The organism is Paenibacillus sp. Y930 (assembly GCF_056786375.1).
The window spans coordinates 57,672-108,312 of sequence record NZ_JBXCIX010000008.1; the positions used below are offsets into that span (position 1 = coordinate 57,672).

At 38.4% G+C, this 50,641-nt stretch carries 42 protein-coding genes, 1 riboswitch and 1 other annotated feature (1 of these 44 running past the window's edge); of the genes, 12 read left to right on the top strand and 30 right to left on the bottom strand.

The features are described from left to right. On the bottom strand, window positions 1-601 hold the 5' portion of the coding sequence (locus AC1TO5_RS18800; protein ID WP_482064381.1) for an ABC transporter ATP-binding protein. The gene continues 434 nt to the left of window position 1, outside the view; 601 of the gene's 1,035 nt are visible here — the first part of the coding sequence; its start codon is at window positions 599-601; the stop codon falls past the left edge of the window. 173 nt (window positions 602-774) lie between these two features. Between AC1TO5_RS18800 and AC1TO5_RS18805 the strand changes: the two genes are divergently transcribed. Then, entirely contained in the window at window positions 775-1,683 is a 909-nt protein-coding gene (locus tag AC1TO5_RS18805) for a LysR family transcriptional regulator (RefSeq protein WP_482064382.1), read from the top strand. 32 nt (window positions 1,684-1,715) lie between these two features. Here AC1TO5_RS18805 and thrS read toward each other — a convergent pair whose 3' ends face one another. The 4 genes from thrS to metA form a co-directional block, all read right to left on the bottom strand. Then, window positions 1,716-3,653 carry a threonine--tRNA ligase gene (gene thrS, locus AC1TO5_RS18810; protein ID WP_482064383.1) on the bottom strand — a complete coding sequence of 646 codons (1,938 nt, stop codon included), beginning with the start codon at window positions 3,651-3,653 and terminating at the stop codon, window positions 1,716-1,718. Between the two features lie 85 nt (window positions 3,654-3,738). After that, window positions 3,739-3,974: a binding site (T-box leader), on the bottom strand. A gap of 94 nt (window positions 3,975-4,068) precedes the next feature. Further along, a complete protein-coding gene (gene ytxC, locus AC1TO5_RS18815) occupies window positions 4,069-5,025 on the bottom strand; it encodes a sporulation protein YtxC (RefSeq protein ID WP_482064384.1) in 957 nt (318 codons plus the stop codon). Between the two features lie 421 nt (window positions 5,026-5,446). Further along, window positions 5,447-6,601: a PLP-dependent transferase gene (locus tag AC1TO5_RS18820; protein WP_482064385.1), complete on the bottom strand. Its 1,155-nt coding sequence runs from the start codon at window positions 6,599-6,601 to the stop codon at window positions 5,447-5,449. Window positions 6,602-6,622: 21 nt separating this feature from the next. Next, entirely contained in the window at window positions 6,623-7,540 is a 918-nt protein-coding gene (gene metA / locus AC1TO5_RS18825; protein ID WP_482064386.1) for a homoserine O-acetyltransferase MetA, read from the bottom strand. Window positions 7,541-7,733: 193 nt separating this feature from the next. After that, window positions 7,734-7,838: riboswitch (SAM riboswitch) on the bottom strand. Window positions 7,839-8,223: 385 nt separating this feature from the next. On the opposite strand from metA, the gene corA reads away from it, so the two are divergent. Beyond that, entirely contained in the window at window positions 8,224-9,159 is a 936-nt protein-coding gene (corA, locus tag AC1TO5_RS18830; protein ID WP_482064387.1) for a magnesium/cobalt transporter CorA, read from the top strand. 98 nt (window positions 9,160-9,257) lie between these two features. On the opposite strand, the gene AC1TO5_RS18835 is transcribed toward corA, so the two are convergent. After that, on the bottom strand, window positions 9,258-10,058 hold the full coding sequence (locus AC1TO5_RS18835) for an AAA family ATPase (protein ID WP_482064388.1): 801 nt from the start codon (window positions 10,056-10,058) through the stop codon (window positions 9,258-9,260). A gap of 254 nt (window positions 10,059-10,312) precedes the next feature. On the opposite strand from AC1TO5_RS18835, the gene AC1TO5_RS18840 reads away from it, so the two are divergent. The 3 genes from AC1TO5_RS18840 to AC1TO5_RS18850 all read left to right on the top strand — a co-directional run bounded on the left by AC1TO5_RS18840 (window position 10,313) and on the right by AC1TO5_RS18850 (window position 12,684). Further along, window positions 10,313-11,215: a LysR family transcriptional regulator gene (locus AC1TO5_RS18840; protein ID WP_482064389.1), complete on the top strand. Its 903-nt coding sequence runs from the start codon at window positions 10,313-10,315 to the stop codon at window positions 11,213-11,215. 102 nt (window positions 11,216-11,317) lie between these two features. Beyond that, window positions 11,318-12,154: a histidinol-phosphatase gene (locus AC1TO5_RS18845; protein WP_482064390.1), complete on the top strand. Its 837-nt coding sequence runs from the start codon at window positions 11,318-11,320 to the stop codon at window positions 12,152-12,154. Between the two features lie 218 nt (window positions 12,155-12,372). Next, window positions 12,373-12,684, top strand: a complete 312-nt coding sequence (locus tag AC1TO5_RS18850; protein WP_482064391.1) for a winged helix-turn-helix transcriptional regulator — start codon at window positions 12,373-12,375, stop codon at window positions 12,682-12,684. Between the two features lie 77 nt (window positions 12,685-12,761). On the opposite strand, the gene AC1TO5_RS18855 is transcribed toward AC1TO5_RS18850, so the two are convergent. From AC1TO5_RS18855 to AC1TO5_RS18870, 4 genes are all read right to left on the bottom strand, one after another. Beyond that, window positions 12,762-14,630: an SLC13 family permease gene (locus AC1TO5_RS18855; RefSeq protein ID WP_482064392.1), complete on the bottom strand. Its 1,869-nt coding sequence runs from the start codon at window positions 14,628-14,630 to the stop codon at window positions 12,762-12,764. A gap of 803 nt (window positions 14,631-15,433) precedes the next feature. Next, window positions 15,434-16,198 (bottom strand): succinate dehydrogenase iron-sulfur subunit, encoded by a 765-nt coding sequence (sdhB, locus tag AC1TO5_RS18860; RefSeq protein ID WP_482064393.1) that lies wholly within the window; start codon window positions 16,196-16,198, stop codon window positions 15,434-15,436. A 2-nt stretch (window positions 16,199-16,200) separates the two neighbouring features. Further along, window positions 16,201-17,958 (bottom strand): succinate dehydrogenase flavoprotein subunit, encoded by a 1,758-nt coding sequence (gene sdhA, locus AC1TO5_RS18865; RefSeq protein WP_482064394.1) that lies wholly within the window; start codon window positions 17,956-17,958, stop codon window positions 16,201-16,203. A gap of 23 nt (window positions 17,959-17,981) precedes the next feature. Continuing rightward, window positions 17,982-18,653, bottom strand: coding sequence for a succinate dehydrogenase cytochrome b558 subunit (locus AC1TO5_RS18870; RefSeq protein WP_482064395.1), 672 nt, complete (start codon window positions 18,651-18,653; stop codon window positions 17,982-17,984). 339 nt (window positions 18,654-18,992) lie between these two features. Between AC1TO5_RS18870 and AC1TO5_RS18875 the strand changes: the two genes are divergently transcribed. Next, window positions 18,993-19,889, top strand: coding sequence for a LysR family transcriptional regulator (locus AC1TO5_RS18875; protein ID WP_482064396.1), 897 nt, complete (start codon window positions 18,993-18,995; stop codon window positions 19,887-19,889). An 89-nt stretch (window positions 19,890-19,978) separates the two neighbouring features. Then, entirely contained in the window at window positions 19,979-21,664 is a 1,686-nt protein-coding gene (locus AC1TO5_RS18880; protein ID WP_482064397.1) for a CPBP family intramembrane glutamic endopeptidase, read from the top strand. Here the strand turns inward: AC1TO5_RS18880 and uvrC are convergent. Then, entirely contained in the window at window positions 21,630-23,441 is a 1,812-nt protein-coding gene (gene uvrC / locus AC1TO5_RS18885) for an excinuclease ABC subunit UvrC (protein WP_482064422.1), read from the bottom strand. The genes AC1TO5_RS18880 and uvrC overlap by 35 nt on opposite strands. 321 nt (window positions 23,442-23,762) lie before the next feature. Here uvrC and AC1TO5_RS18890 point away from each other — a divergent pair, with 321 nt between their 5' ends. Continuing rightward, a complete protein-coding gene (locus AC1TO5_RS18890; RefSeq protein WP_482064398.1) occupies window positions 23,763-23,909 on the top strand; it encodes a YqzM family protein in 147 nt (48 codons plus the stop codon). An 89-nt stretch (window positions 23,910-23,998) separates the two neighbouring features. On the opposite strand, the gene AC1TO5_RS18895 is transcribed toward AC1TO5_RS18890, so the two are convergent. The 9 genes from AC1TO5_RS18895 to AC1TO5_RS18935 all read right to left on the bottom strand — a co-directional run bounded on the left by AC1TO5_RS18895 (window position 23,999) and on the right by AC1TO5_RS18935 (window position 33,349). Continuing rightward, window positions 23,999-24,214, bottom strand: a complete 216-nt coding sequence (locus AC1TO5_RS18895) for a YezD family protein (RefSeq protein ID WP_482064399.1) — start codon at window positions 24,212-24,214, stop codon at window positions 23,999-24,001. Between the two features lie 107 nt (window positions 24,215-24,321). Continuing rightward, window positions 24,322-25,206 carry a sulfate ABC transporter permease subunit CysW gene (cysW, locus tag AC1TO5_RS18900; protein ID WP_482064400.1) on the bottom strand — a complete coding sequence of 295 codons (885 nt, stop codon included), beginning with the start codon at window positions 25,204-25,206 and terminating at the stop codon, window positions 24,322-24,324. A 35-nt stretch (window positions 25,207-25,241) separates the two neighbouring features. Beyond that, on the bottom strand, window positions 25,242-26,099 hold the full coding sequence (cysT, locus tag AC1TO5_RS18905; protein ID WP_482064401.1) for a sulfate ABC transporter permease subunit CysT: 858 nt from the start codon (window positions 26,097-26,099) through the stop codon (window positions 25,242-25,244). Window positions 26,100-26,140: 41 nt separating this feature from the next. Next, on the bottom strand, window positions 26,141-27,166 hold the full coding sequence (locus AC1TO5_RS18910; RefSeq protein ID WP_482064423.1) for a sulfate ABC transporter substrate-binding protein: 1,026 nt from the start codon (window positions 27,164-27,166) through the stop codon (window positions 26,141-26,143). 363 nt (window positions 27,167-27,529) lie between these two features. Next, window positions 27,530-28,555 (bottom strand): ABC transporter substrate-binding protein, encoded by a 1,026-nt coding sequence (locus tag AC1TO5_RS18915; RefSeq protein WP_482064402.1) that lies wholly within the window; start codon window positions 28,553-28,555, stop codon window positions 27,530-27,532. 118 nt (window positions 28,556-28,673) lie between these two features. Next, complete coding sequence (gene yjfF / locus AC1TO5_RS18920; RefSeq protein ID WP_482064424.1) at window positions 28,674-29,660, bottom strand: galactofuranose ABC transporter, permease protein YjfF; 987 nt, start codon at window positions 29,658-29,660, stop codon at window positions 28,674-28,676. Then, entirely contained in the window at window positions 29,653-30,687 is a 1,035-nt protein-coding gene (locus AC1TO5_RS18925) for an ABC transporter permease (RefSeq protein WP_482064403.1), read from the bottom strand. Before AC1TO5_RS18925 ends, yjfF begins: the two co-directional genes overlap by 8 nt. Beyond that, complete coding sequence (locus AC1TO5_RS18930) at window positions 30,684-32,195, bottom strand: sugar ABC transporter ATP-binding protein (RefSeq protein WP_482064404.1); 1,512 nt, start codon at window positions 32,193-32,195, stop codon at window positions 30,684-30,686. The genes AC1TO5_RS18925 and AC1TO5_RS18930 overlap by 4 nt, the downstream gene beginning before the upstream one ends. A 179-nt stretch (window positions 32,196-32,374) precedes the next feature. After that, window positions 32,375-33,349, bottom strand: a complete 975-nt coding sequence (locus AC1TO5_RS18935) for an ABC transporter substrate-binding protein (protein WP_482064405.1) — start codon at window positions 33,347-33,349, stop codon at window positions 32,375-32,377. A 271-nt stretch (window positions 33,350-33,620) separates the two neighbouring features. Here AC1TO5_RS18935 and AC1TO5_RS18940 point away from each other — a divergent pair, with 271 nt between their 5' ends. Genes AC1TO5_RS18940 through AC1TO5_RS18950 form a run of 3 tightly spaced genes read left to right on the top strand, consistent with a single transcriptional unit; the run spans window position 33,621 to window position 38,060 of the window. Next, window positions 33,621-35,417 (top strand): sensor histidine kinase, encoded by a 1,797-nt coding sequence (locus AC1TO5_RS18940; protein WP_482064406.1) that lies wholly within the window; start codon window positions 33,621-33,623, stop codon window positions 35,415-35,417. A gap of 47 nt (window positions 35,418-35,464) precedes the next feature. Then, window positions 35,465-37,060, top strand: a complete 1,596-nt coding sequence (locus AC1TO5_RS18945; protein ID WP_482064407.1) for a response regulator — start codon at window positions 35,465-35,467, stop codon at window positions 37,058-37,060. Next, entirely contained in the window at window positions 37,053-38,060 is a 1,008-nt protein-coding gene (locus tag AC1TO5_RS18950) for a sugar ABC transporter substrate-binding protein (RefSeq protein ID WP_482064408.1), read from the top strand. Before AC1TO5_RS18945 ends, AC1TO5_RS18950 begins: the two co-directional genes overlap by 8 nt. A 141-nt stretch (window positions 38,061-38,201) precedes the next feature. On the opposite strand, the gene AC1TO5_RS18955 is transcribed toward AC1TO5_RS18950, so the two are convergent. The 8 genes from AC1TO5_RS18955 to AC1TO5_RS18990 all read right to left on the bottom strand — a co-directional run bounded on the left by AC1TO5_RS18955 (window position 38,202) and on the right by AC1TO5_RS18990 (window position 48,163). Continuing rightward, window positions 38,202-38,429, bottom strand: a complete 228-nt coding sequence (locus AC1TO5_RS18955) for a hypothetical protein (RefSeq protein WP_482064409.1) — start codon at window positions 38,427-38,429, stop codon at window positions 38,202-38,204. 11 nt (window positions 38,430-38,440) lie between these two features. After that, complete coding sequence (locus AC1TO5_RS18960; protein WP_482064410.1) at window positions 38,441-40,003, bottom strand: ABC transporter ATP-binding protein; 1,563 nt, start codon at window positions 40,001-40,003, stop codon at window positions 38,441-38,443. A 9-nt stretch (window positions 40,004-40,012) separates the two neighbouring features. After that, complete coding sequence (locus AC1TO5_RS18965) at window positions 40,013-41,785, bottom strand: ABC transporter ATP-binding protein (RefSeq protein WP_482064411.1); 1,773 nt, start codon at window positions 41,783-41,785, stop codon at window positions 40,013-40,015. Continuing rightward, entirely contained in the window at window positions 41,785-43,545 is a 1,761-nt protein-coding gene (locus tag AC1TO5_RS18970) for an ABC transporter ATP-binding protein (protein WP_482064412.1), read from the bottom strand. Before AC1TO5_RS18970 ends, AC1TO5_RS18965 begins: the two co-directional genes overlap by 1 nt. A 175-nt stretch (window positions 43,546-43,720) precedes the next feature. After that, entirely contained in the window at window positions 43,721-44,704 is a 984-nt protein-coding gene (locus AC1TO5_RS18975) for a phosphotransferase (protein ID WP_482064413.1), read from the bottom strand. A gap of 390 nt (window positions 44,705-45,094) precedes the next feature. Then, complete coding sequence (zapE, locus tag AC1TO5_RS18980) at window positions 45,095-46,045, bottom strand: AFG1/ZapE family ATPase (protein ID WP_482064414.1); 951 nt, start codon at window positions 46,043-46,045, stop codon at window positions 45,095-45,097. Between the two features lie 24 nt (window positions 46,046-46,069). Continuing rightward, window positions 46,070-47,638 (bottom strand): DnaD domain protein, encoded by a 1,569-nt coding sequence (locus tag AC1TO5_RS18985; protein ID WP_482064415.1) that lies wholly within the window; start codon window positions 47,636-47,638, stop codon window positions 46,070-46,072. A gap of 234 nt (window positions 47,639-47,872) precedes the next feature. After that, window positions 47,873-48,163, bottom strand: coding sequence for a YuiB family protein (locus tag AC1TO5_RS18990; RefSeq protein ID WP_482064416.1), 291 nt, complete (start codon window positions 48,161-48,163; stop codon window positions 47,873-47,875). Between the two features lie 185 nt (window positions 48,164-48,348). Here AC1TO5_RS18990 and hemQ point away from each other — a divergent pair, with 185 nt between their 5' ends. Next, on the top strand, window positions 48,349-49,095 hold the full coding sequence (hemQ, locus tag AC1TO5_RS18995; RefSeq protein WP_482064417.1) for a hydrogen peroxide-dependent heme synthase: 747 nt from the start codon (window positions 48,349-48,351) through the stop codon (window positions 49,093-49,095). 222 nt (window positions 49,096-49,317) lie between these two features. On the opposite strand, the gene AC1TO5_RS19000 is transcribed toward hemQ, so the two are convergent. Both AC1TO5_RS19000 and AC1TO5_RS19005 read right to left on the bottom strand, forming a co-directional pair. Further along, window positions 49,318-49,641 (bottom strand): hypothetical protein, encoded by a 324-nt coding sequence (locus tag AC1TO5_RS19000; RefSeq protein ID WP_482064418.1) that lies wholly within the window; start codon window positions 49,639-49,641, stop codon window positions 49,318-49,320. Window positions 49,642-49,812: 171 nt separating this feature from the next. Further along, window positions 49,813-50,388, bottom strand: a complete 576-nt coding sequence (locus AC1TO5_RS19005; RefSeq protein WP_482064419.1) for a hypothetical protein — start codon at window positions 50,386-50,388, stop codon at window positions 49,813-49,815. Window positions 50,389-50,641: the final 253 nt, after the last annotated feature.

Here is a 50,641-nt window from a genome sequence, read left to right on the forward strand (position 1 = left end):
CTTCCGTTTGATCATGCGTAACATAAATTGCAGTCAAACCTAATTTACGCACCATCTGAACAAGCTCTTCGCGCATTTCATCTCGAAGTAAGGCATCAAGTGCACTAAGTGGTTCATCAAACAGAATGAGTCTAGCGCGAGAAGCAATCGAACGAGCAAAGGCAACACGTTGTTGTTGACCTCCAGATAACTGATGTGGGTATCTCTTCTCGAACCCTTGCAAACGCACAGCTTCAATAGCTTCTGCCACTTGCTCTGCAACCTCCTTGCGTCGTCCCCGCGCCTTAGGTCCGAATGCAATATTTTCATATACTGTCATATGCGGCCACAGTGCAAAATCCTGAAATACCATTCCTAATTCCCTTTGCTGTGGTGGTAAATTGATACCGTTGGCGGCATCGCAAACGAGCTTACCCCCGATTCGTATCGCTCCACTGTCGGGGCCTTCTAACCCAGCAATCAACCGTAACAGCGTTGTTTTACCACAGCCCGATGGACCGAGTAATGTAGTAAAGGTTCCTGAAGCTATTTTCAAATTGAGCGGATGAAGCGCAGCCGTGCCATCAAATGTTTTGGTTACGCCACTTAATTCCACCTCCATGTCCTTCACTCCCATCTCGTCTTTTCTTGCTTGTCTACAGATTAATCTTTATTCATCAGCTGGATATCTTCGTAGTGTTAAGTGTTTATTAAATAAACTATTAGTATCTTTACATTCTCATAGAGATAATCTATACTCCGAGGTACAAAATCTTCTACTGGAGGCAATCCAACATGAATTTTATTAAATTAGATATTGTTGTACTACTTGATCAACATAAAAAAATAACCGCCGTCGCAGACGCACTGGGCGTCAAGCAACCGACGATTACCTTTCATATGAAAAGTCTAGAGGAGCAATATGGTGTACCACTCTTTGAAACATATGGCGGTAGATATAAACTCACTCGTGCTGGAAATGCATTACTTCATTATGCGCGGAAAATTAGAGCACTGGGACTTGAAGCAGGACGTATAATGGCTGAGCAACGCTCACCGGAGAAGGGAATATTTCATATTGGAGCAAGTTACGTAGCAGGTACCTATTTGCTTCCTGTGTGGATTCATCAATTTAGAGAAACATACCCTGAAGTAGAGGTTCGACTTACGATACGCACTGCACCTGTCATTCGCCAAATGTTAGCAGAGCGACAAATTGACATCGGCTTCATATCCGCTCAAAATGCCAACACTGAAGACGGACTGTATTACGAAGAAATTTGTGATGATAAGCTTGTCGTCGCCTTTTCTGCAGACCATCCACTTGCAAAAAAAGCTGATTTCGATCAAGCTGCAACATTACCTGAAGAGCTTGCAGCTTACCCTTTTCTACTACACGGTTCACAATCTACAACACGTGAAATGACCAATCATTGGGCGCAAACAAACAAAATTACATTAACTAACGGCATGGAGATGGATTCTTTAGAATCCATTAAACGTACGCTTATGCATGGTAACAATATAACTTTCATCTCCCATACCGCTATTCAAGAAGAAGTTGATTCGGGTAAGCTTGCTTGTAAGAATATTCATAAAGATTTCCCATCCCGCATGATCTTTGTCTGCTATAGTCCTGAGCGTTGGATATCTCCACAAATGAATGCTTTTCTGGAGATTGTTAGAGAGAAAAAGCCGATCTGACTAATAAGTCAGATCGGCCGCTTAATACATTATTATTGAGCTTTAGTAGCAATCTCTTGTTGTACAAGAGCAATAAACTCAGCAATTGGCATAGAACCAATATCACCCTCGCCACGCTTACGAATGGCTACAGTGCCTGCTTGCATCTCATTCTCACCGATAACAAGCATATACGGAGCTTTCTCTAGCTGCGCTTCACGAATCTTGTAGCCAAGCTTCTCATTACGAAGATCCTTCTCCACACGAATACCCGCTTCTAGCAATAGATCATTCACTTTCATTGCATACTCATCGTATACAGTAGATACAGGAATGATTTTAGCTTGAACTGGCGATAACCATAGTGGAAGCGCACCTGCAAAGTTTTCAATCAAGTATGCAGTCATACGTTCCATTGTACTAATAATACCACGATGAATAACGACTGGACGATGCTTCTTACCATCGTCACCGATATATTCAAGCTCAAAACGTTCAGGTAGTAAGAAGTCCAATTGTGCAGTAGACAATGTCTCCTCTTTACCAAGTGCAGTTTTGATCTGTACATCTAACTTAGGACCATAGAAAGCAGCTTCGCCTTCGGCTTCAAAGAATGGAAGCTCAAGTTCTTCAACAACTTCACGCAGCATACGTTGCGACATTTCCCACATCTCATCATTTTGGAAGTACTTCTCAGTATCCTTAGGATCACGATAAGATAGACGGAAACGATATTCTTTAATGCCGAAATCCTCGTAAACTTTACGAATTAAGTTAACAACGCGAGCAAACTCTTCTTTAATTTGATCAGGACGACAGAAGATATGAGCATCATTCAATGTCATCGCACGTACGCGATGAAGACCAGTTAGCGCGCCTGACATCTCATAACGGTGCATTGTACCCATCTCAGCAATTCGAACTGGAAGATCGCGATAAGAACGCATATCACTCTTATACACCATCATATGATGCGGACAGTTCATAGGACGAAGAACAAGCTCTTCATTATCCAGTTGCATTGGAGGGAACATATCTTCGCTGTAGTGGTCCCAGTGACCTGAAATTTTGTACAGCTCAACGTTCGCTAGTACTGGAGTATATACATGCTCATAGCCTAGACGTTCCTCTAGGTCAACGATATAACGCTCCATTGTTCTACGGATTTTGGAACCGTTCGGTAACCATAATGGTAGACCTTGACCAACTTCACGAGAGAATGTGAACATTTTCAACTCTTTACCAAGTTTACGGTGGTCACGTTTTTTCGCTTCCTCTAGGAAATGAAGATGCTCATCTAGTTCTGCTTTCTTAGCAAATGCAGTACCGTAAATACGTTGTAGCATTTTGTTCTTAGAATCTCCACGCCAGTAAGCACCTGCTACGCTAAGTAGCTTGAATGCTTTAATACGTCCTGTGCTTGGTAGATGCGGTCCACGACATAGATCGAAGAATTCACCTTGATCATACATTGTAATAACGGAGTCTTCTGGAAGATCGTTAATCAATTCTAATTTCAAATTATCTTGCAGCTCAGTAAATATAGCTAGCGCCTCTGCACGAGAAACTTCACGACGACGAATTGGCAAGTTTTCACCAGCAATGCGATTCATTTCTTTCTCAATTTTCACGAGATCCTCAGGAGTAAGTGATTGCTCCATATCAAGATCATAGTAGAAACCATCCTCAATAACTGGACCAATACCAAGCTTAATATCTGCATCTTTGTAAATGCGTTTGATCGCTTGCGCCATAAGGTGAGCTGTACTATGACGATATACTTCCAGACCATCCGCACTATCAACAGTAACAATTTCAACCGTCGCGTCAGCTTCAATCGGTGCATATACGTCTACGACTTTACCATTTACTTTACCTGCAATTGCATTTTTTTTCAGTCCAGAGCTAATCGATGCTGCAATATCTTCAGTAGTTGTTCCTACCGGATATTCACGTACAGCGCCATCTGGGAAAGTTACATTAATACTCATTACATACGACCTCCTAAAATTATTATGTTTGTCATGAATCTGCTTCTTGTCCTTAAAATAAAGCACAAAAAAAGCACACATCCCAAAAAGGGACGAGTGCTTGTCAGCTCGTGGTTCCACCCTACTTCAACTACATCAATTGCAGTCCTCGTAAAAATCTGATAACGGAGATATCCGGTATAACTTACTTCGTTCGTAAGAACGTTCTGCTATACAGCTAAGAAGTGGTACAGCTAAGTGCATCATGGAAGGAAATTTCAGCCTAGTTTCCTATCTCTGAGCCTGTGCGGCATAGTTGCTTGTCTTCGTCATTGCTATTGCTTATAAGTAGTAAGAACATCGCGAAATGTTCTTCGTATATTCAACATTATAAATATTACAATCCTTTTCGTCAAGGTGCGTACAACTTCAGTAGCTATTGGAACGGAATAATCTCTTCTTGATTACTACGACACATGGGGCATGTTGTGCATACTTGAGTACGATCACCGAAAATTGTCTTAACAGTACGAATAACTTGATAGTCATGATGCTTAGCATGAATCATAATTTTTTGCGGTGAAACAGATATTAATGAGCTAATTACAATATCTTCAATATTAATCTCAGTCTCCAGCATCTCAGCAACAATCCGATCATTCTCTTGCTTTATTTCTAAAGGCTGCATAGTATCATCACAGAGTATAAAGCTATTTCCATTTTGTTGCACTAAATGTACAATGTCTATCCGGGTCTCCTGAAGCTGTACAAAATATTTCAATAACATCATAAATTCTTCGTACTGCTGATCAAGTATATATTCATCCAGCGCATATTCGATAACTTCTTTCAATTCACGTTTGTAGCTATGCATTCGAAATGCAACATAACCATCGAGATGTAGCTCCGAATTAATCTCTAGATGTTGATTAAGCTCTTCAGCAATTTTATTAGCTCTACGTTGTCGGTCTTCCTCCGTAAATTTCTTTCCAAGTGGCTCCCAAGGGTCATTATTCAAAATATTATAAGCATATTGTTCAACCGTAGCAGGCTTAATATTGTTCTTCTCACAGCGTTGTTGGAGTAATAATCGGATCAGATTTTCCTCAAAGTGCTCAACAATAAAGCGACCTAATAATTTGGATACTAATTGATAAAGCATCGGTCCATGCAGCAATAGCTGAAACTGCGGCATTTGGGCAACAAATGTCAGCTTCTTACTTACCATATCTACCTCCAATTGGATTGGTAATGCGATAACTTGTTGTCGGTCGCGCTTCTTCCGTTGGTCAGTATTATGTATATAGGTCAACAGTTGCTCATTAATCTGGTGAATTAGCGGTTGCAAATGCTGCTCTCGATGACTGGGGAAGTAAATCGTTAGTATACTCAATATGATCACTCCTTTCTCCCCTAAAGTATATGGTCAGTGGACACTGTATATACAGGGAAGAGTTTGGCATACATACAATAAATTATATAAACCTTGTACGCATAAAAACAAAAAAAGCTGTACAGCCAGTAAACTTCACAGTTTACAAGCAATACAGCCCATACATTTCATAATATTGGTACAAACACTGTAACAAAACCCAGCAATGTGTACGGTACGAGTACACGAGCGGTCAAATGCCCGAAACTTTAAATATAGGTTCAAAAAGCGGGCTTTCAGAACCGAGAAGATGACGCGCTACTTGAGAAAGGCGGAAGCGCAAGTGTACGTTATTGGTACACGCGAACCGTACTTTCCAAGTTCGCTTCATATTCGATGTCGAATAACCTACGTTAGCATACGCATCGTTATCAAAGTCCGCTTATTGAACTTCCTCTACAGCAGCTGCTAGTGCTTGATCTAGGTCTGCGATCAGATCCTCCACATGCTCAATCCCAACAGAGAATCGCAGCAAGCGATCATCGACGCCAATCGCTTGACGGATTTCCAGTGGGATATCCGCATGAGTTTGCACAGCAGGGTATGTCATTAGCGACTCTACTCCACCAAGACTTTCTGCAAATGCAATCAACTTCACATGTCGTAGTATTGGAGCTACATAACGTGCATCCTTCACTTTGAATGAGAATATCCCAGTATTACCAGACGCTTGCTTATTCTGAATATCATGTCCAGGATGAGTTGCGAGAGCCGGATAGAACACCTCTGATATTGCAGGATGAGTGACCAAATGATTCGCAATGGCTGTCGCATTCGCTTGATGGCGTTCCATCCGCAATGCTAAAGTTTTCATCCCTCTAGCAAGTAAAAATGAATCCTGCGGTCCAAGTACGGCGCCTATGGAATTATGCAGAAAAGCCATCTCCGCTGACAATGCCTCGCCCTTCGTAATAATAAGACCTGCAAGCACATCATTATGACCACCCAAATACTTCGTCGCACTATGAATAACGATATCTGCACCAAGCTCGATCGGTCGTTGATAGTATGGCGTAAGTAATGTATTATCCACAATCGTAAGTAGACCGTTCGCCTTCGCCCAAGTCGTTACCTTCTCAATATCGGTCACCATCATTAATGGATTAGTTGGCGTTTCAATTAATACTGCTTTCGTATTAGTCAGTAGGCTGGATTGCAAATCATCTAAGCTATTCGTATCTACATAGGTTGCAGTTACACCAAAGCGAGACATAACACGCTCCAAAAGACGATATGTGCCACCATATAGATCAAGAGATACGATAAGATGATCACCTGAACTGAAATAAGCAAAGATTGTTTGAAGAGCTGCCATACCCGAGCTACAAGCAAAAGCCGCATCTCCAGATTCCAATTCCGCTACTGCTTCCTCTAATACGGAACGTGTAGGGCTTTTCGTTCTTGCATAATCAAAGCCAGTGCTTTCACCTAGCGCTGGATGACGAAATGCCGTTGCCTGATAAATGGGAAAGCTTACAGCTCCCGTTACTGTATCTTTTTGTGAACCAATTTGTGCCAAACGACTTTCGATTTTCATGAAATACTCGCCCCTATTCCTCTATATCCCTGCGCCTAATTCGTAAGGCGTAAGTTGGTAAACATAATAATTCAACCAATTTGAGTATAATAAATTAGCATGCGCTCTCCACGTAGAGATCGGTGTACGATCTGGGTTATCTCCCGGGAAATAGTTTTTCGGAACCTCTATCTCAAGACCTTTTTCTTTATCGCGATCATATTCGAATTTTAATGAAGCAGGATCATATTCAGAATGACCTGTTACGAAAATCTGCTTGCCTCCCTTGGAAGCAACAATATATATCCCGGAATCTTCCGATTCTGACCAAACTTCAAGATCTTCGATCTTTTCAATATCTTCACGACGCACTTCCGTATGACGTGATTGGGGCACGAAAAACATTTCATCAAATCCACGAAGCAGTGGAACATTGCGCGTACTTAATGTATGAGGATACACTCCGAACATTTTCTCATCAAGCTGATATTTGGGCACTCCGTAGTGATAATAAAGGCCAGCTTGTGCTGCCCAACAAATATGGAAAGTAGAAGTAACATGTATTTTACTCCAGTCCATAATTTGCGTTAACTCTTCCCAATAGTTCACTTCTTCAAAAGGTAGATTTTCTACAGGCGCACCAGTGATGATCATCCCATCAAAATATTGATGTTCAATCTCATCAAATGTTTTGTAAAAGCTTGTTAGATGGTCGGATGATGTATTCTTAGATGTATGAGTTTTGGGGTGTAACAACACAGCTTCAACCTGTAGTGGCGTATTACCAATCAAACGCAACAATTGAGTTTCAGTTGTTTCTTTGGTCGGCATCAAATTAAGGATCACAATTCGCAATGGTCGAATATCTTGTTTGTAGGCAATACTTTCATCCATCGTAAAAATATTCTCACTTGTTAAAACTTCCTTGGCCGGTAGAGAATCGGGAATCTTGATTGGCATAACACTCACTCCTCCAACTTTTCATGTCAGCTTGATATACTTCTTGCAATGAAAAGTACATCGAAAGCATAGTCCCAACTTTTCATGTCAGCTTGATATACTTCTTGCAATGAAAAGCACACCATTTTTGTCTAAACGGACGCAAAAAAAAGACCATTCTGTAATGAGAAAAGGCCTATATATCGGAACCTCTCTCTCATCTCCCAGAAACTAAAGCTTCCGCAAGAATTAGCACCGTGCATAACTGTCGGTTGCCGGGCTTCATAGGGCTTTTCCCTCCGCCTGCTCTTGATAAGAAAGTAGCATATTCAATTTTTACTATTACCAATACTTTATAGCATTATGAGAGTTACGTCAATAACCTGATATTCAATCATTTTTTATATTTTATAGCAAATTTATATTGTATGATTCGGACACATCAGAGTATACTAGACAAGGATTCATGGACTTTTCGAGTATAAAGCAATTTTATTATTAATGAGGCAAAGGAGTGTGTGGCTTAGATGGACGATGATCGACCAAGTCCCTGGCAATTTCATATTGGGATGCTACCATTAAAGCTTGCTAACGATTGTTGCTCTTCTCTATACCCACAGCTGCTTTGCTACTAAATATAGATGATGACATTGTAAGCAACCTCGTAATTTGTGTAGCTCCTCCAGACAGGAAGGAGAACTATTATGAAAATTAGACATGTTAAAAGCGGAAATTTTGATTTAATAAAAAATATTGAGGATACTTTAATACCTCCTAACGAAGGTTTCTACTGGATTGATGCAGATGTCGACGATCTTGTCGTCTTGCAGCCATTGTTCGGCATGCATGATCTTGCAGTAGAAGACTGTTTGAATGAAGAAGAGCAACGCCCGAAAATCGAAATTTATGAAAGTCATTATTTTATCGTAATCAATAGCCTTCGTTTCGATGATGAGGAATTTTTCCTGCGTGCCCTTAATATTTTCCTTGGTAAACATTTTATTATTACAGTAACGAAGCAAAAAATTAATGAGTTGCGTACGTTAAAGCCCATCCTTTGGGAGCAAGAAGTAACAAGACCCGATCAATTTCTTTATCACTTGGTCGATTTAGTTATTGATAATTATGCACTTGTTGGTGATCGTATTGAGCTTCGTATCGAGGTACTTGAAGAAGATATATTGATGCATACCAAAAAATCTCATTTGAATGAGATTATCGGCTTACGCAGTGAAATTCTGTGGTTGAAAAAAGTACTTGGTCCACAACGCGAGCTAATCGCTACTTTAATAAAAAAAGAACTTAAATTAATTGATGACCAACTACAAAAATATTTCAGTGACGTATATGAAAATGCATTGAAAATTGCTGAGTCTTTCGATACGTATCGCGATCTAATGGGTAACTTACGAGAGGCTTATCAATCCTCCCTATCTAGCAGAGCCAATGAAATTATGAGAGTATTTACTGCAATTACAACGATTTTCATGCCGCTAACTTTTATTACTGGTATATATGGAATGAACTTCGATTCAATCCCAGGCATTCACTTTAAATACGGCGCTTATGTCATATTAGGTATTATGATTACGCTCGGAATTGGGATGTACTTTATTTTCCGCAAAAAAGAATGGTTGTAAATACTACACTTTAGCCAACGACCTCCTTAAGTCTCTGATTACTTGTCTATCAGCTACTTAAGGAGGTTTTTGTTGTCATAAGTACAGCACCTATGCAATTACTTAAACATATGATTACGACTTTGAAAAAACTCATAAAAGAAACGTACATTTTCAAGTTCATACCATTGTGATGTTTTCAAGCTTGGCGCATCCATATTATAGATTTTCGCATCAAGAGTACCTAACATAAAGGGGGAATGGCTAGCAATGATAAACTGACAGTTAAAATATCTAGCTAGCTGATTAATTTCTTCACAAAGCTTAATCTGATTAGCAGGAGAAAGTGATGTTTCAGGCTCATCGAGCAAATATAGTGCATCTGGTACTAAATATTGATCGAACATTTGCATAGAGGTTTCTCCATTAGAATATTTTTCATTGGCAAATTTCATAATTTCAATTCGTTTGTTCATTTGTGCTGATTGCTTTAATTGCTCTATCTGTTCCTTCGTATATCCTAGTTTAGAATGCTCATACAAATAACCCTCTCTTAAAACAGCTTCTTGTTGAATTTTTTTGATCTCATACAAAATATCTTCACTTTTCATATAAAGACTATCGTCAGGTATTAGCTGCTGATTATGAGCATTTCCATTATCAGTTAAGGAAAATGAGCATTCCGCCATAAAGTTGTTGTAATACTTATGATCGGATAAATGCTCACTTCCCTTCATATTCAATTTGTTAGCTATCAAATTAAGTAAGGTAGACTTACCTGATCCATTATTTCCATAAATCACCGTTATTTTATCAAATATAAATACTTCACCAGCGTTATTGTTAAACACACGATAGGGGTAAACATTTGGATTACGCTCGATTACGGAAGAAAGCTTGAAGCTGTTCAAATATATCATGTAAGAATCCCCTTTTATTTCAAAAGTTTTTTGCGTATTTTTGGCTTGTTCATGAGTAGATACCACTTTGTTTTGATAAGTATATTATCTGTGTAACTCTAAGTAGTGTCCACTTTTTATTCTAGGTGCAATTTCACAAAAAAATCGAAAAAAGGGATAGTTACTCAATTTTTTTTGCCCATTGAGCTTGTATTCGCTATAATAGAGGATAGCTCCATCGAGTTGAACTATTCGAGAAGGGGGATTGGCGAAAATTGAATATTAGTCAGCTAGAAACCTTACTTACAATTTCGAAAACGATGAGTTTTCGAAAAGCTGGTGAACTTTTGAATTTGACTCAGCCAGCTGTCTCGGCACAAATCAAAAGCTTAGAAGAAGAATTCAATACGATTTTGATTGATCGTAATCAACCCGTCACTTTAACTGAACATGGACAAGTATTTCTTGATCATGCTGAACGAATGCTCTCGATTGTTGATGACTTAAAACAAAGACTTTCAGATCTTAACGATAATCCGCAGGGTCATATTATTTTAGGTACAACAGCATCTATCGCAGTTCAAGTGTTACCTAGAGTACTATCCTATTTTAAAAATCAATACCCACTAATCAAAACAACCATTCATACGATGCCATCTTCCCAAGTTATGACTAGTGTAGATAATGGTAGCGTAGACATTGGTATTACTTACTTAACTGAAAAAAACACAAATATAACTTCCTCAATTCTTTATTATGATACATTTGAATTGATTGTATCCCCTGAAAATCCATTGAGCCAATACGATTTCATTACGATGGATCAGCTGCAGCATGTCCCATTGATTATGCTTGCACCTGATACTTTAGGAAGACGTTTCGTTGATCAAATATGTAAAGATTGCCGCCTGACTCCTAATATAATAATGGAATTGTCCAGTAGCGAAGAAGTTAAACGAATGGTTGAAATTAATCTCGGCGCTGCAATTGTATCTAAACTAGCAATTGAACAAGAACGTAAGTTAGGTACTATTAAAATAATTAGAGTAGAAGAGCTTGTTGCTACACATCCTGTAGGTGTAGTCTACAAATCAGGACGATATATTAATTCAGCGATGCAGCAATTTTTAAGCGATTTGAAGGGTATGCCAGAGTATCAATTTATGAATGCAGAGTAGATAGGGTAGTTCAATAAACAGCCTTTGATAACGATGAGGATGTACTTTTCAACTCAAGGAAGCATTACAAGAAGCAAATGAAAAGTTGTAGGAGGATTGCAAATGAGTACATTTGATAATAGCAGCCGTGTTAAATTCGATCTTCACACCCATCATAACCGTTGTGGGCATGCTGATGGAGTAATTGAGGATTATATTCAATCTGCAATCGCACAAGGCTTTCAAGCTGTTGGTATTTCAGATCATACGCCTTACTTCGCACACGATGATGATCAGCCATTCCCAGGTATTGCGATGGCTAGAAGCGAATTTAACAATTATATTACAGAGGTACAATCGTTAAAACAGAAATACGAAGGTCAAATTGATGTATTACTAGGGATCGAATCTGATTTCTTCCCACAACATACAACTGTGTATGAAACAGCCTTGAATGAAGTACCTTTCGACTATGTCATTGGCTCCGTGCACCAAGTAGCTGGAGTAAGTATCTTTAACAGAAATCGTTGGAAAAATTTAACCGATCAAGAAAAAATCGAGACGAAAGAGCTTTACTATGATCTTATTGCTCAATCTGCTCGCAGTGGACTATTCCAAATTCTTGGTCATATCGATGCTATGAAAGGCTACTATCCACCATTTTCTGATATCCCTGCTTATAATAAAATAGATGAAACATTGCAAGTCATCGCTGATTGTAATGTTTCAATTGAAATTAATACGTCAGGCAGCACCAAAGATGTTGGTGGCTGGTATCCTTCCGATGATATTTTGGCAAGGGCATATCATTATGGTGTGAAGGTAACGTTCGGTTCTGATGCTCATACTCCTAAGCGCATTGGTGATGATTTCGATGAAGTGGCAAACCGTTTAAAAGACATCGGCTATCGTAGCTGGGTTTACTATAAAAATCGTCAAGCTATTGAGGTAGCCTTATAATATTTTTGTAGCTAGCTCATATTGTTATGTTCTATAATATAATTTTTATCAATTACCTTTCTAACTTACAATATTGTTAAGTGGGAGAGGTTTTTTCATGCGCATTATTTTGACTAGATATTTGATTACTCCAGTATTGACCGTCAACCTACTTTGCCATAGGTACTTACTTTTTTTTAGTTTGTATGCTACAATAATTGTTAAGGAAGGTGATACGGATGGACTATTCAGTAATGTGTCCACGGTATGAAAGTGCTGCGGACTTACTAGGAAAAAAGTGGACCGGTAGGATCATTCATGTTTTACTCGGCGGACCTAAACGTTTCAAAGATATAAAGGAACAAATTCCAGAAATGAGCGACAAGATGCTTACCGATCGCATGAAGGAGTTAGAATGTTCTGGTGTCGTTGTTCGCAATGTATATCCTGAAATGCCTGTACGTATTGAATATGAACTGACTGAAAAAGGTCGAGATTTAGAACCTGTCATCTGTGCCATTCAACAATGGGCAGAGAAATGGATAGGCTAAGCAAATAGAGCTGGATTAGAGGAATCAATGATTCCTTTAATCCAGCTCTTGTTTGTATGGACATTTTGAGCTACCGCTCAAAATGGATAGATTAATGGTATTGCGAAGACCATTACAACCCCCAGCAAAATCTGCACCGGTAAACCCACTTTAATATAATCCATAAACTTATACTTACCTACCCCCATGACAAGCGCGTTCGGTGGCGTTGAGAACGGCACAGCAAAGCACATACTAGCTCCGATCGATACTGCTAACATAAATGGAAGAGGATTGACGTCAAGCGCTACAGCCGCCGATAAGGCAATTGGAGCAAACAGCACAGCGCACGCTGTATTACTTACAAATAACGTCATCAATGATGTTGCAAAATATACTCCTGCAAGCAATACTAACGGACCATAGCCTCCTAGCCCAATAACAAGCTTTTCTGATAATAAGGCTGCTGCACCTGTCTTTTCAATTGCTGTAGACATCGGAATCATTGCGCCAATAAGTACAATACTTTCCCAGTTAACTGTCTTATAAGCTGATTCCATATTAGACAAACATCCTGTAACGACCATCATTATTGCAGCGATCATCACACATACAACGGCAGGTACAATATTAATAATCATTCCGACAATCATGAGCACCATAATTAGAGCAGCAATAGGCGCCTTATGTATCAATGGTATATTCGCAGCTTCCTGGGCCGGTTGACCAACGACAACAACATCTTCATGCTCTAGAGATAATCGTGCAATATGTTTCCATTCCCCTTGAATTAAAATCGCATCGCCTGATCTTATTTTCTCTTCCTTCAATTCATTTAGCAAATACGTTCCTTTACGCTGTATACCAAGGATGTTAACATTGTAGTTTTCGCGAAAGCCCGAATGCTTCACCAATTGATTAATATGACGAGAATTAGAAGGGATAAGTATTTCGGCAATGCCAATTTCGGATGTTGTTAACTGTTCAAGCACTGCTGCAGAGTCCTTCTCCACAATATCATCACTAATAATTGTCAGCTTCTGATGCTTTGCAAATCGTTCAATCTCTTCGTAATGACCGCTAACATATATAATATCATTCATATGTAATCTAGTTTCTGGACCGGCCATTTCCTGATTAATCGTTTTGAAAAACGGGTTTTTGTGAGATTGGCGGCGTCTAACCTCATTAATATGTACATGATATAAACTTACCAACGAAAGCTCCTTCAGCGTCTTCTCGAGCATCGGTGAGCCTTCACCCAATTGCATTCGATATAAATTTTGCGCCAGGCTATACTGCTCGGCTAGTTCATCTAATGAACGCTCTTTTTTCTTTTTCGAGCTACCTTTACTTTTCCCTTTCAGGACTACTTTACTGAAAAATATAATAAGTAATGTTCCCGCAACAAGACAGATGACACCCGTTGGTGCAAATCCAAAAAAGCTAATCTCTTTAAATCCAGCTTTTTCTAATGTTTCGCTTACTACCATATTCGGCGGGCTACCAATTAAAGTCAGCATTCCACCTAAACTACCTGAAAATGCTAATGGCATAAGTAGTCGTCTTGTACTTACTTGCGCTTGATTAGCCAAACTTACAACAATGGGCAGCATCACTGCAATCGTTCCTGTATTACTAATAAATGCCCCAACAAAGGAGGTCGATAGCATAATAGTAATAAGTAGTCTTGTCTCATTCGTACCTGCCAAATTCAATAACTTTCCACTGACGATTTTGGCAAGGCCGGTCTGAAAAATCGCTCCTCCAACGACAAATAGGCCAATCATCATAATGACAACAGAGCTTGCAAAGCCAGCTAACGCTTCTCCAGTATCAAGAATATTTAGAATAACTAATAAGCTTAACGCACATATCGCTACGAGGTCTGAACGTATTTTTCCACTGACGAACATGATCGATGCTAATAGCAATATTATTAATGTTAAAAACATATCTATATTCAAACTGGTCACCCCTCTATCACACTCTCCACATATAGTAACACTTACACTTTGAGCTTACTGTGATTTTCATTACATTAGTAGTTTCACTGCGATGGTTAATATCAGGTTAGTTTAGAGTAAAGCAAGTTTTTGCTATACTACAATTTCTTTGAGTGGCTATTGTGCCTACATTTGATGTTGTAAGAATAACTCCATTCTGACAGCTGTTGCTCCATGTTACGCACATTTAAACTACTTTTAGCTTTGTGCGACGCACTAGGCACACTAGTGCGCATACGCGTCGACATACACAGTACGCTAATTAGCTCAAAACCAATACATTAGGCTGTAAGAGGACACACTAGTGCGCTATTGATATTATTATGCTCAGAGTTTACTAGTGAGCGAGGAATAAGCTGCACCGACCGATTCCTAGAACATTGCTTTGTCACCACTCCTTAGCATTGACAATCGATACAAATTTCAGTAATATAATAATAACTCGATGTGATAATGATTATCAATGATAATATGAGATTGAATATAGTACAACGCTCGCTAGTTGCCTAGCCAAATAAAAAACGCCAGGATAGATTGCTATCCCGACGTTTTTAAAATAATATATTCAAGTTCCAATAAAGGTTCAAAAAGTGGGCTTTCGTAAGCCGAGAAGATGGAGCGCTACTTGAGAAAGGCGGAAGCGCAAGTGTACATGATTACGTACACGCGAACCGTACTTTCCAAGTTCGCTTCATATTCGACGTCGAATATGCTACGTTAGCATATTCATCGTTATCAAAGTCCGCTTTTTGAACTACCTCGAACTACACACCAAGCCATTTTTTGAATAATAGCTTAGTAGTATCGCGGTTCATCGCAGCAATAGATGTCGTAAGTGGAATCCCTTTCGGGCAAGAGCGAACACAGTTCTGTGAGTTACCACAGCCTTCTATTCCGCCATCTTCCATTAGCGCCTCAAGTCTCTCATCTTTATTCATCGCACCAGTAGGATGAACGTTGAAGAGACGAACTTGAGAAATCGCAGCCGGTCCAATAAAGCTATTACGATCATTCACATTCGGGCAAGCTTCAAGACATACGCCACAAGTCATACATTTAGATAATTCGTATGCCCATTGACGTTCTGATTCTGCCATACGCGGTCCAGGACCAAGATCATACGTTCCATCAATTGGAATCCATGCTTTAACTTTTTTCAGAGCAGAGAACATTCTTTCACGATTAATAACAAGATCGCGAATAACTGGGAAAGTACGCATTGGCTCAAGTCTTACTGGCTGCTCTAGTTGATCGATTAACGCACTACAAGCTTGACGAGGCTTTCCGTTAATAACCATAGAACAAGCACCACATACTTCTTCTAGACAGTTAGAATCCCAAATGACTGGTGTAGTGTTCTTGCCTTCAGCAGTTACTGGGTTACGTTGAATTTCCATTAGAGCACTAATTACATTCATATTAGGACGATAAGGAATCTTGAACGTTTCCGTATATGCTGCTGAGTCTGGCTTATCCTGACGTGAAATAATAAAGGTAACAGTTTTCGTAGCTACTGTAGTTTCAGCCATTGTTATTCTCCTTTCTTCTTCCCTGCAGAATAGTCACGGGTACGAGGTTTAATCAAGCTAACGTCAACTTCTTCATAAGATATTTTCGGACCTTCTGGAGTCCAATCTGCAATTGTCGTTTTCAAGAATTCTTCATCATTACGTTCCGTAAATTCAGGCTTGTAATGTGCACCACGCGATTCATTACGTTGCAATGCACCTAATGTCATCGCCTCAGAAAGCTCGAGCATATTCCATAATTGACGAGTAAATGCGACACCAGCATTATTCCAATTCGCAGTATCATTAATGTTGATATTGTTATAACGTTGTTTCAGTTCTTTAATCTTTTGAATAGTTTCTACCAGCTTGTCGTTATAACGAACAACGGTCATATTATTAGTCATCACTTCGCCAAGCTCTTTGTGAAGCACGTATGCATTTTCAGTACCATTCATACCAAGAATACGATCATACTTCGCTTTTTGCTCACGAGTAGCTTTCTCAAACACAGAAGCGGAAATATCTTCTGCTGATTTATTAAGACCTTTAATATATTCAACTGCTTTTGGTCCCGCAACCATACCACCATAAATTGCTGATAATAGCGAGTTAGCACCAAGACGGTTAGCACCATGATAATTATAGTCACATTCGCCTGCTGCAAATAGACCAGGAATATTCGTCATTTGATTATAATCTACCCACATACCGCCCATTGAATAATGAACTGCTGGGAAAATTTTCATCGGTATTTTACGAGGATCATCGCCCATGAATTTTTCGTAGATTTCAATGATACCACCAAGCTTAACATCAAGTTCCTTAGGATCTTTATGAGATAGATCAAGGTAAACCATGTTTTCGCCGTTAATTCCTAATTTATCATCAACACAAACGCTGAAGATTTCACGAGTTGCGATATCACGAGGAACTAGATTACCATATGCAGGGTATTTCTCTTCAAGGAAGTACCAAGGTTTACCGTCTTTATATGTCCAAATACGTCCGCCTTCACCACGAGCAGATTCACTCATTAAGCGAAGTTTATCATCACCTGGAATTGCTGTTGGGTGAATTTGAATGAACTCGCCATTCGCATATTTCACACCTTGTTGATATACCGCACTTGCAGCAGTTCCTGTATTAATAACGGAGTTCGTAGTTTTCCCAAAAATAATACCAGGACCACCTGATGCAAGAATAACTGCATCACCGCGCACCGTACTAATTTCCATAGAACGTAAATCTTGAACAGATACACCGCGACATACGCCGTCATCATCAATAACGGAACCAAGGAATTCCCAGTGCTCATATTTCGTAACAAGTCCCGCTGCTTCCCAGCGACGAACTTGCTCATCTAGTGCGTATAACAATTGTTGACCCGTTGTAGCACCTGCAAATGCAGTACGGTGATATTGTGTTCCACCGAAACGTCGGAAATCTAGCAAGCCTTCTGATGTACGGCTGAACATTACGCCCATACGGTCCATTAAGTGAATAATACCAGGTGCAGCATCACACATTGCTTTAACTGGTGGTTGATTCGCTAGGAAGTCACCGCCATATACGGTATCATCAAAATGCTCCCAAGGAGAATCGCCTTCACCTTTTGTATTTACAGCGCCGTTAATACCGCCTTGTGCACATACAGAGTGTGAACGTTTTACGGGAACGATTGAGAATAGATCGACATGTGTGCCAGCCTCAGCGGCTTTGATTGTAGCCATTAGACCAGCAAGACCGCCACCAACGACAATAATTTTATTTTTAGCCATTACGATTCGCTCCTTGATCTATACTAAAGAATTGAACGCACTGCCATGTAGGCATCTGCCACTTCTTTGAATTCGTCGCCTCTGAAAGCAACAAGAGATAAGATGAATAACGCAGAGATAATTACAAAAATACCGATACAAATTTTCGAAGAAATACGTTGAGCTCGTTCACCAACTGTAATTCCCCAGCTAATAAGGAAGGCCCAGAAGCCGTTCGCAAAATGGAATGATGCAGCAAGCACACCAATTACGTATAATACGAACATAAGCGGACTTGATGCGATATGATTCATCGTTGATCCAAGTTCCTCATGTGTAATTGATCCAAGGTATACTTGGAAACGAGTTTGATATACATGCCAGAATACGAATACGAAGGTAATTACCCCTGTAATACGCTGTGCTGTAAATGCCCAATTTCGTCCGTACTTAAAGCGTCCTAGATTTGAGTTCGATTGATACGCTACGTATAAACCATATATTCCATGGAATAATAGCGGGATATAGATCAATATAAACTCAAGTACAGGCAATAATGGTAAACTATTAATTAAGCCTACCCCTTTTTGAAATCCTTCTGGTCCTCGCTCGAAAGCTTGGAAATTCGTTAAAGCATGCACTACGAAAAATCCACCTAGTGGAATGATACCTAGTAGTGAGTGCAGCTTACGAGAGAAATAACTATTTCCCTTCATCTCTTTGTTTTCTCCTTTCAAACTGTAAGTGCTTACTTATCCAATGAAATCAACCCACATTTTACCCCACCTATATGCGCTAGTCAATCAATCACCTATAGGTATAGCAAATGATGACACATTTTTGCCATAGTTTAATCGTACTCCTTTTTCGCTTATAATGGAATTGCATATTCATTATTAATGCTTATAACAAATTTGCATAAGAGAATAATTTCATCTATAATTTTATAATAGAAGTATTATATTAGGCTCTAAAAAATTGGCGCGAATGCTTCCGAATTACTTTTCAAACAGGAAGCTTACGTATTAGTTATGAACAGTTGGAGGTATATTAGAATGGATGAAGCTTTATATATTTTCAAACGTATCGTGGAACACTCTAGTATGAATAAAGCTGCTCAGTCACTTAATCTATCCCAGCCAGCACTATCACGAAAAGTTTCAAAGCTAGAGCATGAACTCGGAGCTCCACTATTCAGGCGGATTGGAAAACGACTAGAGTTAACACGTATTGGACAACTTACTTTTGAATATGCTATTGAACAAGAACGACTGTACCTCAAATATCTAAAAACAGTTGCTGAATTCAAAGAAACGGGTAGAAGCTCGATTACGATCGGTGCAAGTTTGACGACATTACAAACGACGTTACCTGATCTCATTGCACTGCTTCGAGAATCTCATCCTGAAATTGATATAAAAGCGATTACTGGAAAAACTCATGAAATCGTTAGTTTTGTGAAGGAACATAAAGTTGATATTGCGGTCATCGCCTCACATCTAGATGATTCCTATGTCCAGTGTACCCCGTTGTTTGATGATCATCTTATTCTAGTCATGCCTCGTTCATTGATGCTTCCAGAAGCAAAACAATTAGATGTGCATGATCTGAATAATATTCCGATGATTTTATTTTCCAAAGGAACATGGTATCGCTTATTGATCGATGAATTGTTTGAAGCGTATCAATTAACGCCTGAAATTAGAATGGAAATCGATTCTTTCGAAGCTATACTACGCTTGCTTCATACATTCCGAGCAGGTGCACTGTTACCGAAGTCGTATTTGCGACCGCAATTAATTGCTGATAACGATCTAGATATTTATCCCATTCCACAACTGGAAGGTACTAAGCGTACGACGTCATTAATTCATGCAGATCCTAATACATTGGATGTAGCGGTGAGAAACTGTATTCAAGACATTGCAACCTTTTATCATCGTCAAGCGTAATAAACGTATAAACAAATTGGAATATATTGTATACACTGTATTCTGCGTACACGGTATAATGAGTACATAATAATTTAAAGAGGTGAATTATGATCAACCAGATTACCCCGAAAACTTGGAAGCTAGCGAGTATATTAGCGACGATTTCACTTATCGTTTTCATTTTATTACAACTACTTCCGAGCTTGAATGCAACAGCTACTTCAACAACGAGTAGCAAACCTATCTCTAATGATAAAGCGATTGAAATAGCATCAGCATTTGCCGAGCAGCGCACAAGCTTTGAGGTCGAGAAGGCAGAAGCCTATCATCAAGGTAATAAAATTTATACCGGTTACATAATGAAAGAAAAACTACAGGCCAAGCATGATGAAAAGTTCGAACAATTAGTGCCGTTCGATCAGTATCAAGTCAACCTTCGATTTGCTTCTGGCCAAGGTGATGGATACGTCATTATGAGTCTATTCACTGGTCAAGTTACTGGTTGGAATTTCTCAATTGCTGGAACTGAAGCAGATGAGGCAGCTACTTTAGCAGCACTTAAACAAGAAATTACAGAGCAAAAGTTCCCTTTGAATGACGCAACACATTTCGATATGTATGAAACAATTAGTGAAGCGACTATGTTTTCGATTAAAGATTCATCAGATTACTCTATCGGCTGGTACGTATCTAATGATGAACAAGTTATCGGGGAAGCTATTCTACAAATTGACACTGCTGTATTAGAAAGAAATGAAGGAACTATTGTAAGTAAATATTTGCCTGACTTCATTATTCCAGACGAATACACAGCTTATACAAAAAAACAGGATTTCTTCGCTGGTATATGGACTTATGGTTTGTATATGGGCTTTACATTCATCTTCGGTGTTCTTGCGATCATCTATGGAATTTTATATCGTCGCCACACTTCATTTAAATACGGTATGTGGTTAACGATTATTAGTACGATTATTTCTGCGCTTGTTAACTTTGGATTTTTGAAAAGTCAGCTTGGGCTACAATCTAATACGATTATGGATGACGGATTCGCTAACATATTTATGTTTATATTCGTTATTATCTCGGTCATCTTTGGTGCCGTTGGAGTATACTTCTCCTTTGTCGCTGGTGATGGACTGTGGAAAGCACAAGGCTTCCGTCTCTGGCCGCGCTTCCGTGATCGCGATTATGGTCATTACATTTGGGATATGATGAAAATGTCTTATTTGCTAGCGATAATATTGCTAGGTATTCAAAATGTGATCTATTTATTACTTACGACTGTACTTGGAACGTGGTCGGCAAATGATGCAGCACAATCATTTTTAAACTTTGAATTTACATGGCTATTTCCAGCATTAGCTTGGATGGCGGCAATCTCTGAAGAAGTTATCTATCGTTACTTTGGAGTCGGCATCTTCCGTCGTTGGTTCAAAAACACATGGCTTGCTGCGTTAATTCCGTCGCTTGTGTGGGCAGCTGGACATACACTTTATCCACTTTACCCAGCAAGTACGCGAATTTTAGAGTTAGTTATTATCGGAATGCTATTCACATTTATTATGGTCAAATTCGGATTTATTGCAGCGATGTTCACTCATGCGATTTTCAATACGATATTGATGAGCATGCAGCTTATACTATTTGGAGGGACTATAGATATCGTCTCTTCGATCGTATTCCTTGTTCTACCATTCTTAATTGCTTATGTTATTAAGCTGCTTCATAGTAAAAGAAAGGATACTGCAGGACCGCCTAATCGTCCCGAGTATCCTCCCGCAATGCCGTAAGTATAGTAGTTGCTAGCTTTTCACCAATAGAAAGGGGCTTAAAGTCTTCGACTTGAGCCTCTTTTATTTTTTTCAGCGACCCGAAATGCTTCAATAACTGCTTTCGTCGCTTCTCGCCAATACCTGGAATCGAATCAAGCTTCGACTCTACCATCGACTTGGCACGTTTTTGAATGTGGAAGCTAATCGCAAAGCGATGCACTTCATCTTGAATGCGCTGCAGCAAATAGAATTCCTGACTATCTCTACCGAGCGGAATAAGCTCCGCCGAGTCGCCACTCATTAATTCAGCTGTTCTATGCTTATCGTCCTTCACAAGTCCACATACGGGAATAAATAAGCTTAATTCGTCCTGTAGTATCTCAATAGCCGCTGAAATTTGCCCTTTACCACCATCGACTACAATAAGATCTGGCAGCTCTGTACCTTCCTTAAGAGCACGCTCATAACGGCGACGAATAACTTCTCGCATCGTCCCGTAATCATCAGCGCCTTCAATCGTTTTCACATTATATTTTCGATATTCACGACGATCAGGCTTACCATCACGGAAGACAACCATCGCCGATACTGGGTTTGTCCCTTGAATATTCGAGTTATCGAATGCTTCGATTCGATGTAAATTTTCTATTCCTAGTGCATGTCCAAGATTTCGTGAAGCAATGACGCTACGCTCCTCATCTCTTTCAATGAGCTTGAACTTTTCATTCAATACATTTTGCGCATTTTGCACAGCCATAGAGACGATTTCACTCTTCTGTCCACGCTGCGGTATTAATATTTTGACCTTCAACCATTCATGTAACCATGACATAATTTCATCGGCATCCATACTGCTACCATCGACAGGCTGAGGCAATAAAATTTGTCTAGGTAATGCAGGGTTTTCACTATAATACTGCGTCACAAAGCTCATAAAATCATCGTATTCCTCACCATAATAGGGAAATGATGTTCCGTGGCGCTCGATTAATTTACCTTTGCGCATATATAAAATTTGTACACTCATCCAGCCTTTATCAACCGCATAACCGAATATATCTCGATCAAGTGCATCATTCATCGTAATCTTTTGTTTCTCCATAATGGCATCAATAGCTACAATTTGATCACGGTATTCCTTGGCACGCTCGAATTCAAGCTTTTCGGCCGCTTCTCCCATTTTACGTTCTAATTCAATTTTGACAGAATCTTCACCGCCATTAAGGAAACGCGTAATTTCTGCGACCATCTCATCATACTGCTTTTGATCTATTTCAAATTCGCACGGTGCAATACATTGACCGATATGATAATAAAGACATACTTTGTCCGGAAGCTTCTGACATTTGCGCAGCGGATAGAGACGATCAAGTAATTTCTTCGTTTGCTGTGCTGCATATGCGTTAGGATAAGGCCCAAAATATTTCGCTTTATCTTTGTATACTTTACGTGTTACTTCAAGCTTCGGATGTGCTTCATGGGTAATTTTAATATAAGGAAATGTTTTATCGTCCTTTAACAGAACATTATATCTTGGATTATGGAGTTTAATAAGATTACACTCTAAAATTAGTGCTTCCATATTGCTACCCGTTATAATAAATTCGAAATCCGTAATTTCACTAACTAATTTTTGTGTTTTCCCATTATGACTGCCATTGAAATATGATCGTACGCGATTTTTCAATATTTTTGCTTTACCAACGTAAATAATGACATCCTCATTATTTTTCATAAGATAGCAACCAGGCAAATCAGGAAGTAATGCTAACTTATTGCGTAGATGTTCTTTCACGATAGCTTCATCATAAGGATTCGATGACTGCGACATTACATTACCTCCCAAAACTTTTCATGATACAAACATAAGAAACTACTTCGTGAATGAAAAGTAGCATCGAAAGCATAAACTTAACTTTTCATGTACTACATGATTATGCTTCGTGTACATGAAAAGTTACTTCGTAAGCATTATCTAACTTTTCATGTACTACTATTATTGTAGCATATTTGTTCGCATTCATTCTTTTTGATTGAATCGGATATTCGCTTTACAATTTAGCGAAATATTGGTTATACTATGTACAGTAATAGGTATGTCAAGGAGGACTGCACGATGGAAAATGTAAGCGATCCACGTCAGCATATTAACGAAGAACCACGTGACGATCTTAAAGACGTTCTTGTTGGCTTCGGCGGCATGCTTGGCTTTATGGTCGTTGTGTTCGCAGCTGCAGTTATTGTGAAATTTTTCATTTCATAATAAGCAGACAGAATGCAACGAAAGACGGAGTGACTCTTATCTTTGAATAAGAGTCACTCCGTCTTTTCTGCTCTATTGCCACAATGAATTTAACTTATATCTTGTTTATTCGGAAGAGTGCTGCTACGCTCTTCGAAGTTATCTACTTTTCTAGGAGCAAGTGGATATCTCGTTCGTTCTGTGCGATCAATTTGTACGATTTGACCTTCATGAACCGTTACTAGTACTTGCCCGAATTGTAATCCTTTAATTTGCTCCGCAATACGTGCCTGCCACACTGAATCAACCTCTAAAGGGTTCGCCATCACAATTCCTCCTAAAACTTTTCATATCGCCTTGGATTACATCTCTATAATGAAAAGTTACTCCGTAAGCATATACTCAAACTTTTCATATATTCCCAAATTGCATTCTACTCAATGCTTTCCCGCTTCGATTGAAGACCTTCCTTCCACTCTACAATCGCCTTCACTATTAATGTGAAAATCGCTAATAACATTAACATCGATGCAATGGCAAATGCCGCTGAAAATTGATACTCATTGTACAGAATTTCAACATGTAGTGGTAATGTATTCGTTCTGCCACGAATATGTCCTGATACGACAGATACAGCACCAAACTCGCCCATTGCCCTCGCATTACAAAGTATAATTCCGTATAACAAACCCCATTTAATATTCGGTAATGTGACATACCAAAATACTTTGAATCCCTTCGCACCAAGACTAATCGCCGCTTCCTCTTCACCAATCCCTTGTTGCTGCATCAGCGGAATTATTTCTCTTGCTACAAATGGAACGGTAATGAAAAGCGTAGCAATAATAATGCCAGGAACTGCGAATATAACTTTAATATCATGCTCTGCTAACCATGGTCCAAAATATCCTTGTGCTCCAAACATAAGAACGAACACAAGTCCCGCAATAACAGGCGATACAGCAAATGGCAGATCGATCAGCGTTAGCAAAATTTGCTTACCACGAAATTTAAACTTAGAAATTGCCCAAGCGACGAGTACACCAAACACTGTATTAAGCGGTACAGCTATTAATGCTGTTATTAACGATAACTTTAATGCTGCAAATGCGTCCGAATGAGTTATCGCATCAATATAAACTGAAAATCCCTTTTTTAGTGACTCTACGATAACGAGTGCAAGCGGCAAGACGATCATAATAACGATGAACAATACTGCTATGCCTATCAAGCTCCATCGTACCCAGGTCGCTTCATTGATATGCTTCTCTCGCACAATTTTGTGGGAGGGGCTGTGGTATTGTACTACTCCAGCCATCTTGATCTCCTCCTTTATAGGATAGGATGTTCAACTTAAGAATTTGATGTCATTCTACGGTTCATTCTCCACTGCAATAGATTAATGGCGAACAGTAATATGAATGAGACGATTAGCATAACAGCTGCGATCGCAGTTGCTCCTGCGTAGTCATATTGCTCAAGCTTTGTCATAATGAGCAGCGGTGAAATTTCTGTCTTCAAAGGCATATTTCCACTAATAAATACGACGGATCCAAATTCTCCTATTCCTCTTGCAAACGCTAATGTGAAACCAGTTAATAGCGCAGGGAATAGTGTTGGCAATATAATTCTGAAGAAGGTACGGAGCCGATATGCACCAAGCATAACCGCTGCCTCCTCCATATCTTTCTCCAAGTCTTCAATAACAGGCTGCACCGTTCGCACGACAAATGGAATACCGATAAATGTTAAAGCAACGATAATACCTAGTGGAGCATACGCCACCTTAATACCTAGTGGCTCTAGAAACGAACCAATCCAGCCATTCTTTGCGTAAATCGCAGTCAACGCAATCCCTGCAACTGCTGTTGGTAATGCAAAGGGGATATCGACGAGTGCATCTATAATCTTCTTACCTGGAAATTGATACCTCACCAACACCCAAGCTACGATTAATCCGAAAAAAGTATTAATCAATGCTGCGCATAAAGCTGTAACGAAACTAACACGATAAGAGGCAAGCACGCGTGCATTCGTAACAGCAGCCCAAAACTCCTCAAAGGTAAGCTCGAACGACTTTAGGAAAATAATAGCTAGCGGGATAAATACAATAATGCTCAAGTAGAACATTGAAATCCCAAGTGTTAGTCTAAAGCCTGGAATGATCGATCTAGAGGTCGAGCGTTTTCGCTTAAGGTTAGCTAATGACATACGTGCTCATACTCCTTTATAGGTCAGATTCACTTTACGTATTAGCTACCCGGTGTATAGATTTGATCGAATACTCCGCCATCCGCAAAATGCTTCGTTTGCGCTTCTTTCCAGCCACCAAAGTCTTTATCAATTTCTAGTAGCTCTAGCTCAGGGAATTGATCACTGAACTGTGCCGCAACTTCTGAATCTGTTGGGCGGTAATAGTTATCTCCTGCAATCTTTTGTCCTTCTGGAGTGTACAAGTATTGCAAGTAAGCTTCTGCAACTTCGCGTGTACCACGTTTGTCGACTACTTTATCAACAATGGCAACCGGGGGTTCTGCCAATATACTTAATGATGGATATACGATATCGAATTGATCAGGACCTAATTCATTAATCGATAAATATGCTTCATTTTCCCACGCTAGCAGTACATCACCTATCTCACGCTCTACAAAAGTTGTCGTTGAACCACGAGCTCCTGTATCTAATACTGGCACATGCTTGAACAGCTCTTTTACAAATTGAAATGCTGCGTCCTCGCTATTGTTATTACGTTTAAGTGCATAACCCCAAGCTGCTAAATAGTTCCAACGTGCTCCACCTGAAGTTTTCGGATTCGGTGTAATAACTTCTACATCATCCTTGATTAGATCATTCCAATCCAAAATATTTTTCGGGTTACCTTTGCGAACGAGAAAAACGATCGTTGATGTGTAAGGTGCACTGTTACGGTCAAATTGTGTTTGCCAATCACTTTCAATTAGTTCTGCATCAACAATTGCATCGATATCATAGCCAAGTGCCAATGTAACGACATCAGCTTCAAGACCGTCCACAACTGCTCGACCTTGTTTTCCAGAACCACCGTGTGATTGCTCAATGGTTACTTCTTGATTAGCCGTTTCTAACCAATACTTCGCGAAAGCTTCATTGAAGTCTACATATAGCTCACGAGTTGGATCATACGATACGTTTAATAATTGTATTGACCCTGAATTTGTAGCTGTACCGCAAGCTCCAAGCACCCCAATTAGTAACGCCAAAACAATAATTTTTGATAAATGAGTAATTGACTTCATCTTCATAACAAATCCCTCCATAATTTAGGGATAGGTAATGTTCATTCCGGTTGTTCCGGTCACTATTTATTATTCCTATCTGTTTAGTTGGTTATTGATTGGATATTAACAGTAATTACCACTCTTTGTCAACATATTTTTATTAAAGCTATTAGAGAATCTTATAAAGCATATGTAATGTGATTCATCCGTATTAATTTTAGCTTATTGCCATTCTAGATTGTATGCTATTACTTGCACTCCTAATAAAATCCTCTCTTAACTTCAGGCTCGTTTCCCTCAAAAAAAAGGAGCAGCTCCATCGTCATTTTCATGACTTTGGGCTACTCCTTATACTCATTTACAAAAATATATAAACTGCGTCTAATACTTTCGCTTGGAAATTTCTTCAAGCGGCATCGTCTCCGTAAAAACATTTTCCGGAGGAATAATTCGCTTTGGTAATGTTCTACCTGCCATTATTTCATTGGCAGCCTGGATAATCATTGGACCTAGCAAAGGATTACATTCCACAATAAGATTAATTTTCCCTTCACTCATTGCTTCAAGTGCCTTTTGCGTACCGTCTACTGATATAATGACGATATCGACTCCAGGAACTAGTCCTGCTTCTTCGATTGCTTGAATCGCGCCAAGTGCCATATCATCATTATGAGCATACAATACATCTGGTAGCTGTTCACCTTCTAGAAATTTCCTCATAACTCGCTTGCCTTTCTCTATCGTAAAATCCGCGGACTCACTAACAGCAAGGATTAGATTCGACTGATCTTTAATCATCTCTCGAAATCCTTCCCCTCGTTCAATAGAAGGCGTAGAGCCGATTGTTCCTGCTAGCTCAGCAATATAAATCGGTTCGTTTCTATTCCGCATTTTATCGAGCAAATACTTTCCTGCTTTGACACCTTCATCATAAAAGTCCGAGCCGATAAAAGTAACAATCAACGAGGAATCTTCTACATCTACTGCCCGATCGATCAATATTACCGGAATACCTGCTGCATGAACTTCTAGCAGAATAGGCTCCCAGCCCGTTTCCACAACAGGGGCAAATGCGATAATATCTACTTGTTGCTCGATAAATGAACGAATCGCCTCGAATTGTTTCTCTTGTGATTGCTCCGCATTTTTCAATATAAGCTCAATTCCCATTTCACTTGCTGCTGCCTCAATAGACTCTGTATTAGCTAGTCTCCATTTACTTTCAGATCCTAGCTGTGAAAACCCTAATACAATGGGTTTATCGATTTCAACTTCTTCCAGCTCATTGATCACAATTGGTACGTTATTAATATCATTATTCACCGCTGATTGACTTGCTTGACATCCGCCCAGCAGAAGAAATAACACCAAACTATATATGAAATTCCGATGCCACCAAAGCTTCATGCTACAGCACGCCTTCCGCCTACATATTGTAGCTACGTCTTACTGATGTATTACATTCACAAGATGGAGATAGCTAATACATTAATGATAACATGGTAAAATAAGGTTGCCAATGATATTACTTTCTCGCTAGTAATGAATATCCCGATTGCCGTTTCTTCTGATTACCCAGTATCCTTTGTAAAATAATAAATACAAATAATAAAAGTCCAATAACTATTTTTGTCCACCACGAACTTAATGTCCCTTCAAAGCTAATGATCGTTTGAATGACACCTTGGATCATGACTCCAAAGAAAGTACCTGCAATATATCCGACGCCACCTGTTAATAAAGTACCTCCAATAACTACCGCTGCAATCGTATCTAATTCTGCGCCAATTCCATGCGAGCCATAGCCTGAAAGCATATAGAACGTAAAAACAACACCTGCTAATGAAGAGCAAAGCCCGCTCAATGCATAAGTCATTACTTTCGTTCTCGCTACAGGAAGTCCCATAAGTAGAGCCGATTGCTCACTTCCTCCGATGGCATATATATTGCGACCTAGTCTTGTATAATGAGCAATAAATATACCTACGATAACGATAACTATTGCTATAATTACACTTATTGAAATAAAGTATCCACCAGGTAAATATACTTTTGTTTGCGCGATACTAACATATAGCGGGTGGTCAATCGTAATTGTATTTGTCCCTATGACGTAGCATAGGCCTCTCGCCAAAAACATACCTGCGAGTGTAACGATAAATGGCTGTAGCTTATAATAATGAATCAATGCTCCCATAATTAGCCCGAGTGTCGATCCGATCAATAGCACTAACGGAATAACTAACATCGGCGACCAGCCATATTGCTGGATTAGAGTAGCTGATACCATTGTCGTAAGAGCTATAACAGAACCTACTGAAAGATCAATCCCACCAGATACAATGACGAAGGTCATTCCAACTGCTGCAATTAATAGATAGGCATTATCAATTAATAAATTCAATATGACTTGAATAGAAAAAAATCCAGTATAACGAAACGAGCCCGCGGCAAACATTAAGCCGAATAAGCAAATTGTTATAATAATCGGAACATATTTGCGATTAAAGATAAGGCATCACCTCTTTATCAACAGAAGTACGTGTTTTTCTACGTTTAACGAAAGATTTTCGGAATGTTTCTGACTGAATCAAGCACACGGCAAGTACAACACAAGCTTTAACGACAAGCGTAATCTCTGGCGGAACACCAGTCATATAAATCGTTGTTGTTAACGTTTGGATAATAAGTGCGCCGATAATCGTTCCCATTAAGAAAAACCTTCCACCATTAAGAGATGTTCCACCAATAACAACTGCAAGAATAGCATCAAGTTCGAACCAAAGCCCTGCATTATTTCCATCTGCACTTGCTACATTAGAGCTAAGTAATAATCCCGCAATCCCTGCACATAAGCCACAAAATATATATACAGCGAAGATGACCATACTAGATTTAATACCAGAAAGTCTGCTTCCCTCTGGGTTATTACCAACTGATTCAATAAATAGTCCTAGCGCAGTTTTACGAGTTAACAATGCGGCCACGAATAACACAATGACTACAACAAAAATCGAAAACGGTAATGACAAAAGCGACCCTGACCCAATAAATTGATATTTGGGACTTACGACTGTAATAATTTGTCCACCTGTTATTAATTGCGCAATACCTCTACCTGCAACCATTAATATTAATGTTGCAATAATCGGTTGTATCCCAGCTCCGGTAACTAGAAATCCATTCCACATGCCAAGTACAATAGATAATATTAATGCTGTTCCGATCGCAATCAGCACTAATGAAAATGCATTCTGATCCGTTCCATTGCTGATCGTTAGACATGCCATCGCACCAGAAATTGCTACAACTGAGCCAACTGACAAATCAATCCCTTTCGTCGCGATTACGAGCGTCATACCAATAGATACTAACATTAATGGCGCCCCGAAATTCAAAATATCAATAAGGCTACCATACAGCTGACCATTTCTCATTTCAAGTGAAAAGAAATCTGGAGAATATATAAAATTGAAGAGCAATAATAGACCTAGTAAGGCAAGAGGGTAGAATAAGTGATGCTTCATTATTCCTTTCATTGCTCACCACCTCCCGCTATTGCCTTCATAATACTTTGCTGATTCAATTCTGTATCTGTCATCTCTTTAACGATATGTCGATCACGCAATACTGCGATACGATCACTAACTCGAATGACCTCGTCTAATTCTGAAGAAACAAACAATACAGACATACCTTCTTCTGATAATGATAATACGAGTTTTTGAATCTCTGCTTTCGCTCCAATATCAATTCCTCTTGTTGGTTCATCTAATATAAGTAACTTAGGTTGAGTTAATAACCAGCGTCCTAATAATACTTTTTGTTGATTTCCACCACTTAAATTTTTAATCAATTGCTCCGGAATTGGCGGGTTAATATTCAGCATTGTAATATATTCATCTGCTATCGCGTTCTGTCTTTTTCTCGGTATTCTGTTGAACCAGCCTTTATTCGCTTGTAATGCTAATATTATATTTTCTCTAATCGTAAGATCTTCAATGATTCCCTCCGTTTTTCTATTCTCCGAACAGAATGCGATTGAATTTTCTAATGCTTGGCGTGGTGAATGAATACTTTTCTTTCCTTCATAATGCAATGTCCCATGATCTGGACGATCCGCTCCAAAAAACAGTCTAGCTACTTCCGTTCTGCCTGACCCTAGTAAACCAGCTAGTCCTACAACCTCACCATATCCGATATTCAGATTAAATGGTTCAATCACACCCGTACGCCCAAGTTCCTTTGCCTCAGCAAACCAGCGTTCATGCTTCTTCTGTGCACGTGACTTCGGCATTTCCTCAAAGGCTTGCAGCGTCTTCCCGATCATTTTCGATACTAGCTCGAATTGCGGTAGCTCCGTTGTCAAATATTCACCGACAAGCTGACCGTTCCGTAAAATGGTAATCCGATTAGATACCTCATACACTTGATCCAGAAAGTGTGTGACAAATAAGATTGCTAGTCCTTCTTCTTTCAGCTTCATCATAATATTGAACAATTGCTTCACTTCATTCCGATCAAGACTAGAAGTAGGCTCATCCAAAATTAACACTTTAGCAGAAATATTGAGTGCTCTCGCAATGGATACTAATTGCTGGATTGCTACTGAATAATTATGCAACGGCAATGTCACATCAATATCTAGATGCAGCCTTTCCTGCAGCAATTTTCCCGCCTGCTCATTCATCTCTTTCCATAATATACGACCGAATTTCCGCGGCTCTCGTCCTATAAATATATTTTCAGCAACCGTTAAATTAGGACATAAATTCACTTCCTGATACACGGTACTAATTCCAACCTCTTGCGACTCTAGTGGACTATGAACGGCAATAGGGCGACCCTCTAGCTCAATCGCCCCTTCGTCTATCATATAAACGCCTGTCAGCACTTTAATTAATGTAGATTTCCCTGCTCCGTTCTCACCCATTAAAGCGTGAATCTCCCCTGCAAATAACTGCAGATTCACATTATCTAGAGCTTTCACCCCAGGAAATCCTTTGTAAATTCCCGTCATCGTTAATATCGACTGGTTTTCGCTCATGACTTCGCTCTCCTTCAAGAAAAAGCCGCTCCTTTAGATGGGTTTCAATCAGACCGCACGTGATCATGATGCGCAAGCTCTGAAGTAGATTCGGCATCGAATATGACGTGTGATCATTTTGAACTTGATTGGAACATCATCTTAAGGAGTAGCTTGAATTCTTAAGATTCTCTACTATCCTAGTACTGACGAGTTGGTAGAGCTTCTTTCGCCTGTTCTGAAGTAAATGTTGTTTCTTCCGTTACAATACGAGCAGCAATTTCTTCACCAGCTAAAACTTTATTAACAGCGTCCATAAGTTGTGGTCCAAGTAATGGATTACACTCAACGATATAGTTGATTTTCCCTTCGCTTGCAGCTTGCATACCATCTTTAACTGCATCAACAGAAATGATAATAATATCTTTACCCGGTACCAAGCCGGCAGCTTCGATCGCTTGGATTGCACCTAGTGCCATATCATCATTATGTGCGTACAGTACATCAATTTTTTTATGCGCTTTCAAGAAAGCCTGCATAACTTCTTTACCTTTAGCACGAGTGAAATCTCCCGTTTGTGAGGCAATAACTTTTAATTTAGAATTAGCACTAATAACATCTGCAAAGCCAGCCATACGATCATTCGCAGCGGAAGATCCTGTCGTTCCTTGAAGTTCTACAATGTTAATATCTTCTGAAGAGTCTTTGTATTGCTCAAGCAACCATTCTCCAGCCTTGCGACCCTCTAATACAAAGTCCGAACCGATAAATGTTTTGTATAATGACGTGTCCTTGGAATCTATTGCACGGTCCGTTAAAATAACTGGAATTCCCGCTTCTTTTGCTTCTTTCAATACAGTGTCCCAGCCGGATTCAACAACTGGAGAAAATGCGATAACATCTACTTTTTGTTGAATGTATGAGCGAATCGCTTTAATTTGATTTTCTTGTTTTTGTTGAGCATCAGAGAATTTCAATTCAAATCCTACTTCAGCAGCAGAATCTTGAATAGACTTCGTATTCGCTGAACGCCAACCACTTTCCGCACCAACTTGAGCAAAGCCAAGTACGACTTTATCTCCTGATGATTTCCCACCATTGTTACTACATGCTGTAACAAATACCAAGACTAGTACTAAAAGAAGTGCAAAACTCAACTTAATTGATTTTTTCATTATCTAAAACCCTCCCCTTTATCACCATTTACTGGTGTACGCTCAGTATATAGGGGGCACAAGCTGAAGATATACGGAGTTCTTTAAGCATTTCATTCGATTTTTTGTCTGTTTTAGCTGTATTCTCTTATATTCATAGAATTTCTTATTATTTTATTGTTAATTTTGGTTACGTTTACATTTATCATCTTCTGTACTGTTTTTTTGCTATACTATGTAGAGTTAGTACTTTTTACCATCTCACATTGCAAATAGAGAGGGACTGGTTTTATTGCTCACTTTGCTTAGATTGATTACATCCAGCTTGAAAGCAAAGCTATTAACGCTTTTTATCATTTTAACTTCTGTCCCCTTAATTACTGTAGGCTTGATCTCCTATCAAAAATCATTTGATACGATTTCTGATCATAATAAAGCGTCCACTATGCTTGTAGCAGAACAACTCGCTCGCGATATCGATGTCTTATTTCAAGATACAGGTAAGCTGCTAGAGCTAGAAAACAATCCCCATGTGCTTAAATTTTTATTTGCACCGAATGAGACGTATGAAAATGCTAAGGAAATACTAGAAACCTTTGAGCTATACCGTGAAATTTATAAATACGGGGATGTTCGAAATATTACGATGATCAATCTTTATGGTAAAGGTATTAGTGAGCGAAAGGGACTGTTTCAGCTAGATTACAATCCATTACGAAACTCACATTTAGATATATTAATGAAAGATCCTGAAATGATATCAATCATTCCTCCAATAGAAGCTTCACCATTAGATCGACTAGATGGGTTTAAATATGCTAATTCTGATACCGTTTCTATTATGGCAACAGTCAAACAAAAGGTAACCCGAGAAGTGATCGGGTTTATCGTAATCGATATGAATGATTCGGTTATTAAAAAGTTTATAAGTAATGTCACCATTGGAGATTCTGGTTTTTTCTATGTTACCGATCCAAAAGGCAACCCGATTTTCACAGCTCCTGACATAAATAATCGATCAACTTCAATTCAACCTACGGAATGGATTAACAATGTTCTTCCTGTCGAGCAAGGTAGTTTTGTTCATAATACAAAAGGTATACCGATTTTTGTTGTCTTTACAACATCGCCAACGACCGGTTGGAAAATTATCGGTACTGTCCCTCTGCAAGAAATTGTCGAGGATGCAAATGAAATTCGACAGCTTATTATTGTAAGCGTCCTGTTAAGTATTATATTTGCGATTACACTTTATTTCTTCATCACTGCTAGATTAACTCGGCCTATCCAAATATTGAAGAAAAAAATGCGGCAAGCAGCTAATGGAGATCTAGAAGCTAAAGTAAAGTCCACTGGTCGCGATGAAATAACCGATCTAGGACATAGCTTTAATCTAATGCTTGAAAAAATCAAAAATCTGCTTCATCAAAATTTACAAGAAAAAGAAATGATTCAAAAAGCCGAGCTGCGAACACTTCAAGCACAAATTAACCCTCATTTCTTATATAACACACTAGATTCGGTTATTTGGATGGCGGAAGCCGGAAAAAAAGATCAAGTCATTAAGCTCGTACAAGCCTTTTCCCAGTTTTTTCGAATAAGCTTGAATAAAGGAAGAGATTGGATCTCTATCAAGTCAGAAATTGATCATGTCCATAACTATCTCGTCATTCAACAAATGCGCTATAGTGACATACTAGATTACGTGATTGAGATTGACCCAGCAGTTTTACCACATGCCACATTAAAAATGACATTGCAGCCTTTAGTTGAAAATGCAATCTATCATGGAATTAAAAACAAGCGCGGCAAAGGATTCATTCGTATTAGCGGTCATATTGTAGATCATGATATTTTACTAATTGTCGAGGACAATGGAATTGGCATGAGCGCCGAGCGTCTAGTAGCTGTACTTGCCGAGCTAAGAGAACCCAATGTAAGTGAACAAGAGTCCACAGAGCAGATCCGTGGCTTCGGGTTATATAATGTCAATCAACGCATTAGACTTTATTTCGGGGAACGATATGGGATCGAGATTGAGAGCGGGGATGGTATCGGCACCAGACTCATCGTACGTATCCCATCATAGCCACTTATGCCGCCTTACTGTTCGATTAATCTCTTAGGAGTGAATATATGAAGAAGGTTATGTTTGTTGATGATGAGATTTTAATTCGTGAACATATACGAGATTATGTGGACTGGGACAAGGAAGGTTTTATTTATTGTGGTGATGCTTCTGATGGTGAAATGGCATTGCCACTCATTGAAAAGTGGAAGCCTGATATTTTGATAACGGATATTAGGATGCCTTTTATGGATGGTATTCAATTAAGTAAAATTGTAAAGCAAAGACTTCCTAATACGAAGATTGTTATTCTCAGTGGGCATGATGAATTCGACTATGCGAGAACTGCTATAAGAATAGGGGTAGAGGAATATTTGCTTAAGCCAATTGGTCCTAGCGAGCTTATTCTGCTATTGCAAAATGTTAGCCGTAAAATCGATAAAGAGCGTCAACATAAAAACAATATTCCTTATACAAAGGATAAGCTAATGAGCGATCTATGTGGTGGTCTCATTCCGATTGCAGATGCAGCAGAAGCTGCCAACGTACTATCGATTTCACTGTTCGCAAGATATTATGCTGTCATCGTCTGGGATGTTCGTTACTTAGAACCTCCAGTTAACCTTGATACAGCAACTATTTTCAAAACAGATGATGTTATGGAAGCGATCAAAGCCTCTTACAGCAACTGTTGGTCATTCAAAAGAAGTAAATCTGAATATGTCTGGATTCTTTATCATGATAGTGAAACTGAGCTACAAAAAATTGTTGTACAAATAAGAGATAAAATCTTCACTCAACTTAGCTCCTTACTCTCACCTACAGTACTACTAGGTATTGGAACTGTGCAGAATCGCCTGCAAGCAATTCATACTTCCTTCCTAGAGGCTGAAGAAGATCGTAACTTAAAGAGATACTCACAAAACAACAAACATGCATTGTGGAACGCCGCTGATGAAGCAACTAACAAAATGATTCTACTTGATCGCGCAAGTTTTCACATTTTCCTTAAAATCGGACGATCTGCAGAGCTTCATACGTTTCTGCAGAGCTTTACTTCGGCACTTCAACGATTAGATTGGAACGCTTCATTGTATGGCTATTATTTAATTAATGACTTAACACTAGAAGCTTTGCGGTGGTCCAAGGAAACATTTCGCTCTGCAGCTGCTGAAGTAACAGAAATGCTCATTCACACTATGCAACAAAAAATAAAGGCAATTGAAAATAGGCAGCAGTGTGAGGATTATCTTGTTATGGTAATCGAACAGATATGGAAATGGCGATCTGAATCTGCCGATCGCTACGGAGACCTCATCCATAAAGTGAAGATGTATATACAACAAAATTATAGTAATGATCTAATCTCACTACAGGATGCCGCCGAACATGTAAGTATAAGCCCAAGCCATCTCAGTAAAATTTTCAGTCAAGAATCAGGAAGTACATTTATTGAACATTTAACGTCAACTCGAATTATGAAAGCAAAGGAATTACTGCATACGACAGCTGATAAAAGCTATGAAATCTCATTCAAGGTTGGCTATAATGATCCTCACTATTTCTCTAATTTGTTCAAGAAGATGACCGGCATGACTCCTAGAGATTTCCGCCGTCAAAGTCATAGTACATCTACTGTAGAGTCAGGTGAATCGCATGATTAAATCCAATTGTTTTGCATCGAAAAAATGGGGTAGATTGACTATAATGTTAACTGCGTTTGTCATTATTTCTACCTGTGTTGTACTTATAAGCTTGAATAGATCAATACCAAGTCAAGTGAAGCCTCCTTCGGCTAACGCGATAACCGAGCAACCTAATAATCAATACACATTTGGAATCATATATCCAATGTCACATCCGTTCTATGAAATGATTACACAAAATGCCCAGAAAACAGCTAATTCACTTGGTAGTAATCTAATCGTCAAGGCACCAGATGAAACTAATTTAGAGCAACAAATACGAATGATGGAAACGATGATTAAGCAAGAGGTTGACGCGATAGCGATCGCACCTATTGACGCCGAAGCGTTGGCTCCAACAATAAAGAAAGCGATCTCCAAAGGTATCTCCATTGTGTGCTTCGAATCAGACTGTCCGGATACTGGGCGTGCTACCTATATTGGAAGCAATAACGAACAAGCTGGTATTGAGCTAGGGCGTGTCATTACCGAAAGACTGAACGGCAAAGGAATGATTCTCGTACAAATCGGCATGAGCAGCATGTCGAGCGTAGAGCAGCGTCTATCCGCAATGACTACTTATCTTGAACAGCATTCTGAAATCCAAATTTTAGATATACGCGCTCATGAAGGAAGCAGCGAGCTTGCTTTAACTGATTTGGAGGAAATGATTGATAACCATCCTCATTTCGATGCGTATATTGCGATGGACCCTGTCTCTATTTCTGAGGCTGTATTAGTGTGGAAGGCGATGGGGCTGAACAGATATGCGATTGCCTTTGGTATGACCCATGAAGTTAAGGAAGCAATGATTAACGGTCAAATTACAACGAATGTGTATGGTAATGAACAATTATGGGGGGAGCGTATCGTTCAATCACTACTTAAAGCAGTTACCAATGAACCATTAAATAGCTTTGAATTTTTGGAGATAGCAACACTAACGAAAGCTCAAATCGAGCTACTCCCTGAGTTTTAGTTACGTTTAATCGCGAATAGATTCATTTAAAGTGCACGAGGGAATGTAACTAAAAATTATAATCAACGGAATGTTTGATTAAAACATCATAGGCAAAGAAAAGTGGACAACCGTTTTGAAGCAGTTGTCCACCAATATTGGTTATTTCTTAACAGGTATATAGCCTGAAAGGACGCCAATAACGATTGAAATAAGGATAATATATTTAATTGAGACCCCAATAAAGAATAGGCTACATAACCCTAAACTAACAACTGCACCAATAAAAAACCGTTTCATAAGCAGCACCGTATTGTCATCTCTTTGTAAATGAACGAGACTTGAAGCTCCCCCGATAAAAAAAGACAATAAAAACAAAAGATTGTCCATTCTACTCACCTCTATTTACGATAATCATGCATTTGCAGAACTTGTTCATACGTAACCTGCTTTACAACTTGCCCATCCTCTATAATCATAATCCAATCTGACTCTTGGACTGTATTAATTCGATGAGTTACAACAATTGTCGTCTTACCCTGTCTGTAATGTCTAATATAGTCCATTACAGCTCTCTCTGTATTAATATCCAAAGCAGAGGTCACTTCATCCAACAATAGAACTGGTGTATTTCTCAACAATGCTCTTATAATAGCTAGTCTTTGTTTTTGTCCTCCCGATAACTTGTTGCCATCTTCCCCTAGATCGCTATTCAGTTGTTTAGGTAATTCTTTAATAGCTTCTAATAGAGATACTCCATGTAATGCATCTACTAGTTCATCATCAGTGTACCGCTCTCCGAACAGCACGTTATCACGTATCGTCCCCTTAAAGAAGTGGTTTTCTTGTGTAATAATACACACGTTGTCGTAAAAGCTTTTAATTTCAACAACTTGCAAATTCAAGCCTGCAATTTTTATTTCCCCTTCCGTAGGTTCATCCAAACGTGAAAGCAATTTCAATAAACTCGATTTACCAGATCCGCTTTTCCCAATGATTCCTACAAACTCACCCTCATTTACTTTGAAGCTTATATCCTTTAAAATCGCTTTCCCTTCTTTTATATACGATAAATGATTAACTTCAATCGAATAACTTGAACGCTCTATTTGTTGGCTTCCTTCAATTCTATTATCCAGTTGGAACAATTTATCTAATCGCTCAATTGCCCCTTTCGTAGTTTGAAGTTTTGTATAATTGGAAATAATCGAATGCACGGGTTCATTGACAAATCCAAGATAATTAATTATAGCAATGAGCATTCCTGCACTGACAGCATCATCAAGAACCATCTTTCCACCGAAATACATCAATGTACACAAAATAATCCAATAGAAAAGCTGATTAACAGACATTAGAGCATTCCAAACTTGCAATGCTAACTTGGGACGAATAATACTGCCAAAGCTAATTCGCATATTATCTATATCCCATTTTTCTTTATTGGATATTCTAATTTCCTTTGACAGCCGCAAACTATCTGTTATGCTAGATAACATTTTTTGTTCTGTTTCTTGCACGACAGCTGACTTTTTATGTATCCCCTTTTTCATAAGACGTGGCCATACTGAAAATATGGGGATCAACAACAACATAATGACACTAAAACGCCAATCTATTACTAGCATAATTAAAAAGATAATCATTAATTGAAACATTCCGAGCAGTAATGCTACAATAGCTCGATATGTTTCTTTTAGTAAATTAGCATCATTCGTATAATAGGAAGCTTTTTCACCGAGATCATGCCCATCTATATTATGAATGCTTCGAAACTTTTTATGTATATCAAGCTTTAACTTCAGCAATACATTTTCTTCAACCTTCGTGAACAAAATGTGATTAGCTTGCGAAAACACCAAGTATCCAACCGCCGATAATCCGAACAACAGCACGGCAAGCGACAACTGCTCCAAACTACCTTCAAGAAAAACACCATCGACTAAAACTTTGTATGCTGTCACGCTAATTTATTAAGACGTTAACTCTACTTTCTCTTTTGATAGATTAAGCTCTGATTCAAGAAACACTTTCAACTTATGCGATGTTTGCATTAGCTCCTTATAAGTTCCTTCTTCAATAATCCTTCCCCCTTCCATCACAATAATGCGGTCAGCCAATGAAAGAAGATTCAAACGATGCGTAATAATAATAGCTGTTTTACTTTGTAGATATTGCTTTAAATGATGGATAATTTTTCTTTCTGTTTTCATATCTAGCGAAGAGGTTGGCTCGTCCATAATAATTAGACTTTTATCATTGTTTAAGAACAAACGTGATAATGCAAGACGCTGTTTCTGCCCCCCAGAAAGACTGGAATTCCCTTCACCAATTAAGCTCTGCTCATGACTAGCAAGCTTCGCAACATGCTCACTAAGTTCAGATTGTTTCAAAGCTTCTTGAATAGCCTCATCCGAAACATCTGAATTTCCAAGGTTTACATTTTCTTTTATAGTTCCCGAAAACAAATATGGAGATTGTGACAAGTATACTGCTGGAGAAATGCCTGCTTGCAATAAGTTAGATGCAGACTCACCGTTAATTACCACTTGACCAGCAGATGGTTCATACAAGCCGCAACATAACTTGGCAAACGTAGACTTTCCTGAACCACTTGCTCCTATGACAACTACGACTTCTCCTTGTTTTATGGAAAAATTAATATTGTCAACAATAGCTCTCTCATGTTCCTCACTTAGATAGGTTACTCCTTCAAAAGTAAGTAACTCGTCTGCAATATTAGTAGAATTGCTTAAGCCAGCAGTTACTTTCAGGTCGCTCTTAGTATCCAGCTTCATAAAATCATAAATACGTTGAAATGCACCGACTCCCTCTTGAACACGAGTGTACTGATCAGATAACCCGACCACTGGCCATACAACTAGTTCAAACAGTACTGTAAATGTTACAAGCGTACCTGGAGTTAATGAATTTCTAATCGTTGCTAACCCTATGAAAAGTAGTGCTGAAATATAGACTAGACTATAGGCCACTTCTGTAGCATTATGACTAATGGAATTGGTCATAATTAATGAGGTCTGTGCCTTGTTGAGAGCTTTTCTCTGCCGTTTAATTTGATTAATATAAACTGAGCTTTCTCCAAATACTTTTACTAGTGATAAACCTTGAATAAATTCCTGAATTGTTCCATGAATTTGACTTTCCTTTTCTTGCACATCATTAGCTTGTATTCGAATACGTTTGTCAAAAAGTCGACCTATTCCAAAAAGCAAAGGCGCACTTAGTAGCGCAGTACATGCAAGCAGCAAATCAATTCTTGCCAAGTATAAAAAAGAAAGTATAATCATAACAAATACAGTAATAAGTTCAATTGTAGCTTCCACAATCGTTGAACCATGCTGCGGATCATCCTTGATTCGATTCATTAGATAGCCAGAATGATATTTCTTGAGCTTACCGAAAGAAGCTTTATTTAATATTTGAAATAGCTGCAATGTAATATCTCGATGAACAAAACTCAATAGTTTTACAATGAAATGCCGGTGTATTGCTAGCAAAATTATTCCTGTCAATAGCAAGCATATCACTAAACGAATGAGTTCAATTAACTCATCCCTGCTTCTATTATCTACAGTATCAACAAATCCCCCTTGGATTTTGGCAACTCCTAGCTCAAAGGCAATATCGACACCCATTAGCAATGGAAAAAAGGCCAAGATCAATGAATAACGCTTCATATGGGAAAAAATAAACGATAATTGTTTTCTTATTTGAAATGCTGACACTATACTGCTCCTCCCATATCCTGATTCTGTTCACAAAACAGTTCAAAATATGAACCTTGTAGATTCATTAGGTAATCATGCGTTCCTACTTCTACAATCTCTCCTTCTTTCAGAACAATAATTTTATCCACCCTACGTATTGTTTCTAGCTTGTGGGCTATAACAATAACAGTCTCATCTTTTAATGCATGAATAGTTTGCTCAAATCTTCGCTCATTTTCAACATCTAGCGCCGAAGTAGGCTCGTCAAGCAATAATATAGAAGGTTTATGAAAAAATGCTCTCGCAATACCTAAACGCTGTAATTCACCGCCAGACAACTGTGTTCCAAGCTCTCCTATTTGAGTGTTAAAGCCTTTTGGTAATCCCATAATCAACTCATATAATCCTGCTTGCTGTGCTGCCTCTATCACTTGTAATTCAGAAACAACATGACGTCCAAAGCGAATATTATCCGCGATCGAACCGCTAAATACATGATTTTCCTGAGGCACATAGCCGACCATAGAGCGCCATACTTTATAAGAAAATTGACTTAAAGGATTCCCATAAACAAATATCTCTCCTTGAGTAGCGGATGCAAACTTTAAAAACAGCTTCATTAAAGTCGTTTTTCCTGAACCGCTAGCACCAACTATAGCCACCTTTTCTCCTATATTTACTGAAAAGCTAACATTTCGCAGCGCAACCGCTTCCTTGGAATATTCATATGAGACATTAGAAAACCTCAGTAATTCACCTTGTTTGTTAATGTTATCTACTTGTATGTTTGCTTGTCGTTCTACTTCCTCATCAATGTCTAAAATGTCGAATACTCGTTGAGCTTGAGATATAGCCTGAATCATATCCGTCCATATCCGTGTAATTTCTCTAAGCGGATTAGAGAGCTGGCCGCTTGTAACTACAAATACAATTAGTGTCCCTGCTTCTATTTTTCCATTAAGAACTTGAATCCCGCCATAACTTAATATAAACACCATACCACCAAAAATTGATATCCGATTCACCATATCAAATACTCTTTCGAACTTGGATATGTTGAGTGTCCTTTTTATTAATACGTTAAACTTTTTGGTTAAAACATTTTGCATATGCGTATGCATAGAAAATATTCTGACTTCCTCTGCACCATGTATTGCATCTTGAAGCTTGGTCTCCACTAAGGAATTTTCTCCACCTCTTTTATCGTATTGCAAACGAACTAGCTTGGAGAATGGGTATGTCAATAACGGGGAAGCTAAAGTAAATCCAATTAGACCGACTGTTAACGTAATATCCAACCAGGTGAAGTAAGCCAGTGTAATTACAATTTGTACGACATTAGAAAAAAGGGTAATCATTTTATCTGTAAGACCAGTCTGAGCTTTTGTAACCGCTTGTGTAGTTCTGCTAGCCAAATCACTCGTGCGATATTGTTCCAAGCGATCCATTCTCTTTGTATGTATTTGTTCGAGAACATGTAATTGAAATCCCGCTGTCGAATCTAATTTAACTTTAGCAAGAACACGACTTTCTACAATTTTTAATATAGCTTGAACTACAATCGTTACTAATGCGAGAATACCGCCTATATAGATCATTTCAATTTGTCCTTTAGTTGCGCCAGTAACCATTCTACGAATAGCTTCCATATACCCAACACCTGCAGCACTTGCACAGAACACTATTGCAAAAAGTAATGCAATCCAATATCGATAGCTTTTAGAAAAAAACAGCATTCTAAAAAATGTTTTTCTCGTCGAATACGTCGTCGTTGACATTGTGAGCTCCTTAATTTTTTTCTAAATGAAGTAATCAATAATTTCTCCATACTCTCAATAGAAGCCAGCTTAAATATAATTTAAGCTGGCTCTTGGACAATTTTTGATAGTACTTTATGATAGAATAGCAATCATTATTTCTAAATTAGAACTCCAGTGGGTCAATGTATAATGATTAAACATTTATACGCTGCTTAAAAAATTCTATTTTTTCATCAATAAAATAATCATCTAAATCAGCTATTCCACTTAAAGTAGCATCCTCAAAACAGAATGCAAACAGCCAGAGCTGTCTTATCATTACGAATGTGGGTACTAGTTGAATATCCTTATCAGATAGTACTCTCACTTCTTGATAACCATCCAAAAATGCTTGCCACAAACGTTCTACTTCTTCTTTATCATGACCACTATGAATTTCTCTTGCTAATCTAAACTCTGCAATATCGTATGCTCGCCACCCGTAACCACAAATATCAAAGTCGTAATGTGTCAGCTTACCTTCATCTGTAAAAGCAACATTGGTATTACCATGCAAATCCCCATGACATAATCCCCAATCCAATTGTTCCTGTGAATACGAATTTACTGTATCCTCCAAATGAGCGGCCATTTTAACTATAAATTCAAAGTCTGATGGGCGATGGCTTAAATAATTTTCTAAAGTGCGAAGCGGTTGTTTGATTAAGTAATTCAAATCCAACTCTGTTCTTTTGTATGAACTTTTAAATTGATCAGTAACATTATGGATAGAAGCCACCGATCTGCCAAACTTCTGACTATCCGCTACTGCTCGCATCGGTTTTTCTTCTCCATCTGCAAAACTGAACATTACACCAACTTTATCTCCTTCAAGAGCTTTAAAAATATTCAAATAATTTTTATCATCTCGCTCAATTGGAATCGATACTGTCACTCCATTTTTCTGCAGATAAATTAATAACTCGATTTCAAACTTAACTTCCTCCTCATTTCTTCTATCTGCCCGATACACTCTGAAGATGTATTTCTTCTGTTCAGTCGAAACAATATAAGTATCATTCATTCCTTTAAGAAAGTACTGAATACTAGTTGGTTTTAAAGTCTTATAATTCTCCTTTAAATACAATAGCAATCTTTTTTCTTCCAATAGTGAGTAAGCAACCGGAAAAAATCCCATTCCAACACTTCCTTTATTTTTCATATTAATTTTTGAATGCGCTGTCATATTTAAAATATAAAAATGGAATTTTCTATTTTAAATCTCTTAAGTTTCGTAATATTAAGGTGATTTGGGCTTTTCTCAAAACTGACACTCTCGAATTTTTCAAAAAATTTCACCCCATTATATTTCTTCTAATAATTTAACATAAAACCAACAACCAATATAACCTCTCTAATTATATAATAATTATATATTTACCAATAATTTGTAAGGTTATATTTTTTTAGGACTTATGAATTTCGCGAATTAAGACTTTATTATACTAGGGAATGCTGGTTGCGGAACAAACAAAAGCAGCGAAAAGGATTCTTCATCCTCTTCGCTGCTTTTGTAGTTCATCTATACTTATCCGCGCTTATTGCTACCTGTAATAACCAACTCATCTACATAAGGCGCCACTCGATTCATCAAGCGTCGTCCTTTGTGATGTTCTTCACCATCTTTATTCGTAAAGCTAAAATGACTTTCAAGATCATCTAAGCTATAGTTTGATGTATAGAACGTTGGTTTACGATCCATCCGGTAATTGAGAATCGCTCCAAGCACATGATCTCGTGCCCATGGATTCAAATTCTCTGCACCGATATCATCAAACACGAGTAAATCAGTTTCTTTCATCAAATCTACCGTTTCCTTCAGCTTCGCAGGTTCATGCATTAATACTTTCAGATCTTCGACGAAATCTGGCATATATACAATAACTCCTGAATAGCCCGATTTGGCTAATTCTTGCAATGCATAACACATCAGATAAGTTTTCCCTACACCAAAGTCCCCAGCAAGAAAAAGTCCTTTATGAGACAATCCTTCTGCTTTCGTTCGATCAATATATTTCAATAAAGAGCCAACAACCTTTGCTCTTTCTAAATCTTTGCCTAAAATCTCGTCAGCAGAATATTGACGTTTCAACGCTTTATCATCAATATAGAAACTACGAATACGATTACGTACCAATTCCTCATGCTGCGATGCTCTTAGTTTCTTACATCCTACTTTTCTATCAATAAGATGAGCTTCACCATTGATTTCTTCCGTTTGCAGCAACGTATAGTGACCTGTGAAGTCATTAGGACAAAGATCAAGCCCAGGACAATGACTGCAATTACGATATTCGGTAACATACTGATGTACTCGATTCAAATTCACTTTAATGGCATAATCGGTGATATTCGGATACTTTTCTCTTAAAGCGATCACAAGTGGGTCTTCCATAAGCTCCGCTTGCTTCTGTTTAGCTAATTGAAGCATATCTTGACCACTTGGCCAAGCTTTTAGTAGATCTCCTAGAGATTCCATCGTATTCACCTCTTTCTTATCTCATTAAGGTTGCTGATCGAACTTACGAGCTAATTGACGAAGTTCATCCAACTCTTCTGCTGAAATTTGACCTTTCGCCACTTGCTCATTACTGATCGTTGGTATAACTGGCTTTTGTCTGTTAGTACTTCTACCTCGATTATTACCGTAGTTCGTTGGACGATTTGCTGTAGCTTGATTGCTACGTCCATTGCTACTGCTTGATTGATAGGATTCTTCTTTACGACGTACAATATCTTTTTCAAGTTGATCTTGGTCTCGAACGTATTGCACGGCTTTCTCGTAGCTATCGATTCCTTTCATTAACATATTTGACGCAATAGAGTCTAAATATGCTTTCGTCACTCGACCTGAATCGTTCATGCCAATGCCGTAATGGATCAACACATTAATAACTGGAGGTGCTAATTTATAATGAAGATCAATTCGTTCGAATACATTCAATATCCAATCTGGAACTGAACCAGGGAAATATCTCTTCAAAAACTGAATATGCGGCTCATTGCGCATCAGTGCATTGTACTGATTAATATCGCAGTAGTTAGCAAGTAGCTTCGGAACTGGTAGGAAGAATTGCTCGTCCACATCGAATTCAGGTTCATCATCTTGTTCACTGGCTTGGTGTTCTTGGTCTTGATCTTCTTGATACATCGCTGTTTGAGCAAGCTTCCGATCACGTTCTTCCTCATGCTTCTTATCTTGACGGAAAAATTGAACGGCAAGACGCTGTAGCTGATCAAAATCTAATTCGCCACTTATATCAAACACACCGTCTTCATCTAGCAGACGAGATATTTGAGTGATAGCAAGCTCATACTTATAAGCTACATAATTAATTTGCGCTAATTGCTCTGGGTGAGTCCGTAATTGCTCAACATAATAACGGTTATTAGAATTTCGTGGGAAACGAATCGAAATTTCAGAATAAGAATATCCTGCTGATGCGTTTTGAATAACGGGCGCATTTGCTCTAGCAGGTGCGACCTCTAATAATGCTTGATCCAGTTCATCATCTACAATATGAGCATTAAGCTTAAATATTTCATAGAACGGAACTGAAATGTTTTCCTTTGTTTCTTGACCAATGCTTACTTCTTCTGGAAGTGGAGCATACATTTGCTCACGAATATCAATAACAGCATATTTGCCAAGTTTATCACGTAATAACATCGTTAGATGAATATTTTCAAAAAATTCATTCGGAGGTAATGGGCATGCGAGCTCATATTCGTATATATAATCTTCCTGCTCCTCTTTCATAAATCTGGAGCTTTGCAAAAGACCAATAGCTTCAAGTTTTGAAAGCTGCTCTAGTAAATATGTTCGACTTTTATCGTTGAGTGCAAGACCTAAGCCTAAAAGCAATCTACGATGAGGTTCTACTGGAGAGTAGCCTGTCTTTCCTTCGGGCACGATCATACATAATTGTTCATATATTGAAATAGCAAATGCACCGACTAATGGTTTATAAATTAATGATAGCATCCGATAATCTACTGTACTTAGTGAGAAATCACGATAACAATAATATTGGTGATGCTCTGTAAATTCAAACAAATGTTGGATCCGCACTGAATCGACTCCATCCTTGACAATCTTCTCTTTATTCTATCATAAAACTGCAGCTTTCGTATGTTCAAAAAACTGGGTTAACTATGTTTAGTATCGTTCGAATTGGATTCGCATGTGAAGTAAACGTCTTTGAACGCAAAAAAATAAGGGCTTTCTCACAGATCGATCTAATCGACCTTGAGAAACTGCCCATTTTAATAGCAATATGTTGGTAATAAGAATTAGTAAATCTCCTTAAAACATTTTAAACCCGGCTTTGCGAAGTGCTTTCATCGATGTTCCACTTAATAATGCACCTGCAATAGCTCCAATAACAGGAATAAAGTCAATAATTGTATAGTTACTTATGACATCAATAAGCTTTTCGTTATTGCCACCCCAAGGTGCCCATACAGCTAATACAATGATGATTGCAATAATAAAATATGTCGGAAACCATGTCGTTTTCACAAGCATATTAATTACAAAACCAATACCAAATGCCATGACTAGAAAAAGCATAGTTGCTATTATAATTTGAAGCACAGTAAATGTCCTCCTTCTTTAATATATATATTATGTATTATCATTGTTATTAGTTTAAAGAATGGTGGCTGGAAAGTCAATTGCGACAATTTTTTTGTCACAACTATGACATTTGCTCCTTGCCCATTAATTAAGCTACAATAATATTATTACTTAACTACAATCGAAAAGAGGTATTGTATACGATGAGTGAAGCAGCACAAACATTAGAAGGCTGGTATGCATTGCATGATTTCCGTACGATTGATTGGACTGCTTGGAGATTAGCAGATGAAGGCGAGAGAAGTAAAGCCGTTGCTGAATTGAATGAGTTTCTAGCGCAATGGACATCAGTAAGTGAAGCTCGCACTGGAAGCACTGTTGTATATTCTGTCGTAGGACAGAAGGCTGATCTTGTTTTCATGCATTTGCGTGAAACACTTGAAGACTTGAATGCGATTGAAACAGCATTTAACAAAACAAGCTTTGCTTCATTTACATATAGTGTTTACTCTTATGTTAGTGTCGTAGAACTAAGCAATTACATGGGACATTCTACAGGCGATCCTATGGAAAACCCTGAACTTGCCGCTCGTTTGAAACCTGCTCTACCTAATGCAAAGCATATTTGTTTCTATCCAATGAATAAGCTCCGCAATGGTGCAGACAACTGGTATATGCTTAGTATGGACGAACGTAAAACACTTATGCGCAGTCACGGCATGATTGGTCGTACTTACGCTGGTAAAGTTAAACAAATCATTACAGGTTCTGTTGGCTTTGACAATTGGGAGTGGGGAGTAACACTATTTGCCGACGATCCACTTCAATTCAAGAAGCTTGTATACGAAATGCGTTTTGATGAAGTAAGTGCTCGTTATGGCGAATTCGGTGATTTCTATATTGGGAATCAGTTAGACGCCGACAAGTGGCAAACACTACTCTCCATATAAGGTAGTTCAAAATGCACTACAAGCATCAACATATTATATAAAAAGATGGATAGAGATTCAGAATACTTCTGAAATCTCTATCCATCTTTTCGTTCATTTACAATGACATTATGACTTGGTAAAAAGTATTGCTGAATTCAACTATCGTTCTCGTTAGTTTAATGATAGAATACCCCATGAATACGTTGTTAGATGATGTCGATGTCTTCTTACTTACCTTCTTTAATCCATTTCCTTACCGTTCTGACTATCAAAATCATTCCAGTTATCCTTTATTTGTTTAATATTTCTCTTATCCTTTATTTGTTTAATACTCCTCGAAATGAATGTTTCAAATTCCGCAAAAACTAAATATCCAATTCCAGCAATTAAGGCTATCCAACTCATGATTAATGGTTCATCGCCTACGGACTCTAACATTGCATTAAATAATTGACTGTTCCATGAAGAAACACCTGATCCAAATATAGCCGCCGATAAATACCGTACCCCATAAAGAAAGGCAGATATACATAACAAAATGACGCCAACAGTTCTTCTTTGCATAGTTCCCTCCTGCGTTTGTTTGACTTGCACAAATTGCATATAACGTTCAGGTATTCACGAACTTGCGCAGCAAGTTGTCACTGAATCTACTACTTCTGCCAAAAGCATCAAAGTGACCAAGGCGGTGCCGCTGCGTGAATACTGTGTTAGGTGAAATTATAGACTTCAAAGCTATTCCTTATGTTCTATATTACTTTGTATTAGTATTGCTTTATCAGTTTTAAGATTTACTTCATAAACTAAATTTTTCAATGGAAAATCTCCTGTTGATTTTAATATGTATAGATCCTCCACATTATTCGGATGCAAATTGATCCAATGATTTATTTTTGATATACCAATAACATGAATTTCTCTTACAGGCATTTCTAGAGAAATTCTCTTCATTTCTGAGGTTTCAACATTTTTTATATATAGTCGAGCATTACTATTTCTCTGAAATAAATTTATTAGTTCTATTTGATATTCATATTTACCATCATCAGTCAATTGTATAGTATCCTCAGTAATATCCTCAGTTAACCAGCCGCTTGTATTTACATATCTAAACATATTAGGTGTTAATACAATCATAATTAAACTTAGTATCACAATAATTGAAACTTTTATCTTATTTATAGCAATATGTCTCTTCGCTAACCAATAAATGGATACTATTATCAATAAAATTGAAGGTATAACATGCGTTACCAAAATTACAGTCGAAATTAAATCTATACCTCGTTGAAAGTTGGCTGTTGAACCCAAAATAAACCATAAAACACCGGACAGGTTAAACAGAAGAACTAAAATCCAAATTATTATTAAAACTCTCTTCAGAAAAATAGTATCACCTTCCAGTTGAAAGTAAATCTAGTATCGAAATTTTATTCTTGGTTTAAATACTAGAAAAGGTTTTCAATAATTTTACCTAACGTTCAGGTATTCACGAACTTGCGCAGCAAGTTGTCACTGAATCTGCTACTTCTGCCAAAAAGCATCAAAGTGACCAAGGCGTAGC

Coding starts and splice junctions, on each gene's coding strand:
- AC1TO5_RS18805 (WP_482064382.1), top strand. CDS start 775: ATGAATTTTATTAAATTAGATATTGTTGTACTACTTGATCAACATAAA.
- thrS (WP_482064383.1), bottom strand. CDS start 3,653: ATGAGTATTAATGTAACTTTCCCAGATGGCGCTGTACGTGAATATCCG.
- AC1TO5_RS18820 (WP_482064385.1), bottom strand. CDS start 6,601: ATGAAAATCGAAAGTCGTTTGGCACAAATTGGTTCACAAAAAGATACA.
- metA (WP_482064386.1), bottom strand. CDS start 7,540: ATGCCAATCAAGATTCCCGATTCTCTACCGGCCAAGGAAGTTTTAACA.
- corA (WP_482064387.1), top strand. CDS start 8,224: ATGAAAATTAGACATGTTAAAAGCGGAAATTTTGATTTAATAAAAAAT.
- AC1TO5_RS18835 (WP_482064388.1), bottom strand. CDS start 10,058: ATGATATATTTGAACAGCTTCAAGCTTTCTTCCGTAATCGAGCGTAAT.
- AC1TO5_RS18845 (WP_482064390.1), top strand. CDS start 11,318: ATGAGTACATTTGATAATAGCAGCCGTGTTAAATTCGATCTTCACACC.
- AC1TO5_RS18850 (WP_482064391.1), top strand. CDS start 12,373: ATGGACTATTCAGTAATGTGTCCACGGTATGAAAGTGCTGCGGACTTA.
- sdhB (WP_482064393.1), bottom strand. CDS start 16,198: ATGGCTGAAACTACAGTAGCTACGAAAACTGTTACCTTTATTATTTCA.
- sdhA (WP_482064394.1), bottom strand. CDS start 17,958: ATGGCTAAAAATAAAATTATTGTCGTTGGTGGCGGTCTTGCTGGTCTA.
- AC1TO5_RS18870 (WP_482064395.1), bottom strand. CDS start 18,653: ATGAAGGGAAATAGTTATTTCTCTCGTAAGCTGCACTCACTACTAGGT.
- AC1TO5_RS18875 (WP_482064396.1), top strand. CDS start 18,993: ATGGATGAAGCTTTATATATTTTCAAACGTATCGTGGAACACTCTAGT.
- AC1TO5_RS18880 (WP_482064397.1), top strand. CDS start 19,979: ATGATCAACCAGATTACCCCGAAAACTTGGAAGCTAGCGAGTATATTA.
- AC1TO5_RS18890 (WP_482064398.1), top strand. CDS start 23,763: ATGGAAAATGTAAGCGATCCACGTCAGCATATTAACGAAGAACCACGT.
- AC1TO5_RS18895 (WP_482064399.1), bottom strand. CDS start 24,214: ATGGCGAACCCTTTAGAGGTTGATTCAGTGTGGCAGGCACGTATTGCG.
- cysW (WP_482064400.1), bottom strand. CDS start 25,206: ATGGCTGGAGTAGTACAATACCACAGCCCCTCCCACAAAATTGTGCGA.
- cysT (WP_482064401.1), bottom strand. CDS start 26,099: ATGTCATTAGCTAACCTTAAGCGAAAACGCTCGACCTCTAGATCGATC.
- AC1TO5_RS18910 (WP_482064423.1), bottom strand. CDS start 27,166: ATGAAGTCAATTACTCATTTATCAAAAATTATTGTTTTGGCGTTACTA.
- AC1TO5_RS18915 (WP_482064402.1), bottom strand. CDS start 28,555: ATGAAGCTTTGGTGGCATCGGAATTTCATATATAGTTTGGTGTTATTT.
- AC1TO5_RS18925 (WP_482064403.1), bottom strand. CDS start 30,687: ATGAAAGGAATAATGAAGCATCACTTATTCTACCCTCTTGCCTTACTA.
- AC1TO5_RS18930 (WP_482064404.1), bottom strand. CDS start 32,195: ATGAGCGAAAACCAGTCGATATTAACGATGACGGGAATTTACAAAGGA.
- AC1TO5_RS18935 (WP_482064405.1), bottom strand. CDS start 33,349: ATGAAAAAATCAATTAAGTTGAGTTTTGCACTTCTTTTAGTACTAGTC.
- AC1TO5_RS18945 (WP_482064407.1), top strand. CDS start 35,465: ATGAAGAAGGTTATGTTTGTTGATGATGAGATTTTAATTCGTGAACAT.
- AC1TO5_RS18950 (WP_482064408.1), top strand. CDS start 37,053: ATGATTAAATCCAATTGTTTTGCATCGAAAAAATGGGGTAGATTGACT.
- AC1TO5_RS18955 (WP_482064409.1), bottom strand. CDS start 38,429: ATGGACAATCTTTTGTTTTTATTGTCTTTTTTTATCGGGGGAGCTTCA.
- AC1TO5_RS18970 (WP_482064412.1), bottom strand. CDS start 43,545: ATGTCAACGACGACGTATTCGACGAGAAAAACATTTTTTAGAATGCTG.
- AC1TO5_RS18975 (WP_482064413.1), bottom strand. CDS start 44,704: ATGGGATTTTTTCCGGTTGCTTACTCACTATTGGAAGAAAAAAGATTG.
- zapE (WP_482064414.1), bottom strand. CDS start 46,045: ATGGAATCTCTAGGAGATCTACTAAAAGCTTGGCCAAGTGGTCAAGAT.
- hemQ (WP_482064417.1), top strand. CDS start 48,349: ATGAGTGAAGCAGCACAAACATTAGAAGGCTGGTATGCATTGCATGAT.
- AC1TO5_RS19000 (WP_482064418.1), bottom strand. CDS start 49,641: ATGCAAAGAAGAACTGTTGGCGTCATTTTGTTATGTATATCTGCCTTT.